Below are 48,019 nucleotides of genomic sequence, written 5' to 3'. Positions count from 1 at the left end.
AACGATGTTGATGGACCCTCCTCGGCTACAGGGCGGCGATCTCGCCGCGGTCACCGCGCCGCACCTTCACATCCCACCCGGGCGCTTGCGGACGGCGCCGGCGAGCTGGTTGGTGGCGGCGCGCCTGCTGAAGCCGACGTAGTGCGGCCACCGCTTCCGCGACGACCTCGCCGAGCGCCGCGGACCGTCCGCCTGCCGGGAGCTGGACGACGTCACGACCGCCCGTGCCGGATGCCGGCCGGCCCGGGGAAGCTGGGCCGTCGGTACCCGGAGCATTCTTCCGGCAGATTGCGGGGTCAGTCCAGGAGGGGCATGGTGGCCTTGCCCTTGTCGGCGATGATGAACGGGGTGTCGATGTCGGGCGTGCCCTCGCCGATCTGCGCCGCGGCCACGCCGGTGCCGGTGCCGGCGATCTCGCCGGTCGGGTCCTGGATGATGTACGTGTCCTTGCCCGTACGGATGGTGTACGTGGGCTTGCCGTTCGACTGGCCGGTCTTGCGGAAGCGGAACAGCTGGTCCGATGCCGCGGCGTCGCACGCCGCGGTCTTCACAGCGGCCGGCGCGCCGCCGGATCCGAGCTTGGCCGACAGGCAGTACGGCTCGCCGCCCTTGCGCAGCTTGGCGGTGCGGATCCAGTACTGGTCGCCGCCCTGGCGGACGGCCGTCAGCACGAACAGCTCGCCGTCGCCGAACTTCTCGGACAGGCCGATCTTGCCGTCCTGGACGACGCCCAGGGTCGACTCGCTGTTCTTGGGCAGCAGGTACACCTGGCGGGTACCGCTGAAGACGCCGCCGCCGCTACCACCGCTGCCGGACGACTTCGAGCGCGACGTCGTGGGCTTGGGCGACGACGTGGAGGTGGAGGCGGAAGGCGACGGTGACGTCGTGGTCGGGCTGACCGAGGGGGCGTTCGAGGTCGGAGCGTTGCCTGCTCCCGCGTTGGCGGTGTCGTCGCTGGTGGCGCAGGCCGAGGTCAACAGAAGGCCGGCGAGAACCGCAGTGGCGGCCGGGACGCGAGAGGGGATACGCACGGAAGGGCTCCTCGGTCGGGGGTACAGGTCAGGTGCTTGATCGGAATCCTTGTGGACCTGCCGTCCCGGATGCCGCTCCGCCAACGTTCCTGGCAGCAATCGGGGAGATCTTGCGTTGTTCCCTGTGCCGAGCCCGCTGGGGCCTGGCTGTGGTGGGACCTGGCTGTGGTGGGACCTGGATGGTGTTGTAGTCAAGATCGGTGATGCGGCCGCGTTCGCCGGGACGACCCCGCGCGACATCCGCCACCACCACGAGATCGGTCTGTTGCCCGAGCCCGAGCGAGGCGTGGACGGCCGCCGCTACGGCTACGACGACATGATCCGCATTCTGTGGATTCGCAAGATGGCCGGGCCGGCATCAGCCTGGACCACATCCCGGGAGCAGGCCATCGAGGCAGCGGGGCTGGGCCGGGCCGGGGAGAAACTCTTCGAGATCTACGACGCCGACCTGACGGGGGAGGAGGACACCCGGATGAGTGCTGGCGAAGCGGTGACCGAAATGCCCTACGGACTTGTACCCGCTCGGATGCGCTGCATGGAACGCACGGAACAACTCCTCGCCCAGGCCCACGCCGCGAGCAGCTGAGCGCCTGAGCCTGGCGCCGAGGTATGACCCGACAGCGGAGGCTGCGCGATAAAGGGCAGGCCGCGAGCGCGGCCTGCCCTTCAGGGTCGGCTACGGCTTGCGGCCGACCGCGCCGTACGCCTCGATGGACTCGATGCCGTCGCCGTCGGGGCGCCACGAGCTGATCTGGGTGAGGCCGGGTTCGACCAGCTCGAGGCCCTCGAACACCGTGGCCAGCTCTTCCGGGCTGCGCAGGATGTAGGGGACGCCGCCCATTTCGGCGAGCTTGGCTGCGCCCTCGACCACGGCCTCGGAGGTGTTGGTGCCGTCCCAGAAGACCAGGTAGCTGCCGGAGGGGACGCGGGCCATCACCGTGTCGACGATCGAGCGGATGACCTTGATGTCGGGTTCGTAGCCCATGACGCCCATGAACATGACGGCGACCGGCTCGGTGAAGTCGAGCGCGGAGTCGGCGTCGGCCAGGATCTTCTCGGGGTCGTGGTAGTCGGCGTGGACGTACGTGGTGACGCCCTCGGTGGTCGTGCCGACCAGCAGGGCGCGGGCGTAGGCCAGGACCATCGGGTCGTTGTCGACGTAGACGATCTTGGAGTGGGGGGCGATGCCCTGGGCCACCTCGTGCGTGTTCTGCATGGTGGGCAGGCCGGTGCCGATGTCGAGGAACTGGCGGATGCCGGCCTCGGCGGCCAGATGGCGGACCACCCGGATCAGGAACTTGCGGGACTGGCGGGCCATCACCGCGATCTCGGGATAGACCTGGGCCACCGCGTCGCCGGCGGCGCGGTCGGCGGCGAAGTTGTCCTTCCCGCCCATCCAGTAGTTCCACATGCGTGCCGCGTGCGGCACGTCGGGCTGCAACTCGGCGGGGGCCTCTTGGTCCGTCATGGGGAAGTTTCTATCGGCTGCGGTTGCCGAGCACAACCACCCAATGTGGAGATCTACCAGCGTTCCAGGTCGATCAGCACGGCCTTCAGGATCTCGGGGGTGCGCGCGGGCGGGGCGGCCTCGATGATGAGCCGGCCGAACGCCGCCGCGTAGTCGTCCACGTCCTCGCGTTTGTCCAGGTAGAGGGCGCTGGTGAGGTGCTCGATGTAGACCACGTCGTCGAGTTCCTCGTGCGGGAACCGCAGGATGCTGAACGCGCCGCCGGCCGCCGCGTGGCCGCCCGAGTCGAACGGAATCACCTGAAGGCGTACGTTCGGATTGTCGCAGGCCTCGAGCAGGGCCAGGATCTGGTCGCGCAGCACGTCGCGCCCGCCGATCAGCCGCCGCAGCACGGCCTCGTCGAGCACCGCCCAGAACGTGGGTGATTCCGGCCGGGTCAGCGTCTCCTTGCGGGCCATCCGCAGCTTGGCGAGCCGCTCGACCTCGTGCTTGCCCGGGTTGTTGTGCCCGAGGCGGATCACCGCGCTGGCGTACGCCTCGGTCTGCAGCAGGCCCGGCACGAACTGAATCTCGTACGTACGGATGAGCTCAGCCGCCTGCTCGAGGTCGAGGTAACTGTGGAACCAGCTCTCGAGCACGTCCCCGTAGGTGTGCCACCAGCTCGGCGAGTTGGCCGCCTTGGTCAGCTCGAGCAGGCGCTCGTGTTCCGCGGTGTCCTCGATGCCGTAGAGCACCAGCAGGTCGGTCACGTCGCGGGCCTTGAACCCGACGCGGCCCAGCTCCATGCGGCTGATCTTGGATTCGGACGCGCGGATGCGGTAGCCGGCGGCCTCGCGGCTCACGCCGGCGGCGAGGCGCAGCTCGCGCAGGCGCGCACCCAGCTGCAACCGGCGTACGGTCGAGCCGCCGCTGTCCCCTCGCCCGATCATGGTGACCTGCTTATCAAAGTGATGTCCGGCGCGCTACGGCTTGCGGCCGACGGCGCAGTACTGGGAGATCTCCAACCCATCAGATCGCCACTTGGTGACCGGGACCACCCCCGGATGGACGAGTTCGAGCCCTTCGAACAGGTGAACGATTCGTTCGGGGCTGCGCAGGTGGTACTTCGGGTTGGCCGAGACGTTCCAGATGCGGGTCGCCTCGCGGGTGGCCGGGTCGGTGTCGGCGCCGTCGTACATCGCCACGTAGCTCCCGGACGGCAGGTTGCGCAGCAGCCGGGCGAGGATCGAGCGGGCCGTGTCGTCGCTCTCGATGTGCCCGAGCACGCCCATCAGCGCCAGGGCGACGGGCTTGTCCAGGTCGAGGGTCCGGGCGGCGGCGCGCAGGATCGCCTCGGGGTCGCGCAGGTCCTCGTGGACGTAGTCGGTCGCGCCCTCGGGCGTGCTGGTCAGCAGCTCGCGCGCGTGCGCCAGCACGAGCGGGTCGTTGTCGACGTAGACAACGCGGGCGTCGGGCGCGGCGGCCTGGGCCACCTGGTGGGTGTTGTCGGCCGTGGGCAGCCCGGTGCCGATGTCGAGGAACTGGCGGATCCCGGCTTCCAGGACGAGGAAGCGGACGGCCCGGACGAGGAAGGCGCGGGAAAGCTTTGCGTTGTCGGCCAGCTGGGGGAGGGTGGCCATGATCTGGTCGCCCACGGCCCGGTCGGCCGCGAAGTTGTCGGTGCCGCCCAGCAGGTAGTTCCAGATCCGGGCGGTCTCCGGCACGTTGGTGTCCAGCCTGGACACGTCTTCAGCCACGCTGATCATCCTCACCTCGGTGGGCTCCCGGTGTCCAGTGTGGATGTGACGTGATCGGCGCACGACAACATACCGCGCCGTTCCCACGTGAGCGCCGGGCACGGACAGTACCGTACCCGGCGTTGCTTCGCGCCTACTCTGTGCCTGTTTCCCGGCGCGAATGTGATCCCGCTATCAGTCCGTCACGACGGACGGGGCGCAGTCGTCCCGACAGCGTGAACACCAGAGAGCACCGTGTGGTCATCGTCGGCGCCGGCTTCGGCGGCCTGTTCGCGGCCAAGGCGCTGGGCAGGGTCCCGGCTCAGGTCACTGTCATCAACGGCACCACCTATCACCTCTTCGAACCGCTGCTCTACCAGGTCGCGGCGGGCATTCTGAGCGAGGGCGAGGTGGCGCCCCCGATCCGCGAGATCCTGCCCGGGCGTGACATCCGGCTGGGCTGGGTGACCGACGTCGACGTCGTGGCCCGCACCGTCGTGGTCAGCTCGCCCGACGGCCGGGAAAGGTCTGTTCCGTACGACTCACTGGTCGTGGCGGCCGGGGCCAGCAACTCCTACTTCGGTAACGAGCGGTTCGCCGAGCATGCCCCGGCGCTGAAGAACATCGACGACGCTCTCGAGGTGCGCAGCCGGATCTTCCACGCCTTCGAGATGGCCGAGCTCGAGGACGACCCGGAGCGCCGCCGCCAGTGGCTGACGTTCGTGCTGGTCGGTGCCGGTCCGACCGGCGTCGAGCTGGCCGGGCAGATCGCCGAGCTGGCCCACCGGGCGTTGAAGGGCCAGTACCGGCGGGCCGACCTGGCCACCACGCGGGTCGTGCTCGTCGATGCCGTCGACCGCGTGCTCCCGGCCTTCGACCAGCACCTGTCGGCGGCGGCCCGGAAGCAACTGCGCCGGCTGGGTGTCGAGGTGCGGCTGGGCACGCGGGTCACCGACGTCGACGCGTACGGCGTGAAGGTGGAGACCGCCGAGGGCGAGGAGCGCATCGAGGCGTACACGAAATTCTGGGCCGCCGGTGTTGCCGCACCCGCCCTGGCCGCCCGGATCGCCGCCGCGACCGGCGCGCCCACCGACCGCGCGGGCCGGATCCGGGTCGAGCCCGACCTGACCGTGCCCGGCCACCCCGAGATCTTCGTGGTCGGCGACATGGCCGCCACCGGGCTCCCCGGCGTGGCCCAGGTGGCCATGCAGGGCGGCGCCTACGCGGCCCGGACGATCGCCCGGCGACTGGCCGGCAAGCCCGCGGGCAAGCCGTTCAAGTACTTCGACAAGGGCAACATGGCGACGATCTCGCGCTTCTCGGCCGTCGCCGACATGGGGCCGCTGCACCTCAGCGGGCTCGTCGGCTGGCTGGGCTGGCTCGGTGTGCACCTGTTCTACCTGGTCGGCTTCAAGAACAAGGTGACGACGCTGCTGCACTGGCTGGTCAGCTTCCTGGGCCGGGGCCGGGCCGAGCGCATCTCGACGACGCAGCAGATGCACGCCCGCACGGCGCTACAGCTCGTGCGGGAGCAGGTGACGCCAGGTCGCGCGGACGAACTCGACCGGTGACGTGCGATAGGCGGGCCACAGCGGGAGCCCGGCCGGCAGGGTACGGCGGGCGAGCCGGGCCGGCCGGCCGTGCAGATCGTTCTCGGCGTACAGGCCGCTCGTATCGGGCCACGGCAGCCCGGCGGGCCAGGGCGCCGCGGCGTCCGGCTCGTGATCGAGGCGGACGGTGGCGAGCCGGATCGCGTTGGGACGCCAGGGCTCGCCGCCGGTGAGCACCGTACGACGGAGCTGTTGCACGTGCTTGTCGAGCGCTCGCACCGGCTCGGGGAAGGCCCGGTAGGGGTCGCCGTCGCCCCAGCCCTCGAGCTCGGCCGTCCGGAACGTGCCGTCCTCGAGCCGGACGCTCACGTGGTCGACCGGGCGGTCCCGCACCGGCTGGTCGGGGTCGCGCACCAGGTTGCGCGGGTCGCCGAGCACCTCGGCGGCGTGGGCGCGCAGGGACTCGGCCTGGCGGGGGCGCAGCGGAAGGCTGGCCGAGGCGTCGGCGTACGCGGTGTTGTCGTCGTAGATCGCCAGCGGCGGCGGCGTGAGGACGCCCTCGCCGGGGAAGAAGAAGCCCCCGGGGCGCGTCCATTCGAAGATCGGGCGGCGTACGGCGGCCCGGGCGGGCGCTCCGGTGAGGCCCACAACAGCGATCGCCCCACCGGCGCCCAGCAACGTCCTACGGTCCATGGGCTCGAACCCTAATCCGGCAAATGCCGCGAAGTGCCCGACCGGCCGAAGTTCGCACGATTCCCTGACGTGGCCGCTGACGACGGAGGGCACATTGAGGGGGCGCGCGGCGCCGTGCCCGCGGAGCCGGAAAGGTGGAGGGGTGCCCGGCTCGCACGAACGGTGCGGTGAAACGGCGCGCGGTGCGGTGCGGTGAGAGGGCGCGCGGTGCGCGGACGGCGCGACGGGGTCAGTCGGCCGGGGCGTCGCCGGCACTTCCCGCGTACTCCCGGAATCGCTCGACGGCGCGGCCGGAGACCGCCCTGCCGTGCCCGAAGACGGCGTGCTCGAACTCGTACGTCCCCAGCTTGGCCAGGCTGCGCCCCTGTTGCGCCGGATCGGCCGAAACCCTGGTCGGCCCCGAGGTGACCTTGCCGTCCTTGGTGCCTGAGGCCGTGTCGCCCGCGAACAGGACGCCACCCGCGCGGTCGAGCAGGTACGACACGTGCCCCCGGGTGTGGCCCGGCGTGTGGATCGCCGTGAAGCCGGGCAGCGGCTCCGACTCGTCCGCGGTGATCAGGTGGTCGAGCTTGGTCGGCTCGGCCGTGCCGATCAGGCGTACTGCGAACCGGGCCAGGCCCTTGGGCTCGGGTGGCCGGATGGCGCCGGTGATGCCCGCGGCGTCGGCGGCGTGCGCGAACACGCGGGCGCCGGCCCGGCGCCGGACGTCGGCGACGTTGCCGATGTGGTCGAAATGCTGGTGGGTCAGCAGCACCGCGGTCACGTCGCCGATCTGCTTGCGCAGGCCGTGCAGGGCGCGGTCGATCCGCTGGGCGTTGCGCGGAAGACCCGTGTCGACCAGGACGACCCCGTCGTCGGTCACCACCAGATGCATGTTGACGAAACCCAGGCCCAGCTCGAAGACACCGTCGATCACCTCGCGCACGCGCCCATCCTGCCAGGCCGGGTCGTGTGCTGCGGATCAGCGGGGGGCGATCTGCCGCCAGGCCGGGGCCGTAGCACTGCGTGTCCGGCTGCGAGCGCGCGGCCGTCAGGCGCCGCCCGGGCCGGCCCCCAGCACTGCCTGATCCGCCGCGAGCGCGCCGCCCGGCCCAGCCCACAGCGCCGCGTGGTCCGCGGGACGCGCCTCGGCGGTGAGGTCGAGCACGCGGTCGATCTCGGGGATGGGCAACTCGGCGCCGCCGGCCCCGGCGATCGGGTGGGGGCGGCGCGGATGAGGATGGCCGTTGCTGCCGCCCCGCCCGGGGTGCACGAACAGCCCGTACGCGGGATCGGGGACCGCATCGAGGGCGGCCGAGACCAGCGGCAGGCCGCGGTAGGAGGCCCACGCCTCGTCGGTGCGGAAGGCAATTTCGAACAGCACGCCCCAGGTGTGGCTGTGCCATTCCCATTGATAGGCGCCGTGCGTGATGGCGGCCTCGGTCAGGGCGCTGCCCAGGGAGTCGCGCCAGGCGCGCGCGGTGCCGCGAGGACCGTCGAGGACCTCGATCGACCACCAGCGCAGGTTCATGGTTTCGAGAGTAGAGCGACCGCTCGACGGCCGGGACCCCGCCCGAAAAGCTGGCACATCCGACCGCCATTGATCAGACAATTGCGCGTTGTAAAGAGCCACTAATCGGGGAGTCCTTTTTCCGGGCGGGCTGTCCGAAAGGATGGTTGCCGGGTGCGCGGCACGTTCCTAGGTTGGATTTGCGGACAACGCGGAAATCAATCTGTCGGGGGGACAGGATGACATTCACGCAGACGTTGAAAATGGTCGCGGCCGTGGGGACGGGCGCTGTCGTCGTGCTGGCGGGAATGCCCGCCCAGGCCGGGGGTGGTCACGGCGGCGGTAAGCCGGCCATCAGGACCGTGACCACCAAGTTGAGCGGACCGTTCGGCCTTGATGTGCTGTCGCCGCACGTAGCCCTGGTCGCGGAATCGGAAAGTGGGGAGATCACTGCGGTCAATCTGCGGTCCGGCAGTCGCACGACGGTGATCTCGAAGGTGCCGGGGGTGTCGGGGGTCGCCGCCGCCCACGGAAAGATCTACGCACTGACCGGTGGCCCGAATGAGGAGGGCGCCGCGCCGCCCTCGAAATACCCGCCGGCCTCGGTGCTGGTGGCCGACCGGAAAGGCAAGCACGTCCGCGTGCTGGCCGATCTTCTGAAATACGAGTTGAGGCACAATCCGGACCGCCAGAAACAGTTCGACAAGTCCGGAAAGCCCTATGACGCGCTGTCGAACCCGTTCAGCATGATCGCCACCCGGTGGGGCCTGCTGGTCGCCGACGGCGGCGCCAACGACGTGCTCCGGGTCAACCCGAGGACGGGCAAGGTGTCCACGTTCTTCGTGCCGCCGAACCCGCGGACCAAGGCCTGCCTGAAGAAGGGCGCGCAGGCCAACCCGGGCACGGTCGGATGTGACTCGGTGCCCACCGGCATCGCCGTCCAGGGCCGGTACGTCTTCATCTCGACGCTCGGCGCCGAGCAGCCCGGCGCGGCGGCGATCTACAAGCTCGACGGCCCCAGCGGCAAGGTGTTGCGCAAGTGGTCGGGCTTCACCTCCCTGACCGGTGTCGCGGTCAGCCCGCGCGGCACGATCTTCGCCTCCGAGGTGCTGTTCGGCGCACCGGCCGGCCCGACGCCGCCGCCCGGGTTCAACCCGGCCAAGGTGGGCCGCCTGACCCGCATCGAGCACGGCAAGGTCACGCACGCCGCCGTCACGATGCCGACCGGTGTCGAGTTCGCCGGCGGCAAGCTCTACGCGACCTCGTGGAGCATCGCCGGGTTCTTCGGCCTCAAGGACGCCGGACGCCTGGTGCAGGTGAACCCGCACGCCTTCAGGTAGCGGGAAGCCGCAGTCGCCGGGGTGACCATCAGGTCACCCCGGCGGTTCTGTCAGGAAGGGCGGTTACGATCGGACGCCGTCAAGGTCGATCTCGAACCAGGGGGCCCGAACGTGCAGCCGTACCGCATCTTCCGCATCGCCGCCGTGGCGGAGGCGTTCTCGTGGGCGGGCCTGCTCGTCGGCATGTACCTCAAGCGCGTCGCCGAGGTGACCGACATGGGCGTCTGGCTGTTCGGCCGGATCCACGGCGCCCTGTTCGTGGCCTACATCGTCGCCGCCCTGTGGGTGGCCCGCACCGAGCGCTGGTCGGTGTGGCGCACGCTGGCCGGGCTGGCCGCGTCGATTCCCCCGTTCACGTCGCTGATCTTCGAGCGCTGGGTCGCGAAGCGGCGTACGGCCCCCGAAGCTCCTATTTCGGAAATGTCTATTCCGAGCTGATCGGCAATGGCGGGATCGGCCGTTCGGCTGAACCCGGCCCGATGGTTTCAGCGACGCATTAAACGTCTTGTCGCACCCCACGCCCGCCAGCGATTGTCATCCCGCCGGGTCGGCCACGAGCTGAACCGACGAGGTGAGGTCGCAAGACGGATATGCCGTTATCGGGGGTGCATATCCAGGACTTTCCTGATTCGTCGGCGCTGCTCGTGGCGACGCCCGCCCATCCGTACGGCCCCGAGGGCCCTACGGATCTTTGTCGTGGACTGGTCTCTGGCCGGTCGCGGACTCCGGATAGACTTTCGGCCGTGAATCCTTGCTGAATGGCAACTGGGGGCCGACGTGTTGCGCATCCACTTCACGCCGGAGGACGTCGGCCGCGTGCGGATTGCGGCCGAGCCCGATCCGCTGTGGGAGACGATTTTCAGCGTGTGGCGCCTGCGCCGCCCCGCTCCCGAGCTGGTCTACGGCCGCTGGCGCGACCACGCGCTCCGCACGAGCCGGCGCGACGATCTCGAGCTGCTGCTTCCGCTGGTCCGGGGGGCCTACTACCCCGACTTCCTCACCCCGGCCGAGGGGTCGCTGGGCCTGTCGGCCGCGCTCGAGGTGATCAAGTCCACCCCGGCCACCCGGCTCCGCGACGAGCTGGAAGAGCTGGTCCGGCACGCCGGTCCCAAGCCGTCCTGGCTGAGCCGGCTGGCCGAGGGCGAGAGCGAGATGGTCGAGCGCCTGGCCGGGGCGCTCCAGTCCCAGTACGAGAGCGCGATCGCCCCGTTCTGGGCCGAGGGCCGGGCCCACGTCGAGGCCGAACGTTCCCGCCGGGCCCGGGTGCTGCTCGACCAGGGCGCCGAGGGGTTGCTCGACAGTTTCCGCCCGATGATGCGGTGGGAACCTCCGGTGCTCGAGGTCGACACCCCGTTCGTCCAGACGCTGCACCTCAACGGCCGTGGGCTGGTGCTGCTGCCGTCCTTTCTCTCCTACGGCACGCCCGACGCGCTGCGCGACACCACGCTGCCGCCGGTGCTGGTCTATCCGATCGAGCACGACCTCACGCTCAACCCGGGCCTGCGTCCGGCCGACGGCGTCTCGCTGGCCGCCCTGATCGGCAAGACCCGCACGTCGCTGCTCGAGTCGCTGGGTGACGGCCGCACCACGTCCGAGCTGGCCCGCCGGGTCGGCGTCAGCGCGGCCTCGGTCAGCCAGCACACGGCGGTGCTGCGGGAGGCCCGGCTGATCCGGACCAATCGGGCCGGCAAGGCGGTCGTGCACACCCTGACCCCGCTCGGCGAAGCGCTTCTGGGGGAAGAGCCCTAATATCAAGTGACGTAGATCACTCGATCAAGGGGGCTGGCATGAACGGCGCCAAGACCGATGTGGAGAGCCGCCTGCTCGGCGGTGCGACCTACCGCAGTTTGGGCGAACAGCAACTCTCCCCGGCCGAGGAACGATTCGAGCGAGGGCGCCGTACGGTCGGCCTCTTCCTCGCCCCGGCTGTCACCCTCGTCTTTCTCGCGCTGCCGCTCAGCATCCCGCCCAGCCAGCAGGTGCTCGGCGGGCTGCTGCTCGGCGTCATCGTCCTCTGGATCACCGAGGCGGTGCCGATCCCGATCGGCGGCCTGATCGGCGTCGCCCTGATCGTCGTCTTCGGGGTGGCCGAGGCGGCCGATGTGCTCGCGCCGTTCGGATCGTCCACCGTCTTCACCTTCATCGGGGCGTTCATCCTGGCCCAGGCGATGCTCAAGCACGGCCTGGCCCGGCGGTTCGCCTTCCGCATACTGTCGCTGCCCGGCGTCGGCCGCTCCACGCCTCGGGTGATCATCGCCTTCGGGGCGGTGACGTGCCTGCTGTCCGCGTTCGTGTCCAACACGGCCACGGTGGCGATGCTGCTGCCGACGGCCCTCGGCATCCTGTCGGTCATTGCCAAGCTGCTGCAGGACCGGGGGCTGGTCGAGCCCGGTTTCGACCCGACCCGGCTGCGGGTCGGGGCGGCGTTGATGCTGATGCTGGCGTACGGAGCCAGCGTCGGCGGCCTGCTGACGCCGGTCGGGTCGCCACCCAACCTGATCGGCCGGGGCCTGATCGAGGAGGCCACCGGCGAGCGCATCTCCTTCGCCCAGTGGATGGCCGTCGCCGCCCCGATCTGCCTGCTCATGTTCGGCGTCCTGGCCGTTGTCCTGCTGCTCCTCAACAAGCCCGAGATCCGCCGCATCGAGGGCGTCGAGGAGTACGTCGCAACGGAGCGGGCCAAGCTCGGCAAGCTCTCGGCGGCCGAGCGCAACACCCTGATCGCCTTCGTGATCACGGTCGCCCTCTGGATCTTCCCGGGCGTGATCGCGGTGATCGCCGGCACCGAGTCCGCCGTCTACGACACCGTGTCGGCGCGCCTCAACGAGGGCGTGGTCGCCGTGCTGGGCGCCTCGCTGCTCTTCCTGCTGCCGGTCTCGTGGCGGGATCGTGAGTACACGCTGAACTGGAGCGACGCGGCTCGTATCGACTGGGGCACGATCGTCCTCTTCGGCACGGGCATCATCTTCGGCTCGCTGCTGGCCGACACCGGGCTGGCCGAGACGATCGGCAACTCCAGCGCCGACGCGCTCGGGCTGAGCAGCATGTTCGCGATCACCGCGTTCGCCGTCATCCTGGCCATCGTGGTCTCCGAGACCACCAGCAACACCGCCTCGGCGGCCGTGGTGGTGCCGATCATCATCCCGATCGCCGTCGCGGCCGGCGTCAACCCGCTGGTGCCGGCGCTGGCGGCCACGTTCGCGGCGTCGTTCGGCTTCATGCTGCCGGTCTCGACGCCGCAGAACGCGGTGGTCTACGGCTCCGGCGTCGTCCCGATCACCACGATGATCAGATCGGGCGTCTCGTTCGACGTCCTCGGCGCGATCATCATTCTGTTGATCCTGCCCCTCATGGTCGCCGCCGTCGGACTGGGGTGAGCGGCGGGGGCTTTCGCGGGCGCCGCTCCGGGCATGGAGGACGCCTTGACCCTGGCCGGTGTGCTGGCCGAGGGCCACCGGGGCCGGCGCCCGCTACGAAAGCCTGCGCCGGCCCCGCGTCGCTCACGTCCAGGCGGCCACCGACCGTTTCTCCAAAGTGGCCGGCCTGCCGATCCGGCTGCGGAACCCGTTGCTGCCGCTGCTGGGCCCCATCTCGTACAGGAAGGCGTACGGCCCCTTACGAGTCGGTGGAGGCGTCGCGTAGCCGGGTGAGGGCGTCCGACCAGTACCTCTCGTAGCGCGCGACCCACGGCGCCATCACCCGGGCCATCGTCTCGGCGTCGATGGCGTAGCGCTGGTGGCGGCCCTCCCGGGTCGCGGTGACCAATCCGGCCGCGCGCAGCGCCATCAGGTGCTTGGAGATGCCCGAGGCGACAAGATCGGGGAACTCGGCGACCAGTTCGGCGACCGTCATCGTGCCGCGCTCGGCCAGCAGGTCGAGGATGCGCCGGCGGGTCGGGTCGGCCATCGCCCGGAACAGGTCGTCGCTGCGGTCAGGCACCGCTGCTCGCCACCGCCCCAGCCAGCCGCTGGAGCACCTGGTGCTTGTCGGCGCCCCGCTCGTACGCCTGCTGTGTGCCGGCCCAGTCGGCCTTGCCGATCCCCGCGAAGCCGTCGTGGACCAGCCCGACCCGGGTGCCGGACGCGGTCGCCGCCAGGGTGACCACCAGGCGGCCCGGGTGCACCCAGCCCGAATCCTCCTCCAGCCAGGAGAGCACCAGCCGGCCCTCGGGGACGATCTCGAGCACGGTGCCGCTGATCCGGGTGGTGCCGTCGCCGCCCGGCATGCGGTAGGCGCCGCCGACGCGCAGATCGATCTCGAGTTCGGGTGAGAGCCAGCGGCGCAGACCCTCCGGAGTGGACAGGTGCCGCCACACGGCACTCGGCGGGGCGGGAATCTCCAGGTTGCGGACGACCTCGGGCATGATGCCAACTCCTTACTGTCTGGTAATGCATTACCCTACAGTAAGGAGTCAAGTGTGCTGAGCTTCTGGCTGACCGCGGCGCCGGCCGGGTGCTGAAGGTCGTTGAAGAGGGCGAGCGCCCGGCGCCAGGAATCGGCGGCCTCGGTCGGGCAGCCCATCGCGCTCAGCGTGTTACCGATCCGGTCGAGTGTGGCGGCGTGCTCGTACACATCGGGCAGTTCCTCGTACAGCGCGCGGGCCCGCTCGTACTGCTCGAGCGCTGCTTCGAACCGGCGCGCGCGGTGGTGGATCAGGCCGAGGCTGTCGCTGGCGGCCGCGATGCCGCTCCGGTCGCCCAGCCGTTCGAACTGTTCCAGGGCGAGCGCGCAACTCTCGAGGGCCGGCTCGTGACGGCCCAGCACGGCGTTCCACCAACCGACCTCGTTCAGCGCGACCGCCACCGCCCGCGGCTCGGCCGACTCGCGCGCGGCGGCCAGGGCCTGGTCGGCGCTGGCCAGCGCTTCCGGCACCCGGTCGAGCAGGCCGAGCAACCAGGCCAGCAGCGTGCGAAGCCGATAGGCCCGGGCCGGGTCGGCGACCAGGGGGACGGCCCGCTCGGCCTGGCGCAGCGCGTCCTCGGCACGTCCCTGCCAGCCCAGCGCGCGGGCCAGCTCGATCAGCGCGTCGGCCACGTCGCCGATGTCGCCCATCCGTTGTGCGCCGGCCAGCGCGATCAGCTGCGCCTCGTGGTACTCGTGCCAGCGGCCCTGCCGGATCTGGTAGTTGGCCGACATGCGCGGCAGCTGCACGGCGTAGCGGGGGAGGTTGAGCTGCAGCGCCCGTTCGGCGACCGCGGCCAGGTTGAGCGCCTCGGCCCGCAGCCAGGCCGTCGCCGCCGCATCGTCCGCCGGTGGGGTCACCACGACCCCGGGCGCGGGCGGCTCGTCATCGGCGACGTGCGAGTACGGCCCGAGGGTCCGGTCGGCCGCGGCCGCGGTGTGCAGGTAGTGGTCGAACAGGCGGATCGTGGCGGCCGGCTCGTCGTCGTCGACCTCCGCGGCGTACGCCCGCAGCAGCGCGTGGACCGTGAAGCGCCCCGGCGCGGGCGAGCTGACCAGGTGGGCCGCAGCCAGCTCGGCCAACGGCGGATCGGGCTCGCCGACGAGACTGGCCGCGGCGGCGACGGTGAAGTCCGGGCCGGGATGGCGGGACAACAGCCGGAACAGGCGGGCCGCCCGGGCGGGCAGCCGGTGGTACGACCAGGCGAACGTCGCGCGCGGGTCGGTCGATCCGTCGCCGGTGGCGATGACGTCGAGCCGCCGGCCCTGCTCGCGAAGCTGCTCCACGAGGCCGGCCAGCGGCTGGTCGGGGCGTTCGACGGCCTGCGCGGCCACGATGGCCAGCGCCAGCGGCAGCCCGGCGCAGAGCCGGATCAGCTCGGCCACCACGGCGGGCGGTTCGCTGTCCAGGCGCCGCCGGCCGAGCCGGGCCGCGAGCAGGTCGCGGGCGGCTCCGTCGTCGAGCAGATCCAGGGTGAGGGCCGCGGCGCCCGGGGCGACGGCCAGGCCGTTCAGGCGGGTGCGGCTGGTGACCACGGTCAGGCACGAGTCAGCGCCGGGCAGCAGGGCGCGCACCTGCTCGTCGTCGGCCGGGTCCTCGAGCACGATCAGCAGGCGGCGCCCGGCCGCGAGGCTGCGGAACAGCCCGGCCAGCTCGTCCTCGCCCGCGGGCAGCCGGTCGGGCGGCACCCCCAGCGCGCTCAGGAAGCCGCGCAGCACCTCGGCCGGCTTGCGGCGGCGCGGCCGGCGGCGCCGGCGACCCAGCAGGTCGGCGTGCAGTTGCCCGTCCGGAAAGCCGGACACGACCGTGCGGGCCCAGTGAATCGCCAGAGTGCTCTTGCCGACCCCCGCGGTGCCGTAGACGAGAAGGACGGGCGGGCGCGGGCCGGTCGGGTCGGCCAGCTCGGACAGGCGGGCAATTTCCCGCGTACGCCCGGCGAAGTGAGCCGTCACGGCCGGCAGCTGATGCGGCACAGCGGTGTCGTGGCCGTCCCCGCCCGGCGTGCCGAGCAGCGGGTCGCGGACCCGGATCCGGTCGGCCAGGGTGCGGGTGGCGGGAGCCGGGGCGAGGCGCTGGGACAGGCGCTCGTACGCCTCGACGGCCGTGCCGTAGTCGCCGTCGAGGTAGGCGGCGTGCATCTCGAGGCGCACGGCCCGCTCGTCGTCCGGGTTCTCGGCGACCAGGCGTTCGGCGTCGGACCGGGCCGGCCCGACCAGCCCGCACCGCAGCCGGGCCTCGGCCCGCCGGACGGCCGCCTCGCGTCGCTCCCGGTCCAGCTGGCGGCGGATCCCGGCTGCCCAGTCGCCGGGCACCCCCGTCAGCGCGCCCGCCGAGCCGTGCCACTCGTCGAGGCCGCGGTCGAGTTCGGCCAGCGCGGCCGCCCAGTCACCCCGGGCGATCAGCTGACGGGCGGCCTCGGTCGCCGACCGGAAGCGGTGCGCGTCGACCCGCTCGGGCGGGACGTCGAGCCGGTAGACGCCGCCCTGCCCCTGGCGGGGCAGCGTGAAGCCGTACCGGCGGAGGGCGAGGCGAAGGTCGCCGATGTAGCCGCGCCGGGTCTCCGGGTTGCGCGCCTCGGCGCCCCAGAGCGCGTTGTCGAGGAACGTGCCGGTGACCGGCCGGGCCTGCGCCAGCAGCAGCGCGGCCAGGACGCAGTGCACCTTGGGCAGTTCGGCGTCGCGCCCCAGATGGATGCGGGTGTCGCCGTCGAACAGGCCGACCGGGCCGAGCAACCGGAAATCCATGTCCTCATGTTCCCCGCCGAATTCCCCGTTACCGCAGTCAATGTCTCGACATGGACATCGAGAGCGACGGCAGCCGGATCTTCGTGCGGGTCGACCAGGACGAGGATCTGGTGGCCACCGTGCGGCTCGCGGTCGAGCGGCTCGACCTGCCGGCGGTCGTGGTGGCCTCGGGCGCCGGGCTGGTGCGCGCGGCCGAGCTGGGGTCCGCGGCGGGCGGCGCCAGACGCTCGTTCGCGGGCCCGCTCGACCTCAGTTCGCTCTCCGGAAGCGTGCTGCGCCGCCACGGCACGCAGGTGGCCCGGCTCCAGGCTGTTCTCAACGACGCCCGCAACCGTACGGTCGGCGGGCGGCTCCTCGCGGCGCGGTGCCACGGGGTGGTGGGCGTGTTGCTGGGCGCGGTCGACCTGTCCATGGACGTCTCGCCGTGAGCGCGCCGTACCTCCCGCCGGCCCTGCGTCTGCTGCGCCCGGGCGAGCCACTCGAACAGCAGCTGTGCTTCGCCGAGGCATTGTGGACGACTTCCGAGTACGCCCGGAAGGCTGCGAATCTCCTCGCCCTGCACGGAACCTGGCGGGCCGTCGTCTACGGCGCGCCCGGCAGCGGCAAGTCGACGTTCGCCGCCCTGGCCGCGCAGGGCCTGGCCGAACGCGGAGCCCCGGTCGTGCCGCTGCTGTTCTCGATGAGCTCACGCCGGCAGCCGGACGACCTGCCCGGCTTCCTGGGCCGCCGCCTCGCCCGCGCCTACCCCGACCTGCGGCGCACACCGGTGGCGGACCTGGTGAACGGCGGCGGGCACCTCTTCGTCCTGGACGGGCTCGACGAGATGCCGGCCCGGATGCGTCGCTGGGCCGTGGAGGAGGTCTGCCACCTCTTCGGCCGCGACGCCCCGGTGATGCTGCTGACCGGCGACGCCGCCCTCGACGACCCGCTGCGCCTCGAGGGCGCGCAGCACATCGGCATCGATCCGGCCGGTCCGGCCGCGGTCGCCGACTATCTGGACGCGCTGGGCCGCCTGGAGCAGCCGAACATCGCGGGCGCCATCGCCGGTTTCGACCGCCTGGCCCAGGCCGTGCGCAGCGACCCGTACGGCCCGCTGGGCGTGCTGCTGTGCCGCCCGCTCGACCTGGCCCTGGCCGTCCAGGCCCTGCGCCGCGGCCTGATGTGGCCCTCCGACCTGATCACCTGCCTGGCCCGTTCCGGCCTGCCGGGCGCCCGCAAGGTGCTGCTCGACCTCGAGATAGCGGGCGCCCTGAACGGCCGCTGGCCCCGCCACCGCACCGCCATCCTGGCCCGCCGCCTGCGCGTCACCGACGTCGGCCCGCGGCCCGGCCGTTTCTTGCGTGCCCTGCACGAGGCGGGCCTCCTCCGCCGCGAGGGCCGCCTCTACGACTTCCGCCACACCGAACTACGCGACCACGCCGCCGCCCTCGCCCTGGGGTGAGCTCTCGCGTCTTGTGTGCGGCCAGGATCTGTCTCGCGGCTGGGGCTGGGCGGCGGCGTGGCCCGGCTATGAGCCGGCGGCAAGCAATCGCAGGCGGGCTCGCGCAATTCGTCAGCTGAGCTCGTGTTCCGACGGGGTGGTGTCGAGCGTCCAGGTGAGAGGCATCGTGGCGCGCACTGCGTAGTGCCCCTCGACGAGCATGTGGATCGTCACGGTCTGCGCCGCGTCCCGGTCAACGGTCCAGTACTGCGGAATGCCGGCGGCGGCGTACTCGCTTCGCTTGGTTACGGTGTCGATGCCCTCGGACTCCGGCGAGATGATCTCCACGACCAGGAGGACATCACCGGTGGGTAGCCAGACTTCATTGCTCTGGGGCCTGGACCAGACCACAAGGTCCGGGATTCGCCCGCCCACGCCGGCGCCGCCGCGCTCGGGGATGCGGAGGCCGATTCCCGCCGGCTCGCGGCGCTCGCGGAGCGTGCCTGTGGATAACTCGGCGATGCGGTCAAGCTCACTGTGGGTATCCGTGGGCGGGTCCGTTTCGCCGGGGTAGACAGGACCGTGGCCGGTCAGGGACGTTCGCCGTGATGGTCGTTACAGCGGTTGGCCTTCCGGCGGGGTGGCGCGCTAGCGTGTCGATGTCTAGAAGCCTATGGGACTTGTAGGTTTTGCCGGGTCGTCAACCACGCATACCAGGGTGCTACGTGATTGAGATACAGGGGCTCCGGAAGACCTACCGGGCCAAGGGGCGGCGCGACCGGGCGGTCGTGGCCGTCGACGGGGTCGACCTCAGTGTGGCCGAGGGCGACGTGTTCGGCGTGCTCGGGCAGAGCGGCGCGGGCAAGAGCACGCTGCTGCGCTGCGTGAACATGCTGGAGCGGCCCGACGAGGGCACGGTCACCGTGGGCGGGGTCGAGCTGACCGCGCTCAAGCGGCGGCCGCTGCGACTCGCGCGGCACGGGATCGGGATGATCCATCAGCATTTCGCGCTCCTCTCCTCGCGTACGGTGGCGGGGAATGTCGCTTTCGCACTCGAGGTCACGGGTGTGCCGCGGAACGAGCGGCGCGAGCGGGTGGCCGAACTGCTGGAGCTGGTGGGGCTCGGCGGGCGCGCGGACGCGTACCCCGGTCAGCTCTCCGGCGGGCAGAAGCAGCGCGTCGGCATCGCCCGGGCGCTGGCCGCGCGGCCCAAGGTGCTGCTCTCCGACGAGGCCACCTCGGCGCTCGACCCGGAGACCACCGATTCGATCCTGCGCCTGCTGCTCGACCTCAACCAGCGCCTCAACCTGACGATCCTGCTGATCACCCACGAGATGACCGTCGTGAAGCGGATCTGCCGTTCGGCTGCCGTCATGCGCGACGGGCGGTTCGTCGAGTCCGGCGCGGTCACCGACCTGCTGCACCGGCCCGGCTCCGAGCTGGCGCGCGGACTCTTCCCGCTGGACGCTCCCACCTCCCTGGCCGGCCACGCCGTCGTCGACGTCACCGTCAGCGGCGAGGAGGCCGACGCGCCGCTGCTGGCCGAGGTCGCCCGGCGCTTCGAGATCGACGTACGGATCCTGGCCGGTTCGGTCGAACAGCTGGCCGCCACCCGCGCCGGTCGGTTCCGGCTCGCCCTGCCCGCCGGCGACGACGCGCCCCTGGCGTTCCTGCGCGAGCGCGGCGCCCAGGTCAGCCCGGCCGTGGCCGAGCCGGTCGCGCGGCCCGTCGACCGGCCGGAGCCCGACGAGACCGCCGCCCCCACCAGCCGGCCCGACATTCAGGGAGCAGCGTCGTGACCACCTCCGAACTGACCGAGCTGCTCGCGGTCGGTCTGCAGGAGACCGCCTGGATGGTGTTCGTCTCCACCGTCCTCACCGCGGTCGGTGGGCTGCTGCTGGGCATCCTGCTCGTGCTCACCGCGCCCGGCGGCATGCTCTCCGCGCCCGCGGTGTCGTCCGTCCTCGGGTTCGTCGTGAACGTCGCCCGCTCGCTGCCGTTCATCATCCTGCTGGTCGCGGTCATCCCGTTCACCCGGGCCGTGGTCGGCACGACGATCGGCACCGACGCCGCGATCGTGCCGCTGACCATCGGCGCCATCCCGTTCTTCGCGCGCATAGTCGAGGCCGCCCTGCGCGAGGTGCCGCCCGACGTCGTCGCCGCGGCCACCGCGATGGGCGCCACCCGCCGGCAGATCGTCGGCAAGGTGCTGCTGCGCGAGGCCCGGCCCGGGCTCGTCGCCGGCCTGACGATCACCGTGATCGCGCTGGTCGGCTACTCCGCCATGGCCGGCGTGGTCGGCGGCGGCGGGCTCGGCGACCTCGCCATCCGGTACGGCTACCAGCGCTTCGACACGCAGGTGATGGTGGCGACCGTCGTCGTGCTCATCGTCTTCGTGCAACTCGTCCAGATGGCGGGCGACCTCCTCGTCCGCCGCCTGTCCCACCGATAGAACCCGCCTCTCCCACCGATCGAGAACCCGGCTGTCCCACCGACAGAAGACCGGCTGTCCCACCGATAGAAGACCGGCTGTCCCACCGATAGAAGAGAGGTTGTTGAAAGAGAATGCGCCGCACCCTTGCTGCCGTCCTCACCTCCGCGACGCTCCTGCTGGGGCTGGCCGCCTGCGGCTCTTCCTCCGACGAGGGGTCCGCGAGCGATGACACCCTCAAGGTCGGGGTCAGCCCGGTCCCGCACGGCGAGATCCTCAAGTACATCTCCGACAACCTCGCGTCGGCCGAAGGGCTGAAGCTCGACATCGTCGAGTTCAACGACTACATCCAGCCCAACGTGGCGCTGCAGGAGAAGCAGCTCGACGCCAACTACTTCCAGCACGTCCCGTACCTGGAGGAGGAGGTCGCGGCCAAGGGCTACAAGTTCACCGCCCTCAAGCCGGTGCACATCGAGCCGCTCGGCGTCTACTCCAAGAACGTGAAGAACATCGCGGACGTGCCGGCCGGTGGCGTGGTGGGCATTCCGAACGACCCGTCGAACTCGGGCCGCGCGCTCAACCTGCTCGCCGCCAACGGCCTGCTGACCCTCAAGGACGGCGTGGGCGTCAAGGCCACCGAGAAGGACATCACCGCCAACCCGAAGAACCTGGAGTTCAAGGCGCTCGAGGCGGCCCAGCTGCCGCGCAGCCTCGAGGACACGGCGATCTCGGTGATCAACGGCAACTACGCGATCGAGACCGGCCTCAAGCCGGCCACCGACTCGCTGGCGCTGGAGAAGGGCGCGGACAACCCGTACGCGAACCTGCTCGTCGTCCGCACGGGCGAGGAGACCGACGCGCGGGTCGTCAAGCTCGAGAAGCTGCTGCACTCGGCCGAGGTCAAGAAGTTCATCGACGACAAGTACCAGGGCTCGGTGCTCGCCGCCTTCTGATCCACCCGCTCGGCGGCGTCGCGATATGACCTGAACGGTATGAGCGGCGCCGCCTCGGCATGGGTGAGGCTGAGCACTGTGGACCTGGCTCGACTCTGCGCAGCGCTGCTCACCGCCGGACTGATCGTCGTTCCCTCGTCCGTGGCTTCCGCGGCCGAAGCTCCCTCGACCCGCGACTTCGGCAACGGTCCTGAGCGGAACGAGGTCGCCGCCCTCGCGGAGCCGACGACATCTCTTCTGTCGACGTCGGCATCGGCGACCACGCGGTGGAAGCCGTCGAGGCAGGGCTATCCGCGGCAACACCGGCTGCCACTGCCGCCGGTGAACGCGGAGGACCGGTCGATCAAGCTGGGCCTCGTCCCGTACCACGGGATCGCGCCCAAGCTGAATGCGCTGCAGGCGGCCTCGAAGCGGGTGTCGGCCGAAGTGGTCGGGCACTCGGCGCTGGGCCGCGACCTCTACCTGGCCACGGTGACCGCGCCCGAGACGGCCGCCGAAGCCGCCCGGCAGGACCGCTGGCGGGAGCTGATCGAGGACGACCCGCGCGCGGCGGCCCGGGACAAGAGGCTGGCGCGCGAGTACAAGACGCCGGTCTGGATCAACGGGAACATCCACGGTGACGAGTGGGAGGGCACCGACGGGGCGCTGCGCGTCATCGAGCGTCTCGCCACGGCGACCGACCCCGCCACGGCCGCTTTCCTCCGTCGTACGCGGCTGTACGTGACCGTCACCAACAACCCCGACGGGCGGATCGCCGGCACCCGCGCCAACGGCGCCGGCTTCGACATCAACCGGGATCACGCGACGAGCTCGCAGCCCGAGTCGCGGGCCGTGCGGGACGTGCTGCTCGCGACGCAACCGCTGGTGATGCTGGACGAGCACGGCTACACCGGCACGACGCTGATCGAGCCGGCGACGCCGCCACACGGGCAGAACTACGAGTACGACCTGTACATCAAGCACGCCCTGCCGAACGCGCTCGGCATGGAGGCCGCGGTCCAGCGGCTCGGCCACGCGGAGACCCGGAGCGTCGACATCCCGTTCCGCGACTACGCCCCCGGCGACTGGGACGACTGGCCCCCGATCTTCACCCCGATGTACGCGATGTATCACGGCGCGATCGGACACACCGTCGAGATCCCGCTGCGCGTGAACCGCGGCGACTACACGTCGTTGCCGGTCGCCGAGCTGCAGCGACGCTCCGCCATCAACACCGAGGTGGTCGACGCGACGATCTCGGCCACCCTGTCGTACGCCGACACCCACCGTGCCTCGCTGCTGGCCGGCCAGATCGAGCAGTTCCGGCGGGGCTGGGCCGGCGCGCCGTCGCCGGTCATCCCCGACGGTTTCGTTCCCGGCTTCGGGCCCGAGGACCGCTATTCGACGACCTTCCCCCGGGCGTACGTCGTTCCGGCCGGCACCCCGGCCGCGGCCCGCCTCGTGGACCTTCTGGTCGACCACGACGTGCGGGTGAAGCGGGCGTTGCGGGGCTTCACGCTGAACGGCAAGCGGTACGCCGCCGGCACGTACCTGATCGACATGCACCAGCCCAAGCGCGGCCTGGCCAACGTCATGCTCGAGGCGGGCCGCGACATCTCGGACCTGGTGCCCCAGATGTACGACATCTAAAGCGAAGTAACGTACTGTGATGCTGTGAGCTGCTGATTTGTCTGGCCGAGCGGCAAGCTTCCCGATGGTTGGATGCAGCTTGGATGCGTCAACCCGTCGAACCTGGACTCAGCTCGAGGGCCAGACTAGTCGCCACCGGTCCGCCGGGAACACCTCGACCGTGCCGTCTGTGGCGGTCACCGAGAACACGGGCGTGCCGGTGCTCATCCCGTACTCGTCGCACTCGTCAACCGTGGCGGCACGGGCGATGACAGAGCTGCCGGGTGGCAGAACTAGGTCTTCGTACTCGTTCGGCTCACGCACCACGACACCTCGCCCCCTCACGAGCTCAGCCAGTCCTTCCGCCCGCAGCAGGTTCACTGCGGCGCGGGCGGTCAACCGGCTCACCCCGTGAGTTTGACTCAGGGTTGTCTCGGAGGGCAGCAGGTGGCCGGGCGGGATCCGGCCGGAGGTGATGTCGTCGCGCAGGTGTGAGGCGAGGCGCCGGTACACGGCACCCTCTCTGCGCGGATTGATCACAAACCGACCCTAGGGTCGGGTCGAAAGTGGACTACCGGGCTAGCGGGCTAGCCCTCTAGCCCGCCGATGGTATGGATCATTCCGGGTCGGTGGAGTCCGGGTCGATGTAGCCGCGGCGCAGCTGCAGACCGTCCTTGACGCCCTTGCTGTAGTCAGGGATGTGCTGCACGGCTTCCTCGATGACCTTCAGCCGGTCAACCAGGGCAACGTAGCTGTCGGCGAGCTCACTGAACCGGCCGGGCAGCACAGCCACGTACGCCATGATGCCGCCGTAGCGTTCCTCGTTGTCGAGGGCGAGCCGCTCGAGCAGGATCCGGTTGCGTTCGGTGGCCCGGGCCAAGTCAGCGACAGTGGTGCTGGCTTGCCGGATGCCGGCGAGTTCGCGGGTGTTGTCGGCGGTTTGGGCCCGGTGCCGGCGGGTGAGGCGTTCCACTCCGCCGATGGCGATGAACCCGGCGGCCAGCGACACGAACGCCAGGTGGGTGAGGACCCCGAACAGTTCGGCTGTCGGATTGGAGTAGGCGTTGTTGTCGCTGATCACCGCCATTGTGAGGGCTGCGATGATCAGGGCTACTTCGATGGCGATGCCGCTGATGAGGCTGAGGGTGCCGAAGCGCCGGAGCCGGCGTTCTTTGTCGTCGGGATGGTTTGCCGGGGGTGCGGCGGGTGGGGTGCGGGGGCTGAGTTCGACGGTGTTGCTTCCCGGGTCGTCCACGTGGCGCCTCCCCTGACGTGAGTGAATAGCTGCTCATTGGGGGAAACACGTCTTGATGGGTTCCAGTTACGGCCGCCTGGTCATCCGTTCGGTCGAAGTTGGTGACCAGTCCGCGTCTCGACGGGGACCTGACTCGTTAATGTCCGCCACGGTGTCGGATGGTTTCTGGTTTGGGGTGTCACCCGCACCGGTCGTCCGTGGCCCCGTGTTGCCGCCGGTTCAAGCTGGATCGGGGCATCCGTTCAGGGTGGCAGCGCCCGGGGTGTTTCGCGCGGGTTTCCACCCGGCCGTATGGATGTTCAGACAAATCGCACTTCTACCGGAGTCCTGATCACCGGTTGACTCGTTGAAGCTACGAGTACTGGGTCAGTTGCCGTCCCAGTCGAGGATCTCGTTGGTGGGGACGTGCGGCAGGGAAGTCGGCTTCCGTCTCGGCGGGTCCTCCCGTGGCGGTTGCAGCGCCAGATCCAGTCGCAGGCGGGCCAGGCGGAGTTTCGCATCGAGGCGGCGCCAGTCCACCTCGTCAACGTTGCCGCCGGCTTCCTCGATCGCCAGGTGGAGTTCGTCAGCTTGGGCGGTGAGTTCCTCAGCGCGGGCGCGGTGCAGTTCGGGGTTCATGAATCTGATGCTCTCACCGCTGCGGCGTCACGACTCTGGCTGCGTGCACCACGTGAGCCCGGTGTTCTCGTCCTTGTGCTCGTCGTGAGCGCCCTGAAGGTCACAGGTGATCCAGTAGCCGTCTGCCTGGTCGTGGTTGAAGTGCTCCCACGACCAGGTCTCCTCGGCGCACTGCGCGAGCGCCCCGTCCGAGGCGTTGAGCAGTGCGCAGATCCGCTCGGCCAGCGCCGTGTCGCCGTTGGTGATGACGGCGACAAGCTGGTCGCGGGAGAGGTCGATCGTGCCGTCCGTAGGCTGCGGAGCCTCGCGGACTATGGTGACGCCCCAGTGGCGCCCGGTGCGGTACGTCGTCATCGGTCGTCTCCGGGCCAGCGCTCGAGCGAACCGCCGGCGGCTGTCAGGCGCTGTTCGAGCTCGCGGACGTAGCTGACGCAGATCGCCTCCGGTGAGGCGTCGATGTCCCAGTCCTGCGGCATGTTCGCCATCAGCTTCCCGATCAGGTCGTCGTGGAGCTTCCTGTAGTCGAGGTCTGTCATTGGGCAGGCTCCCGCAGCAACCTGATCTGCCACTGCCCGCTGGTGTGGCCGAGCTTCAACGTTCCGTCGGCCTGCAGCCACACGGTCGTCTCCTCGTCGCCATCGTGGTAGACGCTGACACCCGCATCAGCGATCTCCACCGTCTCGTACGGGTCGACCTCGTTCCATCCGGTACGGGCCATCAGGTGTTCACCTCATCGGCCGCCACGGGCTGGGCGGTGGTGATCCGCAGGCAGTCCTCGTAGCCGGGCTCGTCCGGGACGTCGAAGTCAACGATGCTTTCGCCGCTGGTCCACGACGGCTCGATGAACGTGCCGTACCGCTTGAGCTGACGGTGGTAGACGCGGTCGCCGGGGGTGAAGGTCTGTTCGGTGCTCATACGGGGGCCTCGCCTTCGAGGTAGCTGCGCCACGTCCTGGTCACGTCGGACGGGTCGTAGATGGTGCCGTCGGGCTCGGTGATCGTGGTCTCGCCGTCCATGTCACTGAGGTAGACGTCGAGCAGGTGATCCACGCGGTTGTCGGCCTTGGCCTGCTCGTACTCGGCGCGGTTGACCGTGATGGTGGTGCGAGAGGTGCGCTCGGCTTCGAGGGTGATCGTCTCGTCGGACATCAGGCGTCGACCTCCTCGTCGGCGTAGTCGCTCTCGTCCATCCGGTTCGCGGCGGCGAGCAGAGCGGCGGCCAGGTCCATCGGGGTGAGCTCGTCGAGGAGGTCTTCGAGGATTCGCTGGCCGTGGTCGTCGAGTCCACTGAACTCCGCCTGATCCTCGGCGGGCAGTCCGTTGCTGATGGCTCCGGTGATGAGTTGCCCTGCGGCCTGAATGATGTCGTGCTCGACGTGCATGAGTGCTCCTAGCTGCTCGAAGTCGGTCGTGGTGGTAACCACCAGTCTACCGAAACGCCGCCATGATCGGACCCCGCGGATCACTCGGACGTGCAGCCAGAAGTGCCGAATGTGGTAACCACCGTGCGAACATGAAGCATGGCGAAAGATCGCACCGAGGACCGGCACGCCATGCACCGCCACATGGTCGGATTCGATGACGCCGACTGGGAGGAGCTGGGTCAGGTGGTCGGTGGCGACCCCGAACGAGGCGACGTCATCCGTCGGCTTGTCGCCGCGTTCCTCAAGCGACCAGGGGCAAAGATGCCCCGGCGGAAGGACTACGAGCAGGGCTAGCCGTACAGCAGCCAGTCGACGCCGCGCCAGAACGCCCGCACGATCTCAGCGATCACGACGCCTCCTGCCGTTCAAGCCACCACCGCGGCACGGACAGGTGCACCGGATGCCACCACTGCACCCCGGGTCGCCAGCCACGGGCCAGCACCACGTACCGGACGCGCAACCCGACCATGCGTCGCTCACCGTCCACCTTGACGATCTCCGCGTCGGAGGTGCGGCCCTGGGCGGTGCGGATCAGGACCGGGTTGCCGATGTGGGCTTCAGCCTCGTCGAGGGTCGCAGACAGACCCCGCCGTTCTTCACGCATTCAACCGAGGCGGCTACAGCGGTCGCGTAGCCCTCGTCGTGCGACTCCCAGCCGTGGATTCCCTCCACGTGGTGGTCGAGATGGTGCGGGTCCACTCCCTCGGCTGCCGCGATGTCGGCGACCTCAGGCGGCAGCGGCTCGCCGTGACACATGAAACCCTGCGGAAGGGCGGCCATCCGGTCCCAAGCGCCGGGCAGGCAGCACAATGCGGGATCGTTGGCGATGTGGGTGGTCACGAGAACTCCCCGGCGTAGAAACGGTGCCCGGCCTCATCAAGCCAGCCCATCCCAGCGGCCTCGTCAGCGCACAGATCAGCCAGGCCTTCCGGTGTCGGCCGCCACGGCACCGCCTCACCCAGCCAGCCGAGCGGGTCGTCGATCTGCTTGCCGTACTCGTCGAACAGCCGCCCGGGACGTGCGGTGAACACGGTCCGCCAATCGGCCAGGGACCGCACGGAGAAACCGAAAGGTGACTCCTGCGTGCGCCCCCACTCGGGGTGCTCGTCATCCAGGAACACGTTGCGGTACGCCCGCCAAGTGCGCTTCGACTTGCACACGTGGACCTCGGTGTAGCGGTCGCAATGACCGCACTCGTCGAAGCGGTAGAACCAGTTCGTTCCCACGTTCCCACGTTGCCTCTCAGCCGTAGCTCGGGAAGACGAGCCACCTCGGGCCGTCCTGGGTTGGGGTGATGCCGAGCGCCCGGATGACGGTGTGGAGCTTGTCGTCCCAACTTCCTGCGAGAGGATCGTTGGCAAGGTCGGCAGGGTCGAGCACCATCGTTTCCGACCACTCCACCGACCGGTGCGAGCCGTCAGCGATCAGGATGTGGCCTGCGTAGTCGCCGTGCCCGGAGTACTTGATTCGGATGCCGTAATGCTTCTCGGCGATCGTCTGCCGCTCGAAGTCGTATTCGGCCGGCTCCGGGTTGTCGATCTGCGCGTACAGGTGGTTGAACAGCTGCTCGACGAAGCCCTTCTCACCTTCGTCGTCGTCTTCCGCTTCACTGTCGAACCAGGGCAGGTCGGGCTGGTCGTACTCGCCCTTCTCGGCGAAGCGCGGGTCCTCGTCGGTGCCCAGGTCGTAGCCGTAGGCCAGGTGCGCGTCGGGGCTCATGCCCATGGTGGATCTCCTAGCGGTCGGTGGTGCACATGAACAGGGCCGAAGAGTCGAGGATCGCCATTGGCCGGCCCCGCTTGAAGAACGCGACCAGTGTCCCGGTGGCGTCGGCGATCCGTTCCAGCTCGTACGCTTTCGGGGTGAGGACGCCGCCCTCGAACCAGGCGATCTGCTGCGGGGTGAGCCCGGTCGCCTCCGACAGGTCCCTCCGCGTCCAGCCGTTCATCTGGCGGGCCTGGATCAGCCGGTACGGCTCGAAGTCGGCGCACACCTCCACCGCTGTGGGCTGAGGCGGTGGCGGGGCGCTCAGGGCGCGTAGGCGGGCCATCAGAACGGCTCAGCGGCCGGGTCAACCTTGCCGGTCGCCACCGCGCGCTCGTACTCGGCTGTAGCCGCAGCAACCTGCTCGACGGTCGGGTCGCACTCAGGGCATTGCGCCGTCCCCGTCTCACCGGTCAAGTCCGGGACGAAGCGCTGGTCGTCGCAGGTGGTGCAGTCCGGCTCTTGCCTGCCCTCGTAGCCGGCGAAGGGGTCGTTGTGCACGTCGACGTCGGTCACAGTGGGCTCACCTCCTGGGCGGCAACGTGGCGTTCCCACATGTCTCGGATGACCGCCTCGGGCACAAGGTCTGTCGCGTCCGCACGCTGGGCGTTGCGCTCGAGAACCACCTCCAGCGGCACGTCTCGCATGTCCACGGTCTGAATTTCAGCGCCCACCCGCATGGCAAGGTGAAGCATCGGGGCAAGACGCCCCTCATCAAGGTTGATGTCGTCGCAGATCACGTCCCGGCCCGCGTTGAGCAGTGCCAGGATCTGAGCATGCTGCGCGGTGGTGATCGCGTCCTCAGTGACCGCGAACAGTGCCTCGTCACCGTAGAAGCGACGGCCGTGCAGGGACTGGCCGAGGTCGTCGCGGTTGGAGCGGGAGCGGGTGGCGGGGGACTCGGCGACCCAGGCGCGGGCGTAGGTGGTCTTGCCGCAGCCGGGCAGTCCGCGGGTGACGGTCAGGGTGCCGGGGTTGACGACCGGCGCGGCGGTGCCGGGAGCGACGAGCATTCCGGCTTCCCAGAGCGCACCCGCCCAGTGGTACGGGGCCGTGTACGGCTGGCTCTTGCTCTTCACGATGATCCCGGCCGCGTGCTCGATCAGGTCTACGGCGGGGGCGGGAGTGCTGGCGGTCATGTCTTGCTCCGTTCGTTGAAGGTCAGGCAGGCAAGAAGTAGTGATCGGCACGGTCTGCCCGCAGCGATGCCCCGTGCACTTCCGCCCAGCGATAGACCAGGCCGTTGTCAGCACGCCGTTCGAGTTCGGTCTTCACCGCACGCCGCACGGTGCGCTCATCGGCGCGGGTCTGCGCCGCCAAGTAGCCGACCAGGTCGTCGACCGACACGAACAGGTCCATAGGGTCGGCGCTGGTGGAGTGACGGGTGCGCTGCCAGTCGAAGTGCTTGTCCATCTTCTGCGCGAGCGTGCTCATGCCGTTTCCTTTCCGTCGAGTCGTTCCTTGTAGTTGCGTCCTGGTGCTCTGGTGTCGTGGAGCTGGTAGTAGCCGGTCAGGGCCTCAAGTTGGCCGGGTTGGACTCGAAGTCGTCCACCACGCGAGACAGTTCGGCGTCGGTGCAGTTGCCGTGCCGCCAAGCGCGGGTCGCTGCGGCAAGCACGTGGATCGGTTGCGCCTGCACGCCGGCCAGGTCCCAGCCGACCAGCTCACCAACGGTGCGCCAGTGGGTTGCGCCGACATGCGGACCGAGTACGTCCTTGACGTGGGCCATGTCGCCGGAGGTTTCGAGGACGTACAGCAGGACGGTTCCGGAGGGGCTGACCCAGAGCTGGCCGGGCTGGACGGTGGTGGTCATGTTGTGCTCCGTTCGTTGAAGGTCAAAGGGGCGGTGGCTTGTTGAAGCGCAACCAGGTTCGCCAACGTGACCACCTGTACGTTGCTGCGAAGGTCTGACCCGTCGCAGTCGAGACCAACCGCGGTGACCGGGCCGTAGCCGAGGTCCACCGTCTGCCCGTACTGCTGGTGGTAGTGGCCGTGCCAGATCCACTGCGGCCGAACTGCTTCCACGACCCGGCGCAGAACGCCGCGGTGCTCCTCGGCCCGCAGAATCTCCAGCGGAGGGAACGCGTCAGGCTGGAGACCGGGGATGTCGACGCCGATCGGGCAGTCGTGGGCGATCAGGACGTCGGTCGGCCCACCCGAGATGGCTTGCGCTGCCTGCTCCTCGGTGATGGCCTCGTCCTTCCACCACGACAGGCCGGGCTGCCGCCACGGCCGGTCCACGGAGTGCGCACCACCGAGGGCAAGGAATCGTATGCCGGACCATTCCCACCGGAAACCGCGCGGCAGGTGCCACACCCAGTCGGAGACCTCCCGCAGCCCGTCGGCTCCGATCGGGTAGCTGTGCAGCTTCGGGAAGTTCTCGTGGTTGCCGTCGATGAACAGGACCGGGAGTCGCTGGTACATGGCGGCGGCAGAGACCAAGGCGAGGAAGTGGCGGCCGTAGTTGTATCCAAAGTCGCCGAGCTGGATCAGCACGTCGGCGCCGGCATTCTTGGCGTGGCGGATGGCGCGGGCCGCGTACTCAGCGTTCTCGTGCCAGTCGCCGGCAAAGGCGATCCGCTCTGGCGTTGTCAGCGGGTCGGTCATGCCGCTTCCCTTCCGTCGAGTCGTTCCTTGTAGTTGCGTCCTGGGGCTCGGGAGTCGCGTAGCTGGTGGTCAGGGCGTGTCGGCCCTACTGGCGCACATCAGTTGGGGGCAAGGCGCAGCGAGGTCAGGCGGTCTGCTCACGCAGGTGGGCAAGGTGCCGTTCCCGCAGGTAGTTGGTGCTGTCCATTTGCCACGCCGGGCTGGGCGTCCATCCGCAAGCGCACGTCAGGAACCAGGTGGTTCGCTCGCTGCGTCCCCGGCCTCGGGTCTGGGTGGTGAGCTTCGCCGCGTGCGCAAGGATCGTGCCGCCATGCTCAGGGCAGCCGTGTGTGTAGATGGCGTCAATCCATCCGTTGTCTCGCCGCTGCTGGTACAGCTTGCCGTGCCGATCGTTCTCGACCTTGACGGCGCATTGGGCGTGGTCGCAGTGGAGGAACTCAATCGTGGAGGTGCTCACTGGGCCTCCTCTCGTACAGCGCGAATCGTCATGTCGTGCGCGTCGGTCGGGCAGCCGTGCTGGCACGCCCCGCACCCCGACTCGATGCAGTGCTCGCCCGTGTCGTCGCAGGCGCACAGGATCGGGTCGCAAATGCAGTCGGGGCAGCCGCCGGCCACCAGGTTGAGGCTCACGACGGGAGGCGAACGACGATGTCGACGGCCTGATCCCCGTACAGCCAGATCTCGGTGCCGTTGTCGTCGATCGACGTCCACTCGCCGGGCTGGACCGTCATGCTGTCGCCCAACTGGGCGGGGCTCGGGTTGCAGTCGATGCAGCCCGAGTCGCCACAGGTGTCCTTGTCGTTCATTCCGTCCCCCTTCACGCCGTCGTCAGGACGCCGGTGCCGTCGATCTCGGCCCACTCGGCGGAGGTCAGGACCGCGACGCGGGCGAACGGGACACCCTCGCAGTCGATGGTGGCGTCCGGCCCCCAGCAGCCCAGGTGCTCGCACGAGCCGCTCTGGTCGTGGTCGCAGCCCGCGATGCAGGTCGGGCAGTAGGTGATCCCGTCGGCGAGGGCAACGAACCGGCAGGTGCCGGCGTAGGTGGTCGGCTTGACGCTGACGACCTTCACCCAGCCCAGCTCGATCGCCTCGTCGAGGGCGTTGGTGATGCCGTGCTGCGCGTCGCCCATCCCGTCGCCAAGGACGGACGGGGCCTCGCAGGTCTGGCGGTAGAGGCTGCCGGTGAGGCGCCGGACGATGTCGACTGCGGTGGCGTTGCGCATGTTTTTGTCTCCGATTCCCTGCGTGTTCTGACCTCTTCAACGCTGCCAAGCGACGCGTAGAATGTCAAGTCACTTGGCATAGCAGCTTTGCGCATATGGGTGACGTTGGCGACGGCCGAGGCGAGGTGGAGCCGGAAGGTCAAAGGTGCACCGAGGGAAGGGGGTTGGAACATCGACGTCCATGTGTGCGGCAGGGTGTGCGGGGAGGTCAGGTGCGGGAGAGTGTGCGGGCGTGCGGCTTTCTTAGGGCGCCGCACACACGCCCTATGGCGCTGACCTGCGGAAACGTCGTGGTCAAGGGCTATTTGATCTCCGCACACTCCCGCACACTGGGTTGAGCTGGTAAAACGCAAGATCGGGAAAGGTGGAAAGAGTGTGCGGGTTGATCAGCCGCACACTCCCGCACACTCCGCACACTCTCCGGTTTTCAGTCACGAAGACGCGGCCTTCAAACACTCGATGCAAGCCCTCGCGCCCGCCGCAAAAGCCTCCGCGGTGATGTAGTAGCCGCAGATGCACGGCTCCCGCTCACCGGGTGCAGGAGGAACGGCGCCACCCTCCGGAACGTTTACCGACAGCGCCCAGATCTGCGCCTTGCCTGACGTGGTGACGAAGTGCTCGAGAGCGTTGCCGCCAACCCGATTCGCCGTCACGTACCCCTTCTCGACAGCGGTCTTCAGCGTCGTACGGACCGTGTCCCGACCGCCCAGCTTGTCGGTGAGTCCGTCCTGAAGCTTGCGCACGCCCAGCAGCGGGTTGTCGCGGACGTACACCAGCAGCCGGCCAAGGTTCTTCGTCGCCTGGTCGTCCTTGCGCCCGCCCTCCATGAAGTTCAGATGCCGGGTACTGGACTCGTAGACCAGCCGCCCCTCGCGCACGTCCACGTCCCGGCCGTAGGCGGCGAAGAAGCGCGGGCCGTTCGGGTCCGGCTCTGCGTTCGGGTTGCGGTCGTCCTTCGGCCACATCAGGCGCCAGTTCACATCCGGCCAGCCCACCAGCCGTGACGCGCCACGGGAACGCTCGGCCCCGTGACCCATGTGGTGAATAAGCAGCGTCTCCGACACCTCGGCGGCGGCAGCGATCGTGTTGATGCCGTCCAGGACCGCACCGACCTCGGTGTTGTTGTTCTCGTCGATCCCCAGCGCCGACAGGATCGGCGACAGGCAGTCGATGATCCAAACCTTCACCGACGACGCGGCCAGCGCGTTGACCCACTTCGCGCGGGACGCCTCGTTGCGTGGGTCGAACTGCCCGGCCCGCCCCCGCTCGGTCCAGACCACCACCGCCTTGCGGTTCTTGATGCCCTGGTCCCGCAGCCACTGCTTGACCTTGCCGCGCGGCATCTCGTAGTCAAGCACGGCGACCGTGTCGCCCTCGGGCAGCGCCTCGGTGGCGTGCACCCCGAACAGGCGGTCCCCATCAGCGAGGCAGCGGACGACGTTGCCGGTCGTGGTGGTCTTGCCGGACTTCGCGCCGGCCGAGAGCAGTACCGTCCCGCCTTTCGGCCAGAGTCCCACCATGCGCCACGACTCCTGCTCGTCCTCCTCGTCGAGCAGGTCGTCCAGCGAGGTTGGGGCAGGGATGGGTTCGTCGGTGACGTTCTCGGCGTCGACCAGGCGCTGCGCCTCCCGGCGGGCGCGCAGCCGCACTGTCTCCTCGGCGACGCGCAGGATGTAGTCCCGCTTGTGCCGCTGCTCGGTGACAAGTTTCCGCTGCTCGGCCATGGACTCGGGGGTCTCGTCCCAGCCGGGCTTCCACAGGTCTTCGTCGAGGTCGTCGCTCACGCGGCCACCTGCATGTCGCCGGGCTCGTCGCCCCACATGTCGGCAGCGCCACCTCGGCGGTCCGTGATCCGGGGGAGCCGTGCTGCGAGGTCGGCCTGCTCGACGAGCCAGTCCCGAGCGTCACCGTCGCGGGCGTCCCGCGCGGTGAAGGCATTCAGCCGTCCGGCCGCTTCGGCGTTCCACTCGTCCTCGCACAGCTGGTAGCCCGCGACGAAGCCGTCGAGCTGGCCTTCTTCCCAGCCGACGTCGTAGCCCCAGCGCTGGGCTTGGGCCATGAGCCAGGCAACCTGGGCGCGGTTGAACGTCTCGTGCTCTCGGAGCGCGGACACGACCCGGTCAAGATCGTCGGTCGCACCGTTGTTCGAGCATGGCAAAGCCTTAGAGTCGTGCATGGGCGGATGTGTCCTATCCGTCAAGGGCGAGGATCAACGGAGCGCCAACTCCGCCTCGCCCGCCTAAAGCTTCAGGGTTCCCGGCTACCTTCGGGCACCGACTTCTTACTGGTCAGCGCGCCGTTTCTCTTCGGCGTCGATGATTTGCCGGATGCGCTCGCGGGTCAGCCCGGTCGCGTTCACGAGCTCTGTCTGCCAACCTCGCCGGCTCCCGTGCGCCTGCTTGTAGGCGTAGATCCCGGCGTACAGCTGCGGGCGGAGTCGGATGAGTTTCGCTTCGGTCCGCACGTAGTCGCGGGCGAGCTTCTCGAGGTCGGCGTCTTCCATGGGCGGACTTTCCCACGGCGCGGGGTGGATCTCCAAGGATGTTGGCCAAGTCATGTCGTGATCGTATCCGACGCCAAGCCCATATGCCAAGCCACTTGACATGGCCAAGCCAATTTGCCAAAGTGGTTGCAGCAAGGAAAGCCCCGGCTCCGAGGTGTTGGCGCACCGGAGGGCCGCCGATCGGGAGGACACCCCGAACCATGAACGCGCAGCTCAGCACCACCTACGTCGACTTCACCAGCCCGACCGGGAGCCGTCTCATCCACGCCCGCATCGACCGCCACCACGACGGCGTAGCCATCACCGTCGCCCACGTCGAAGAGCTCGACCGGACCTTCGCCACCCCGGCCGCCGCCGACGCCTACCTCAACTTCCTCCAAGCCGAGGTCGAGCAGGGCACCACGCTTTACGACATCGTGCAGGCCGCAGGTGTCCTCACCAGTGCCGCCGCCGTGTTCGACGAGCTCGCCGCCGAGGTCCTCGACAACGCGCAGCCGGCCACCCTCGACACGTTCCGCCAGGCCAGCACCCGCCGGGCCGCGATCACCACGGAGCCGCAGGACCGGGTCCTCGCCCAAGCCGACGACAACGGCTACATCCGCCGGGGCAAGACAGCCACGATCGTCCAGCTCAACGCGCTCGAACGCTGCGGCCTGGTCAAGCTGGACCGCCGTAAGCGGGGCCGCCACTGGGTGACGTTCGGCGCGACCCTGACCGCGAAGGCCGAGCGGCGGGTGGCGGCATGAGCACCACCGAGGATGACTGGTCGTTCTGGATGCCCGAACCCGAAGAGGTCATCGAAGTCCCCAAGCCCGCGCCGGCACTCGCCCGGCCCGCCGCTCGGTTGACCGCCGGCTCCAGGCGCGTCTCGAGCTCCAGCGGCGACCGCGACTACCGCTACATCGGCGTTGTCCGGCTCGACGGCAAGACGCTCGTCGAATGCGGACACGAACACCGCAACCGTGACTGGTCCGGAGCCGTCGCATGCGCTCGCAGCATCATCGACGGCGCCAGGCGGCCCGCGACCGCGACGCACGTGGCCGGCACCTTCCGTACCAGCTGGGAGGGCTTGACTCGGGGGTTCTTCACCGTGCCGCAATCCACCATCGACCAGGCGAAGGCCGAAGCCAGCGCTTCCGCCGATGCCTACCTGGCGGCAGTGGAAATCGTGAAGGAGGCGTTGTGATGGGGGCGCCCGGGGAGCCGAAGCCGCCGTTCGTTGCGGCGACGAGCGTGACCAGCGGAGCCGTGTTCGACCTTTACAACCAGTTCCTCGAAGCCGACACCGACGGGTCCAGCAGCAACGACATCGTCCAGATCCTCGACGACTGGTTCGTAGCGCAGGGCTTCCCGACCGTCATCTACCGCGAGAGGAACGGGCGATGACCTGGATTCCGACCGACTGGGCCGCCCAGGACCGGCGCAACATCGTCTCCCTGCTCAAGGTTGCCGCCGCCGGGCGTTCGATCTACCTGGTCCGCGAGAACGGCGACAGCTTCTACCGCTACGACGAGCTTCCGTCCGACTGGGACGACAGCATCCCCGACGGCTCCATGGTGGTCGACGAGGTGGTGTGGCTGCTCCGTGACGGGCTGCTCGAGTCCAAGGGCGACGAGGCGGTCATCACCGGCGCCGGCCGCCGCTACCTGAGCGAGGCGACCGCATGACCCGGGGAGCGATCAACGTCCGCAGCCGGTGGGACATCCCGCCCCAGTACGCGGAGCTGCATCTCGCCGTCCTCGACATCGACGACCTCGGCGACTGGCCGTGCCCGGTCTGCGACAAGCCGAAGAAGACCCACCGCTGGTTCATGACGGTGGACGACATCGAGCAGGACTGTTCGGAGGCGACGGCATGAGCCACCTCGACTTCCTGGCCCGGATCGAGGCCCGCAGGCAGGCGGCCGACCTGGACCTTCCGTGGCCGGACAGCTTCAGTGGCCCTCGCGCACTGCTGGAGGACGCACTGTTCACCGAAGGGCTTGTGCGTTTCGACCCACCGCTGTCCGAGGTCACCCACGCCTGGCGCGTTACCTCTGTTCTGGACTGCGGCACCGAAGGGCACTGCATCGCCGTCGTTGACGTGGAGAGCGGCGACTGGGTCAGCGGTCACAGCATCTCCGGTCGGCACCTTCCGACCTCTACCCGAGTGAGGGTGGCATGACTCCCTACTGCCAGATCCGCCGCCACTTGGACTCCGCCTACCGCCTGATCTCCTGGGCGCAAGCCGACGTCAGCTTCGGCGGGGAAGACGACTTGGACGCCGCCGACCACACCAAGCAGGCCAACGAGCACCTCGATGCGGCCCGTGAGCTGATCGCCGAGCACCAGCCGAAGGTTTGCTACCACCGGGCTCACTACGGCCTGCTGGTCGGCTTGGACAAGGACTCGCCCACCGAATGGGTGCGCGTCTGGGCCGAGACCGCGGGCAGGCATGTGACGGTCCGCTGGGCTGAGGTCGCGGAGGTGCCGGCGTGATCCTGTTCGTCGACCCCAGCCACGGCCCGGCCCCGTTCGCGCTGAGCCTGGCGTTCGCCACCCGCACCCAGAACATGCCGTTCCACCTGCTGCCCGCTGACACGCACCGCTGCGGGCGCTGCAACCGGGACCTGCGCCAGCACTGGTGGCAGGTCGTGGACGAAGCCACCGACGAGCAGGGCGGCGTTATCGACTGCGCCCTGGTTCCCGCCAACTTGAATGGAGCAAGTTCATGACCTCGCGAGTCTTGTACGTCATCGACCATCAGAGGCCCGGCCGCGACCGCTGGCTCAAAACCACTTCGGTCCTGACCACCGCCGTGGATGCCACCGGCAATAGTGCAGCAGAGGAACTGGCCGAACGACTGGGTCTCGCCGTCTGCCCTGTGGCCCGTGACGGCTGCCGTGTTCGGCTGCGGACATGGCCTGAGCCGGACGGCATCAGCGCGATCTTGGCTCACGACCCGGACATCGAACCCGCCGACGGCATCTGGGTCCACGAGCCCGGCTGACCCCACTGACCGGGCCGCCGCGCATCGTCCGCTCGATGTTGCCGGCGCGGCGGCCCACCCCCTAAGGCGTAATCAACTCCCGATCAACACCTGACGACTTCCACACTGACCGGCGACGACAAGGAGCAGCCGAGTGACCACCATGACCGAGACCAACGCCTACTGGGACGCTGTGCGCGAGCACGTCGAGCACGACGACTTCGGTGGCGGGCCCACCGTCGACGAGTACGGCAGCCTGGCCCGGCGGCGAACGGGTCGCCCATTCGACCTTGATCACCGCGTCGAACGCCGGGAGCTGACCTCCGCCTACTCGTGGACGGTCACCGACCCGGCCACTGTGACGTTCGTCCTCGAAGACTGCGGCCCGCAGGTCATCGACCCGCTGGCGGGCTCCGGCTGGTGGGCGCACCTGCTCGGCCAGGCCGGCGTGGACGTGGTCGCCTCGGACCTGAACCCGCCGAATGGCACCGAGGCCAACAACTGGCACCGCGGCGCCGCTCACCTCGACGTGATGCGCATGGACGCCGTGGATGCGGTGCGCCTGTCCGACCCGGCACGGACACTGCTGTTGTCGTGGCCGCCATACGACTCGAGCATCGGCCGCGACGTGATCGCCGCCTACGAAGGCAACCTGATCGCCTACATCGGCGAGGGCCCGTACGGCTGCTGCGGTGACGAGGACATGTGGCGGCTGATCGAAGTTGAGTGGGTCGAAATTGCCGATCACTGGCCCGTGCAGTTCTACGGCCTGCACGACTGGGTGACCATCTACGAGCGGAAGCGGGCGGCATGAGTGAGCAGACCGAAACGATCGGCACTGAACCGTCAGAGCTGCTCGAGGCGATGCTGGCGATGATCCGGCGCAAGGGCTGCAATGCTGAGCGGGTCACGGGCTACCGGGAGCGGTCCTACAACATCGGCTACTGCGAGACCTGTTCCGACCTGGTGGCCGATGTGCGGATTTACTACGTCCAGCCCGACGGCACCGATAGCCACTACCAGGTGCAATACACCAGCCTGGGGGAGCTGATCCGAGAACTCACCGACGACCGGGGTGAGCAGCTGTCGTGGGATGACGCAGCCGTTCACGAGCACCCGGACGAGCGCGACGACCGCTGGAGTGTGCACGACTTCGACGAGGAGGCGAGATGATGAGGGACCTGGCCGTTGACGAGTACGGCTCACTGACCGGCGACGCCTACGGCTACGACAACCTGCTCGCCTCATTCGACGTGCCCGTGGTGCTGAAAGTCGACGACAACGACTACCAGGGCGACAGCCGCCTGCTGCTGAAGGACGGCGAGCGCTGGGGCATCCTCACGTTCGGCTGGGGCTCCTGCTCGGGCTGCGACGCGTACGAGGCGTGCAGTGGCCTGGCTGACTACGTCGAGCTGCGCGACCAGCTGTGGAACGACATCCACTGGGAGGCCAACGCGGCGGCCCTGCTGGCCTACATCGACGGCAAGGACTGGTCGCTGGAGTACGGCTGGTACCGCGACGATGCCATGCGCGCGTTCCTTGAGAAGGCCCGCGAGTGGCTCGCCTTCTACATCGCCACCGGCCAGCTGCCCGTCGAAGAGCTCGGCGGTACCCGACCTGCGATTGGACGTTGAGATGGACGAGCCTGCCGACAACTCCCACGTCGCGGTTGCCCCGTTCGGTGAGCCGGACTTGGTGCGCGTGTACCGCCGCCGCGACGAGTGGGCCGACCACAACTACCTGGGCGGCGAGCACTGGTTTTCCCGCACCGACCACATGGAACGCGCCAAGTCGTGGAACGAGCTGACCACGATGGGTGCGGTCGCTGTGGTGGGCGAATTCGTTGGGGGTGCCTGATGCCGAACAACCTACCGACCCGTACGGAGCCCTTTCTGGCCCTGACTGATGAGGGCGACCGGCTCCGCGACGCCGTGATCGAGGAGACGATGCGGCTACAACGCGAAGCGTTCGGCGGCTCACGCCCGGACTGGGCAGCGCTGGCCCGCTTCCAGAACCCCAAGGTGGGGGAACTTGTGCTCGAGCTGACCCGCTCGGCCTATTCGAAAGACGCGCGGGTACGCCGCATCGGATTCGGCTATCTCGTGTACGCCGACGGCGAGAACTATCAGGTGCAGTACGGCGCCGACCCTGAGGACGTGTGCGACTGGGCAAACTGCCGGTTCACCCGCGTCCCAGCCGAGGCGCTGGCGGTGCTGGCATGAACGACATCAAGGCCGCCGACCTCCCCGAGGGCAGCGTGGTCGCTGGGCGTGACATCGCCTACGTGAGCCGCTGGGTTGGGATCAGCGCGATCTGGTGCGGCACGGACGGGTCGCGGGTGTACGACGCCTGGATCGACGGCGTGCTGGCCGCTGACGGTGTGGTGCTGCGGCACGGCCATGGCGACGAGGGGGAGGTCTAATGGGCACGTTGCAGCGCGCTCCCGGCCGGAAGGTGACGCGCCGGCTGGAAGACCCAAAGTCGTTCGTGATGGGTGGGGTTCGCGCCGAGCGCCCCAGCAACGTGGCCTACCTGCTCGCCGACCGGCACAACGATGCAGTTCGCGCTTATGGCTCCAACTCCGGCGGTTACCACTGCTTCGACCCCGCCTCGGGCGACACGGCGGCTGTGGTTGACGGTGGGCCGTTCCCGGATGGATCAGTGGTGTCACGGCTGTCGTGGGGTGTCATTGACGGGCAGACTGCTCAGCGGCTGCTGGAGATAGACGGGGTGGTGTCGTGAGGTCCCACCCCTGCCCTGACGCCAAGCCCCACGGCCGGCACGAGTGGTACTGGAAGAACATCCTTCGCCGCGACTGCGCAGGAGTGATCGGCCTGGTCCTGCCGTGCGGTCGCGATGAGACGCACAGCCAGCACTGGCACGGCGAGTACTTCGACGAGTGGTGCTGGGGCTCCGGCTTGGCCGGCAGATGCGAGCACGGGGAACAGATGCTCAACGAGTGCGAGCAGTGCGAGGCGGCCCGGCCGGACCTTGCCGCCCCTCGTGACGCGATCGACGACGACGAGTTCGCGGCGTTCAACGCGGTGCTGCGGACAGCGAGAGAAGGAGCATGACCATGGCCGAGCCACTGACCAGCGAGCAGGCCAACGCCGTCTACGACATCCTCGTGGAGCACTGCGGCGCCGACGACAGCGATGGCCCGCACCTGCTGATGACATCGCGCGGCGAGTTCATCTTCCACCAGACCGATCGGGTCGAGCGCGAGTACCGCTTCCAGGGCGCGCTCGGTTTTGGCGGGAAGTTCCGGCGAGGCGGATGGAGTGATCGCTGGTCGGTGGACTGCTACTCGGAAGACCTCACGGCCGAACGCGGGCAGATGATCGGCGTGACGAACGCAGCGCTGAGGCAGCTTCAGCAACGCGTACGCTCCTGATCATGACCACCGTCGTCCTGGACATCATCGAGCGCCTGCTGCTCGCCGCGAGCCACCCCGACATTGTCAAGGTCGAGCGGTACGGGCCGAACGCAGGCCCGTGGGGTCCGTCGGCCAAGTCACCCGGCATGGACAAGTTGCGGGTCAGCGGCGTGAAGGTCACCCACCAGTCGTTGGCCACCGCCAGTCTGTGGGATGCGATTTGGCCGGGCGAGCAGCCGGTTGACCCGCCCGCCGTGCTGCCCGCACCGAAGGGCAACCGGGCGCCGAGGCTGGCCATTCTCGCCTTCCACCTGCTCGAGGTCGCCCAGCCGGCGCAGTTCAAGGCCTGGCGTCTGGTGACCCTGCCGAACGTGGGCAACCCGGAGACACAGGAAGGCATGCCGTTCGGGCTGTCGATCCTGACCGTCGACGGTGGGCGGACGCTGCTGCGGGCCTCCGCGACGGGTGCGCCGCAGACGGAACCCGAGGAGGACCCGTTCCCGGGATGGACACCTGACCATTCGGCGTTGCTCGCCGCGTTGGCCTGACCAAAAGGACTACCCGCAACGTGTCAGCCGCTCAGATGCCGTCTGAGCGGCTGATCCTTGTGCACCACAAGCCACCTAGCGTCGAATGCATCGATCTAGGGGAGGCGCGCATGGACCGGCTCAGCACCTTGCAACAGGTCATCGACCGAACCACCCAAGCCGCCGACCGGTTCGGCGCCAACCGCACCTTCCTGGAAATCACCGGCCCGGACATCCTGACCAGCCGAGGTAAGGGCTATGCGGGGGCGGCATTGCGCCGGCTACTGCTGGACATCGCCGCCGACCACGACAGATGCCAGGTCGAGGACTGCGGCACGTGTACTGCTGTGCGCAAGGCCCTGGCGGTCGCGCTGGCCGAGCTCGAGACGATGCAGCGGGGCGAGCTGGAGAAGCGGGTAGCTGAGGACCGGCCGCGGTGGTGGGATCGCCGGGACCGTACCCGCCGCAAATACCAGTACCCCTGACGGCGGCCGGGAGCCTCGAGGAACCGACCGCCGCCACCGCCCTCACGGTTTCGGCATCTGGCGCTTCACCCATGGGTATAGCCGTTGGCGCAGAGCATGGGCTGCTACCAGACCGTCCCGAGGGCAGGGGTCGAACCTGCGCGTGAAGACTGCATGCGGTCCCTGGTCGACCCGTGCACAGGTCGCCGTTTCTCGCATCGCCCGCGTGCTCTACCACTGAGCTACCCCGGTGGACTGATTGTAGGCCTGCAATTCTGATCTCTGATTGGGGCCGGATATGGTGGCCGAAACCTAGGGGGCATTTACTGATGGCAGTGCGAATCATTCACCTCGTCACCGACGACCTGGACGGCAGCGAAGGCGCTGAGACGGTCATGTTCGGGTTGGATGGGGCGGCGTACAGCATTGACCTTTCCGACGTGCATGCGAGGGAACTGCGGTTGCTGCTGGAGCCGTATGTGGCGGCGGGGACGCGGGTTCGCGGGGAGGGGTTGTCGGTGACGGCGCGGCAGGCCACGGACCGCGTGGAGAGCTACAAGATCCGGGCGTGGGCGCAGCGGAACGGCAAGCCGATCGCTGCCCGTGGGCGCATCCCGGCGAGCATCGTGGAGGCGTATCGGGCCGCTGCCTGATCATTCTGCTCAGCAACCGGGTTTACTCTTGGGCATTCAGCGGCGACTATGGGTGCATGAGTGCAGAGCTCAGTGAGATCGTCGCGGCGCTGATCCTCGAGCGGAAGAAGGCTCGGGAAGCCGACCACGCGAGGCGGCAGAAGTCTGTTGCCGAGTTCCGGGCCGACCATGCCGAGCGGCGCAGGCACGGGCTGGTGGCGCGGCATCGGGCGAAGCTCAAGGGCATTCAAGAACGGCTCGTGTAGAGCGGTGTCGCGGCACATGTTGATCTATTTGCGATGAGATAATCAAGGGGCTCAAAGAGAGCGACCCTGGCCAGCGCCGGAAACGCTGAATGCCAGGGTCTTGATCGCCGCTAGGAGGCGACCTTCATGCTCCCCATCATTGTGCCATGCCCTGCCCAGATCATGCTGCGGTCAGGAGACGTGGCGTGACCAAATTCGAGAAGTACACGATCACTCGCTTCGACTGGGAACGCCTCGTGCGACGCATCGTGATGCCGAGCAACCTGCGGTCCACCAAGCTGGTCGCGCTCATGCTCGCCACGTATGCCGACGCCGACGGGTCCAGCATCTACCCTGGTGCCGATCGCCTCTCCGATGTCTGCCAGCTCGGCCGCAGCACCGTGCAAGCCAGCCTCAAGTGGCTGCGCGAGGACGCCTACCTGATCCACCGCCACCAGCACGGTGTGAATAAGGGTGGGCGGAAGCTGGCCGACGTGTACCAACTGTGCAAGCCGTCCGATTGGGAGGACCGGTTCACGCTCCTCGCGGAGAACGGCAAAGATATCGACCTGGCGATCCCGCGACCGCGCCGGGCGAACCCGAATCCGCTCGGCACCCGCAGGTTCGACGTGGACTCCGACCGCCAAGCGATACGCCAACGGCTGGACAGTCGATAGACCGAGCCGCCAACGGTTGGACATGCGACCCGCCAAGGGTTGGATGTGGGAGTGTCCAACCGTTGGCCACCACCAAAGCAGTTAACCAATCATTGAAACCACACAACTCCCGCGCTCACTTCGTTCGCTTGGGACGCCGCTTCGCGTCGTCGCGCATTTGAAGATCGGAAGGAACCTGCATGGCAACCGATGAGGACTACGACAGTGACGCCATGGATCTCGACATCGGTGGTCACGTAGTTGCGTACCGGCGCAAGGGCAACACCATCGACTTCGGCATCACGCCTGGCGGGGTGGTGACGCTGACCGCCGATGACGCCGAGTTCATCGCCCGCAGCCTGCTCGCTGCTTCGGTGAAGGCTCGTAGTTGAAGTTCAAAGACGCACCGAGGAGAACCGTGGACGACCTGATCGAATTCCTGAACGCTCGGTACGCCGACGAGGAGCGCATCGCCAACGCAGCTGCGGCATTTCCGTACGACTTCCCAGGCGACTCGCCGTGGGAACGCGCCCGAGCCACGGCGAACATCATCAACGGGAAGCTCCGGGCGATGGCTCCGCACGAGATGGTGGCGGTCTTCGCTGACCCGGCCCGCGTGCTGGCCGACATCGCCGCCAAGCGAGCCATCCTCGCCCGCCACGACGCCGTCGACGACTCGCTGCACTACGTCTACTGCGCATGGTGCTCCACGCCTTCCGCTGGCGCTTACCAGCCGTGGCCATGCCCGGACCTGCGCGATCTTGCTCAGCCGTACGCCAGCCACCCCGATTTCCTGGAGCAGTGGCGCGTAGCCGTCTCGTAGACTGCTGGTGCTGGATGGGGAAGCGCCGGGGTCGCGTATCCCCGCCCCGTCCGGCTCTATGGCCCGTCAGCTCGTTGGCCGAGCACGCCGGCTCCGAAGGCAGGCGATGGGGGTCGGTTCGATGCCGACACGGGCCCCGTAGGTGAGCCTGTGGTGCCCAGACCTTGGTCGGGGGCGCGCCGCCACAGGCTCCCAGGGCGGGCGCTCACCGTGAGGTCTGGCGCCCGCCCTGTTTCCGTCTCAGCCGTTGAAGCAGTCGCAGCTGTACTGAGGCCGACCGATCCGGAAGTGGCGGTCACCAACGGTTGCTTGCGAGCGCGCGTCCACCGCCCCGAAGCTCACCGACGTGCCGCAGCGAGGGCACGGCTGCCGCATGGCGGCAATCTTGGAGCGGGTGTAGTTGCTGGTGTCCTCATTGAGGAAGGTGCCGGTTTCCGGGCTCAAGCTGGATGTCATGGCCGGGGACCGTAGCCACCTGTCGGCGATCATGCCAACGTTTCACTGCTTTTAGGTGAGTCGTTCCACTGGCACGAGCTCAGCCCAGTCGACGCCGGCTTTCTTGAGGATCGCCCTGGCCGACTCCAGCGACAGGAACTGGATGGCGACGCCTTCGTGGACGACCTGTAGCCACTCCTGGTCGCGCTGCCGGACCGTCTCGACGCGCCACTGACCGTCGGGTGTCTGCATCGCCCCGAGGATCTCCACGCCTTGACCGTACGACGTGCCTACGATGCCCGCATGAGCGACGACGAAGGCATGCCCGACGAGGTGACCGCCTGGATCCAGGCTGAGGCCGACCGGCACTTCGGCGGGGACTTCGGCCGGGCCGCCGGGGCGATCCTGACCGCGGCGTGGCGGCGGGAGCAGGAACCGCAGAATCCGTGGGCGGAGCAGGAGGAACGGCTGCGGCAAAGGCGCGGGGTCTGACGAAGCCCCTCGTTGCCACGCGAGGGGCTTCATGGGAGATGCGGCCCGGGCCAAGACAGCAGGTCGCCCGGATTCGATCGTAGACGACGAAGCCCCGCTGCTCGGGTGTGAGCGCGGGGCGGTCGTTCGGCTCGTTCAGTTGCTGCCGGGTACCTGGACCGCTGCGATCGCAACGCGACAGGACAGCGCGAATTCACGTAGCTCTTCGCGGTCGGCGTCTCGCAGCTCACGATCGGTCAGGATGAGCAGGCTGCCGACCATGCCGGCGGCGATGGCCCGGAGCTGATAGGCGGCGGACAGTAGATCGCTCACTGCCCGCTCCCGTCGCCGACCCGCAGCACCCGGGCCTCGGCAGCCAAGACTTGGTCCACGTAGGCGTCGTCGAGCCGGGAAGCGCCGCTCCAAGTGCTGCGCCAACTGTCACTGCTGGGTCCGTATCGGAAGAGCGCCTGTACGCCGTCTGCGACGACGCTGCCGACCGGCAGGTCCGCTGCCCGAGGGACGGTCACCACGCCCACTCCCGCTCGTAGTCGACGCCGGCCGCCGTCGTCTCGGTGACGTGCACCCCGAGTGCACCCATGCCGCGCTTCGACTCCTTCTCGAAGGCGAGCCGGGCAATCACGTCGTGGACCTCCTGCTCGGTCAGTGGCGGCATGATCGAAGCGGACACCTCGACAGTAAAACGCTGGGTGCGGATGTCGCTCATCGCGCCCACTCTGGTGTCGCGTCACCCTGGTAGTGCTCGCGGACCAGCTTCTGCAGCTGCTCGGCCAGCCGCCACGCGTTCTCGGCGGTCAGGTGCATGGCGGCCTGCACGGGCGGCCGGACGCCACTGCGCATGTCCTCGTAGGCGCGCAGCCAGATGTGCGGGCCGCTCGCGGCGCTGGACTCGGACACCTCGACGTGACCGCCGTACTCGCTGGGGATATCGGGCAGGAAGTCGAAGCCGCGGTCGCTGGTCTCGGCGGTGAGGTGGTCGGTCATCGGTTCTCCTCGGAGCTTTCGATGCGGGTCAGAACGTAGCCGGACACGACAGCTTTGGGTCCGCAGGTGGCGCACAGGCCGACTGTGGAGCCGTCGTCAGCGGTCGCAGTGAACACGGCGGGGAAGCCGCACGTCATCGGCTGGAACTGCGGCAGGGAGTGATCTGGGGCGGCGCAGCGCAGGCCGGTCACCGGTCAGTCCTCCATCAGGCCGTACACGACCATGGTCAGGGCGTTGTAGGCGCCAGGGATCTGCAGCGGGTCGGCGTCGAGCCGGTTACCGACCTCACGGAACAGCGACATCAGCTCGCCGACGTTCAGCTCCACCCACAACTCTGTGTCGCCACGCTCCCGCCGGGTCACCTGGACGTTGTCGCCGCCAGTTGCCAGCTCCATTAGCGCCGGAAGGTAGGGCGCGTCGATCACAGCGGTGATGCCTGAGACATCGTGGTCCTCGTCAAGGTGGATGGTGGTAATCCTGAACGGCTTCATCGTGCTTCCTCCAGTTCGGCGACGCTCAGCCCGTCGCAAGGCTCAAAGTCGTGGTCGTCGACAGTCCAGCCGCACGGCCACTCGAACACCCGATGCCCGCAGTAGTGCTCGAAGTCCTCGGCGGCGTCCGGGTGATGGAACGGGTCCAGACAGACGTGGGGGAGGGTCACGGCGACTCGGCCCGGGTCAGAGCGTCCGCCCCGTCGTCGGTCAGGTGCAGCTGGGCCGACTCGTTCTCGTCGTCCGGCCGCATCGCGTCGATGTAGTCGGACATCCACAGCCAGTCCAGCCGCTCGCGTGCCTCGTCATCGACCAGGTTGCCTTCGAACTCGAAGCCACGAGAGCTGATGTAGATCTCGCCTTTGCGGACGGCTTTCAGGTCGAGGATCTGGAAGTAGTTGAGCTTCACGGTCAGTCCACCTCCGGCCGGACACCGGTGAGCTGCTCGATCGCGTCGCAGATCTCCCACCGGAAGCCGATCAGCGCCGGATCCTCCAACATGCGGTACAGGGCGGCCGGGTCCTGCGAGACAGGCGCCGGCACAGTGGGGCGAGGGGTGGCGGTGACGGTCACGACTTTGCCTCCACCGGCTCGTGCTCCTCAACCGGGTTGCCGCAGCGGTCGCAGTCGTCGGGGTATCGCGGATCAGGCACGTGAGCGTGCGGCTTCACTTTGCAGTCGTCACACACCAAGACGCCGGACCCGCTGTACCACTCGCTGATGTTCACGGTCTCGTGCCGAGCTTCCTGCTCCGACGGCCAGTGAGGTGTGTAGTCATACTCGTGCTCCTTGCCGCAGTCGTCGCACTCGGCGATGTAGCAGGTGACCTGTTTGACTCCCATGTCAGTTCTCCTCGGTCGTGGCGGTCAACAGTCCGGCCCGTTCCAGCGCCTCAGCGGCACGCTCGGCGACCGGCCAGTCCATGCGGCAGCCCAAGTCGTTCGCCACCCGCTCACGGGCGTCCGGCAGGTCACGGCCGCCACGCAGGAAACCGGACCAGAACAGCGACTGCGCGATACCGGCAGCCCGCTCCTGTCGTTTGAACGTGCCCGTCACGTACGGCTCGATCACCCGGGCGGCGTCGAGCTGGAGCTGGGCGCGCTCAGCGTCGGTCAGAACCTTCATCACTGCTCCTTGTCCAGGTCGAACTCGGCGACGAGCAGCTCAGCCAGCCGCGCCGGGGGCAGCGCCTTGTCGGCGTTGGTGCGCTCCACGAACGCGGCGACGTCGACGGCAAGAACGCGGGCGAGCGTCTTCGGTGCCCGCGCATGCCAGGCAATCTCACGTCCTAGTCGGCTTGCTGGCATCGCGTTATCGCCGTCGATCTCGCGGATCACCTCGGCGATGTCGCTGACGGTGCGGGCGGTGGTGGTCACAGCTCCTCCAACCAAGCAGCTAGCCTCGGCGTGAGGGGACCCATCGATCGCTCTTGGTTGCCCTCCCCGATATAGGCGGTCACCTGACCGTTGCCGTCCACGCTGATGTCGATGCACTCGTCACCCATCTCGGGATCTTCACCGGTCGAGTAGCGCGGGTACCCGGCCTCGACCAGCTCGGCCCAGATGCCCGAACCCACTCCGGCAGTGGTGTCGCCGTTCTCGTCTACCTCGTCGATTCGGTCGTCTGGGAAGACGATGAGGGCCCGGTCAGTCATTGCGTTCCTCCTGGTGGAATAGGTCGGGCTCGCG

Annotated in this window: 92 protein-coding genes and 1 tRNA gene (2 of these 93 only partly in view); 40 read left to right on the top strand and 53 right to left on the bottom strand. The window is 68.9% G+C overall.

The window, feature by feature from the left end; translation table 11 throughout:
- Positions 1-54: the beginning of a histidine phosphatase family protein gene (locus KXC43_RS04415; protein ID WP_221374562.1), read on the bottom strand. Its footprint begins 396 nt before the window's first position; the window shows 54 of its 450 coding nt (coding positions 1-54); it begins with the start codon at positions 52-54; its stop codon lies beyond the left edge, outside the window.
- 242 nt (positions 55-296) lie between these two features.
- Positions 297-1,031, bottom strand: coding sequence for a hypothetical protein (locus KXC43_RS04410; RefSeq protein WP_221374561.1), 735 nt, complete (start codon positions 1,029-1,031; stop codon positions 297-299).
- A 124-nt stretch (positions 1,032-1,155) separates the two neighbouring features.
- On the opposite strand from KXC43_RS04410, the gene KXC43_RS04405 reads away from it, so the two are divergent.
- A complete protein-coding gene (locus tag KXC43_RS04405; RefSeq protein ID WP_308128947.1) occupies positions 1,156-1,617 on the top strand; it encodes a MerR family transcriptional regulator in 462 nt (153 codons plus the stop codon).
- Positions 1,618-1,707: 90 nt separating this feature from the next.
- Here KXC43_RS04405 and KXC43_RS04400 read toward each other — a convergent pair whose 3' ends face one another.
- The 3 genes from KXC43_RS04400 to KXC43_RS04390 are packed head-to-tail and all read right to left on the bottom strand — an operon-like array spanning position 1,708 to position 4,244.
- On the bottom strand, positions 1,708-2,499 hold the full coding sequence (locus KXC43_RS04400; RefSeq protein WP_221374560.1) for an SAM-dependent methyltransferase: 792 nt from the start codon (positions 2,497-2,499) through the stop codon (positions 1,708-1,710).
- Positions 2,500-2,552: 53 nt separating this feature from the next.
- A complete protein-coding gene (locus KXC43_RS04395; RefSeq protein ID WP_221374559.1) occupies positions 2,553-3,428 on the bottom strand; it encodes a Sco1979 family transcriptional regulator in 876 nt (291 codons plus the stop codon).
- A gap of 33 nt (positions 3,429-3,461) precedes the next feature.
- Positions 3,462-4,244, bottom strand: a complete 783-nt coding sequence (locus KXC43_RS04390) for an SAM-dependent methyltransferase (protein ID WP_221374558.1) — start codon at positions 4,242-4,244, stop codon at positions 3,462-3,464.
- A gap of 227 nt (positions 4,245-4,471) precedes the next feature.
- Between KXC43_RS04390 and KXC43_RS04385 the strand changes: the two genes are divergently transcribed.
- On the top strand, positions 4,472-5,785 hold the full coding sequence (locus KXC43_RS04385) for an NAD(P)/FAD-dependent oxidoreductase (RefSeq protein WP_308128946.1): 1,314 nt from the start codon (positions 4,472-4,474) through the stop codon (positions 5,783-5,785).
- On the opposite strand, the gene KXC43_RS04380 is transcribed toward KXC43_RS04385, so the two are convergent.
- From KXC43_RS04380 to KXC43_RS04370, 3 genes are all read right to left on the bottom strand, one after another.
- The gene (locus tag KXC43_RS04380; RefSeq protein ID WP_221374556.1) at positions 5,729-6,457 is read right to left on the bottom strand and encodes a hypothetical protein; all 729 of its coding nucleotides are present in this window, start codon (positions 6,455-6,457) and stop codon (positions 5,729-5,731) included. The two genes, KXC43_RS04385 and KXC43_RS04380, sit on opposite strands and share 57 nt — an antisense overlap.
- A gap of 229 nt (positions 6,458-6,686) precedes the next feature.
- Positions 6,687-7,382: an MBL fold metallo-hydrolase gene (locus tag KXC43_RS04375; RefSeq protein ID WP_221374555.1), complete on the bottom strand. Its 696-nt coding sequence runs from the start codon at positions 7,380-7,382 to the stop codon at positions 6,687-6,689.
- Between the two features lie 105 nt (positions 7,383-7,487).
- Positions 7,488-7,967, bottom strand: a complete 480-nt coding sequence (locus KXC43_RS04370) for a hypothetical protein (RefSeq protein WP_221374554.1) — start codon at positions 7,965-7,967, stop codon at positions 7,488-7,490.
- 218 nt (positions 7,968-8,185) lie between these two features.
- Here KXC43_RS04370 and KXC43_RS04365 point away from each other — a divergent pair, with 218 nt between their 5' ends.
- From KXC43_RS04365 to KXC43_RS04350, 4 genes are all read left to right on the top strand, one after another.
- Entirely contained in the window at positions 8,186-9,286 is a 1,101-nt protein-coding gene (locus tag KXC43_RS04365; protein ID WP_221374553.1) for a ScyD/ScyE family protein, read from the top strand.
- A 111-nt stretch (positions 9,287-9,397) separates the two neighbouring features.
- Positions 9,398-9,724 (top strand): DUF3817 domain-containing protein, encoded by a 327-nt coding sequence (locus KXC43_RS04360; RefSeq protein ID WP_221374552.1) that lies wholly within the window; start codon positions 9,398-9,400, stop codon positions 9,722-9,724.
- Between the two features lie 339 nt (positions 9,725-10,063).
- The gene (locus KXC43_RS04355; RefSeq protein ID WP_221374551.1) at positions 10,064-11,035 is read left to right on the top strand and encodes an ArsR/SmtB family transcription factor; all 972 of its coding nucleotides are present in this window, start codon (positions 10,064-10,066) and stop codon (positions 11,033-11,035) included.
- Positions 11,036-11,073: 38 nt separating this feature from the next.
- The gene (locus KXC43_RS04350; RefSeq protein ID WP_221374550.1) at positions 11,074-12,663 is read left to right on the top strand and encodes an SLC13 family permease; all 1,590 of its coding nucleotides are present in this window, start codon (positions 11,074-11,076) and stop codon (positions 12,661-12,663) included.
- A 238-nt stretch (positions 12,664-12,901) separates the two neighbouring features.
- Here KXC43_RS04350 and KXC43_RS04345 read toward each other — a convergent pair whose 3' ends face one another.
- The 3 genes from KXC43_RS04345 to KXC43_RS04335 are packed head-to-tail and all read right to left on the bottom strand — an operon-like array spanning position 12,902 to position 16,432.
- Positions 12,902-13,225 carry an ArsR/SmtB family transcription factor gene (locus KXC43_RS04345; protein WP_221374549.1) on the bottom strand — a complete coding sequence of 108 codons (324 nt, stop codon included), beginning with the start codon at positions 13,223-13,225 and terminating at the stop codon, positions 12,902-12,904.
- Entirely contained in the window at positions 13,218-13,649 is a 432-nt protein-coding gene (locus tag KXC43_RS04340) for an SRPBCC family protein (protein ID WP_221374548.1), read from the bottom strand. The genes KXC43_RS04345 and KXC43_RS04340 overlap by 8 nt, the downstream gene beginning before the upstream one ends.
- Before the next feature lie 35 nt (positions 13,650-13,684).
- A complete protein-coding gene (locus tag KXC43_RS04335; RefSeq protein ID WP_221374547.1) occupies positions 13,685-16,432 on the bottom strand; it encodes an ATP-binding protein in 2,748 nt (915 codons plus the stop codon).
- 50 nt (positions 16,433-16,482) lie between these two features.
- Here KXC43_RS04335 and KXC43_RS04330 point away from each other — a divergent pair, with 50 nt between their 5' ends.
- Together KXC43_RS04330 and KXC43_RS04325 are read left to right on the top strand one after the other, a co-directional pair.
- Entirely contained in the window at positions 16,483-16,860 is a 378-nt protein-coding gene (locus KXC43_RS04330) for a PCC domain-containing protein (RefSeq protein WP_221374546.1), read from the top strand.
- Positions 16,857-17,873: an NACHT domain-containing protein gene (locus tag KXC43_RS04325; protein WP_221374545.1), complete on the top strand. Its 1,017-nt coding sequence runs from the start codon at positions 16,857-16,859 to the stop codon at positions 17,871-17,873. The genes KXC43_RS04330 and KXC43_RS04325 overlap by 4 nt, the downstream gene beginning before the upstream one ends.
- Before the next feature lie 111 nt (positions 17,874-17,984).
- On the opposite strand, the gene KXC43_RS04320 is transcribed toward KXC43_RS04325, so the two are convergent.
- A complete protein-coding gene (locus tag KXC43_RS04320) occupies positions 17,985-18,323 on the bottom strand; it encodes a Uma2 family endonuclease (RefSeq protein ID WP_369076945.1) in 339 nt (112 codons plus the stop codon).
- Positions 18,324-18,577: 254 nt separating this feature from the next.
- On the opposite strand from KXC43_RS04320, the gene KXC43_RS04315 reads away from it, so the two are divergent.
- From KXC43_RS04315 to KXC43_RS04300, 4 genes are all read left to right on the top strand, one after another.
- Entirely contained in the window at positions 18,578-19,651 is a 1,074-nt protein-coding gene (locus KXC43_RS04315) for a methionine ABC transporter ATP-binding protein (RefSeq protein ID WP_308128945.1), read from the top strand.
- Complete coding sequence (locus KXC43_RS04310; RefSeq protein ID WP_221374543.1) at positions 19,648-20,304, top strand: methionine ABC transporter permease; 657 nt, start codon at positions 19,648-19,650, stop codon at positions 20,302-20,304. The genes KXC43_RS04315 and KXC43_RS04310 overlap by 4 nt, the downstream gene beginning before the upstream one ends.
- 113 nt (positions 20,305-20,417) lie before the next feature.
- Positions 20,418-21,236 carry a MetQ/NlpA family ABC transporter substrate-binding protein gene (locus KXC43_RS04305; RefSeq protein ID WP_221374542.1) on the top strand — a complete coding sequence of 273 codons (819 nt, stop codon included), beginning with the start codon at positions 20,418-20,420 and terminating at the stop codon, positions 21,234-21,236.
- A gap of 78 nt (positions 21,237-21,314) precedes the next feature.
- Complete coding sequence (locus tag KXC43_RS04300; RefSeq protein WP_221374541.1) at positions 21,315-22,865, top strand: M14 family zinc carboxypeptidase; 1,551 nt, start codon at positions 21,315-21,317, stop codon at positions 22,863-22,865.
- A gap of 108 nt (positions 22,866-22,973) precedes the next feature.
- On the opposite strand, the gene KXC43_RS04295 is transcribed toward KXC43_RS04300, so the two are convergent.
- From KXC43_RS04295 to KXC43_RS04255, 9 genes are all read right to left on the bottom strand, one after another.
- A complete protein-coding gene (locus tag KXC43_RS04295; RefSeq protein WP_221374540.1) occupies positions 22,974-23,357 on the bottom strand; it encodes a GntR family transcriptional regulator in 384 nt (127 codons plus the stop codon).
- Between the two features lie 103 nt (positions 23,358-23,460).
- Positions 23,461-24,099, bottom strand: coding sequence for a hypothetical protein (locus KXC43_RS04290; protein WP_221374539.1), 639 nt, complete (start codon positions 24,097-24,099; stop codon positions 23,461-23,463).
- A gap of 366 nt (positions 24,100-24,465) precedes the next feature.
- Entirely contained in the window at positions 24,466-24,717 is a 252-nt protein-coding gene (locus tag KXC43_RS04285) for a hypothetical protein (RefSeq protein ID WP_221374538.1), read from the bottom strand.
- A 27-nt stretch (positions 24,718-24,744) separates the two neighbouring features.
- A complete protein-coding gene (locus tag KXC43_RS04280; RefSeq protein ID WP_221374537.1) occupies positions 24,745-25,071 on the bottom strand; it encodes a hypothetical protein in 327 nt (108 codons plus the stop codon).
- Positions 25,068-25,253: a hypothetical protein gene (locus KXC43_RS04275; RefSeq protein ID WP_221374536.1), complete on the bottom strand. Its 186-nt coding sequence runs from the start codon at positions 25,251-25,253 to the stop codon at positions 25,068-25,070. The genes KXC43_RS04280 and KXC43_RS04275 overlap by 4 nt, the downstream gene beginning before the upstream one ends.
- A complete protein-coding gene (locus KXC43_RS04270) occupies positions 25,250-25,435 on the bottom strand; it encodes a hypothetical protein (RefSeq protein WP_221374535.1) in 186 nt (61 codons plus the stop codon). The genes KXC43_RS04275 and KXC43_RS04270 overlap by 4 nt, the downstream gene beginning before the upstream one ends.
- Complete coding sequence (locus KXC43_RS04265; RefSeq protein WP_221374534.1) at positions 25,435-25,632, bottom strand: hypothetical protein; 198 nt, start codon at positions 25,630-25,632, stop codon at positions 25,435-25,437. The genes KXC43_RS04270 and KXC43_RS04265 overlap by 1 nt, the downstream gene beginning before the upstream one ends.
- Entirely contained in the window at positions 25,629-25,865 is a 237-nt protein-coding gene (locus KXC43_RS04260; protein WP_221374533.1) for a hypothetical protein, read from the bottom strand. Before KXC43_RS04260 ends, KXC43_RS04265 begins: the two co-directional genes overlap by 4 nt.
- Positions 25,865-26,140: a hypothetical protein gene (locus tag KXC43_RS04255; RefSeq protein ID WP_221374532.1), complete on the bottom strand. Its 276-nt coding sequence runs from the start codon at positions 26,138-26,140 to the stop codon at positions 25,865-25,867. The genes KXC43_RS04260 and KXC43_RS04255 overlap by 1 nt, the downstream gene beginning before the upstream one ends.
- 96 nt (positions 26,141-26,236) lie before the next feature.
- Here KXC43_RS04255 and KXC43_RS04250 point away from each other — a divergent pair, with 96 nt between their 5' ends.
- Entirely contained in the window at positions 26,237-26,434 is a 198-nt protein-coding gene (locus KXC43_RS04250) for a hypothetical protein (RefSeq protein ID WP_221374531.1), read from the top strand.
- A 52-nt stretch (positions 26,435-26,486) separates the two neighbouring features.
- On the opposite strand, the gene KXC43_RS04245 is transcribed toward KXC43_RS04250, so the two are convergent.
- The 16 genes from KXC43_RS04245 to KXC43_RS04170 form a co-directional block, all read right to left on the bottom strand.
- Positions 26,487-26,744 (bottom strand): hypothetical protein, encoded by a 258-nt coding sequence (locus KXC43_RS04245; RefSeq protein ID WP_221374530.1) that lies wholly within the window; start codon positions 26,742-26,744, stop codon positions 26,487-26,489.
- 232 nt (positions 26,745-26,976) lie between these two features.
- A complete protein-coding gene (locus tag KXC43_RS04240; protein WP_221374529.1) occupies positions 26,977-27,366 on the bottom strand; it encodes a hypothetical protein in 390 nt (129 codons plus the stop codon).
- 16 nt (positions 27,367-27,382) lie between these two features.
- Positions 27,383-27,865: a hypothetical protein gene (locus KXC43_RS04235; protein ID WP_221374528.1), complete on the bottom strand. Its 483-nt coding sequence runs from the start codon at positions 27,863-27,865 to the stop codon at positions 27,383-27,385.
- Positions 27,866-27,875: 10 nt separating this feature from the next.
- Positions 27,876-28,190, bottom strand: coding sequence for a helix-turn-helix domain-containing protein (locus KXC43_RS04230; protein ID WP_221374527.1), 315 nt, complete (start codon positions 28,188-28,190; stop codon positions 27,876-27,878).
- Complete coding sequence (locus KXC43_RS04225; RefSeq protein WP_221374526.1) at positions 28,190-28,420, bottom strand: hypothetical protein; 231 nt, start codon at positions 28,418-28,420, stop codon at positions 28,190-28,192. The genes KXC43_RS04230 and KXC43_RS04225 overlap by 1 nt, the downstream gene beginning before the upstream one ends.
- On the bottom strand, positions 28,417-29,043 hold the full coding sequence (locus KXC43_RS04220; RefSeq protein WP_221374525.1) for an AAA family ATPase: 627 nt from the start codon (positions 29,041-29,043) through the stop codon (positions 28,417-28,419). The genes KXC43_RS04225 and KXC43_RS04220 overlap by 4 nt, the downstream gene beginning before the upstream one ends.
- 22 nt (positions 29,044-29,065) lie before the next feature.
- Positions 29,066-29,338 carry a hypothetical protein gene (locus KXC43_RS04215; protein WP_221374524.1) on the bottom strand — a complete coding sequence of 91 codons (273 nt, stop codon included), beginning with the start codon at positions 29,336-29,338 and terminating at the stop codon, positions 29,066-29,068.
- A gap of 76 nt (positions 29,339-29,414) precedes the next feature.
- On the bottom strand, positions 29,415-29,717 hold the full coding sequence (locus KXC43_RS04210) for a hypothetical protein (protein WP_221374523.1): 303 nt from the start codon (positions 29,715-29,717) through the stop codon (positions 29,415-29,417).
- A complete protein-coding gene (locus KXC43_RS04205; protein ID WP_221374522.1) occupies positions 29,714-30,511 on the bottom strand; it encodes a metallophosphoesterase family protein in 798 nt (265 codons plus the stop codon). The genes KXC43_RS04210 and KXC43_RS04205 overlap by 4 nt, the downstream gene beginning before the upstream one ends.
- 124 nt (positions 30,512-30,635) lie before the next feature.
- Positions 30,636-30,968: a hypothetical protein gene (locus KXC43_RS04200; RefSeq protein ID WP_221374521.1), complete on the bottom strand. Its 333-nt coding sequence runs from the start codon at positions 30,966-30,968 to the stop codon at positions 30,636-30,638.
- On the bottom strand, positions 30,965-31,141 hold the full coding sequence (locus tag KXC43_RS04195) for a hypothetical protein (protein WP_221374520.1): 177 nt from the start codon (positions 31,139-31,141) through the stop codon (positions 30,965-30,967). Before KXC43_RS04195 ends, KXC43_RS04200 begins: the two co-directional genes overlap by 4 nt.
- Positions 31,138-31,317, bottom strand: a complete 180-nt coding sequence (locus KXC43_RS04190; protein ID WP_221374519.1) for a hypothetical protein — start codon at positions 31,315-31,317, stop codon at positions 31,138-31,140. The genes KXC43_RS04195 and KXC43_RS04190 overlap by 4 nt, the downstream gene beginning before the upstream one ends.
- Positions 31,318-31,328: 11 nt before the next feature.
- Positions 31,329-31,736, bottom strand: coding sequence for a hypothetical protein (locus KXC43_RS04185; RefSeq protein ID WP_221374518.1), 408 nt, complete (start codon positions 31,734-31,736; stop codon positions 31,329-31,331).
- A gap of 431 nt (positions 31,737-32,167) precedes the next feature.
- Positions 32,168-33,520 carry an AAA family ATPase gene (locus KXC43_RS04180; protein ID WP_221374517.1) on the bottom strand — a complete coding sequence of 451 codons (1,353 nt, stop codon included), beginning with the start codon at positions 33,518-33,520 and terminating at the stop codon, positions 32,168-32,170.
- On the bottom strand, positions 33,517-33,849 hold the full coding sequence (locus KXC43_RS04175; RefSeq protein ID WP_221374516.1) for a hypothetical protein: 333 nt from the start codon (positions 33,847-33,849) through the stop codon (positions 33,517-33,519). The genes KXC43_RS04180 and KXC43_RS04175 overlap by 4 nt, the downstream gene beginning before the upstream one ends.
- Before the next feature lie 168 nt (positions 33,850-34,017).
- Positions 34,018-34,239, bottom strand: coding sequence for a hypothetical protein (locus tag KXC43_RS04170; RefSeq protein ID WP_221374515.1), 222 nt, complete (start codon positions 34,237-34,239; stop codon positions 34,018-34,020).
- Between the two features lie 200 nt (positions 34,240-34,439).
- Between KXC43_RS04170 and KXC43_RS04165 the strand changes: the two genes are divergently transcribed.
- The 26 genes from KXC43_RS04165 to KXC43_RS04040 all read left to right on the top strand — a co-directional run bounded on the left by KXC43_RS04165 (position 34,440) and on the right by KXC43_RS04040 (position 44,066).
- Positions 34,440-34,985 (top strand): hypothetical protein, encoded by a 546-nt coding sequence (locus KXC43_RS04165; protein ID WP_221374514.1) that lies wholly within the window; start codon positions 34,440-34,442, stop codon positions 34,983-34,985.
- Positions 34,982-35,425 carry a hypothetical protein gene (locus tag KXC43_RS04160; protein ID WP_221374513.1) on the top strand — a complete coding sequence of 148 codons (444 nt, stop codon included), beginning with the start codon at positions 34,982-34,984 and terminating at the stop codon, positions 35,423-35,425. Before KXC43_RS04165 ends, KXC43_RS04160 begins: the two co-directional genes overlap by 4 nt.
- The gene (locus tag KXC43_RS04155) at positions 35,425-35,625 is read left to right on the top strand and encodes a hypothetical protein (protein WP_221374512.1); all 201 of its coding nucleotides are present in this window, start codon (positions 35,425-35,427) and stop codon (positions 35,623-35,625) included. Before KXC43_RS04160 ends, KXC43_RS04155 begins: the two co-directional genes overlap by 1 nt.
- Positions 35,622-35,906: a hypothetical protein gene (locus tag KXC43_RS04150; RefSeq protein WP_221374511.1), complete on the top strand. Its 285-nt coding sequence runs from the start codon at positions 35,622-35,624 to the stop codon at positions 35,904-35,906. Before KXC43_RS04155 ends, KXC43_RS04150 begins: the two co-directional genes overlap by 4 nt.
- Positions 35,903-36,097, top strand: coding sequence for a hypothetical protein (locus KXC43_RS04145; protein WP_221374510.1), 195 nt, complete (start codon positions 35,903-35,905; stop codon positions 36,095-36,097). The genes KXC43_RS04150 and KXC43_RS04145 overlap by 4 nt, the downstream gene beginning before the upstream one ends.
- Positions 36,094-36,402, top strand: a complete 309-nt coding sequence (locus tag KXC43_RS04140) for a hypothetical protein (protein WP_221374509.1) — start codon at positions 36,094-36,096, stop codon at positions 36,400-36,402. The genes KXC43_RS04145 and KXC43_RS04140 overlap by 4 nt, the downstream gene beginning before the upstream one ends.
- Positions 36,399-36,716 (top strand): hypothetical protein, encoded by a 318-nt coding sequence (locus KXC43_RS04135; protein ID WP_221374508.1) that lies wholly within the window; start codon positions 36,399-36,401, stop codon positions 36,714-36,716. The genes KXC43_RS04140 and KXC43_RS04135 overlap by 4 nt, the downstream gene beginning before the upstream one ends.
- Positions 36,713-36,952, top strand: coding sequence for a hypothetical protein (locus KXC43_RS04130; protein ID WP_221374507.1), 240 nt, complete (start codon positions 36,713-36,715; stop codon positions 36,950-36,952). The genes KXC43_RS04135 and KXC43_RS04130 overlap by 4 nt, the downstream gene beginning before the upstream one ends.
- Entirely contained in the window at positions 36,949-37,227 is a 279-nt protein-coding gene (locus KXC43_RS04125; protein ID WP_221374506.1) for a hypothetical protein, read from the top strand. Before KXC43_RS04130 ends, KXC43_RS04125 begins: the two co-directional genes overlap by 4 nt.
- Before the next feature lie 133 nt (positions 37,228-37,360).
- Positions 37,361-38,020, top strand: coding sequence for a class I SAM-dependent methyltransferase (locus KXC43_RS04120; RefSeq protein WP_221374505.1), 660 nt, complete (start codon positions 37,361-37,363; stop codon positions 38,018-38,020).
- Entirely contained in the window at positions 38,017-38,379 is a 363-nt protein-coding gene (locus tag KXC43_RS04115; protein ID WP_221374504.1) for a hypothetical protein, read from the top strand. The genes KXC43_RS04120 and KXC43_RS04115 overlap by 4 nt, the downstream gene beginning before the upstream one ends.
- The gene (locus tag KXC43_RS04110; RefSeq protein ID WP_221374503.1) at positions 38,376-38,840 is read left to right on the top strand and encodes a hypothetical protein; all 465 of its coding nucleotides are present in this window, start codon (positions 38,376-38,378) and stop codon (positions 38,838-38,840) included. Before KXC43_RS04115 ends, KXC43_RS04110 begins: the two co-directional genes overlap by 4 nt.
- Before the next feature lies 1 nt (position 38,841).
- Positions 38,842-39,063 (top strand): hypothetical protein, encoded by a 222-nt coding sequence (locus KXC43_RS04105; RefSeq protein ID WP_221374502.1) that lies wholly within the window; start codon positions 38,842-38,844, stop codon positions 39,061-39,063.
- Positions 39,063-39,428 (top strand): hypothetical protein, encoded by a 366-nt coding sequence (locus KXC43_RS04100; RefSeq protein WP_221374501.1) that lies wholly within the window; start codon positions 39,063-39,065, stop codon positions 39,426-39,428. Before KXC43_RS04105 ends, KXC43_RS04100 begins: the two co-directional genes overlap by 1 nt.
- Positions 39,425-39,628: a hypothetical protein gene (locus tag KXC43_RS04095; RefSeq protein ID WP_221374500.1), complete on the top strand. Its 204-nt coding sequence runs from the start codon at positions 39,425-39,427 to the stop codon at positions 39,626-39,628. The genes KXC43_RS04100 and KXC43_RS04095 overlap by 4 nt, the downstream gene beginning before the upstream one ends.
- A complete protein-coding gene (locus KXC43_RS04090; RefSeq protein WP_221374499.1) occupies positions 39,628-39,948 on the top strand; it encodes a hypothetical protein in 321 nt (106 codons plus the stop codon). The genes KXC43_RS04095 and KXC43_RS04090 overlap by 1 nt, the downstream gene beginning before the upstream one ends.
- Positions 39,945-40,280, top strand: a complete 336-nt coding sequence (locus KXC43_RS04085) for a hypothetical protein (RefSeq protein WP_221374498.1) — start codon at positions 39,945-39,947, stop codon at positions 40,278-40,280. The genes KXC43_RS04090 and KXC43_RS04085 overlap by 4 nt, the downstream gene beginning before the upstream one ends.
- 2 nt (positions 40,281-40,282) lie before the next feature.
- Positions 40,283-40,600, top strand: coding sequence for a hypothetical protein (locus KXC43_RS04080; RefSeq protein ID WP_221374497.1), 318 nt, complete (start codon positions 40,283-40,285; stop codon positions 40,598-40,600).
- A gap of 2 nt (positions 40,601-40,602) precedes the next feature.
- Entirely contained in the window at positions 40,603-41,130 is a 528-nt protein-coding gene (locus KXC43_RS04075; RefSeq protein WP_221374496.1) for a hypothetical protein, read from the top strand.
- 110 nt (positions 41,131-41,240) lie between these two features.
- Positions 41,241-41,594: a hypothetical protein gene (locus tag KXC43_RS04070; protein ID WP_221374495.1), complete on the top strand. Its 354-nt coding sequence runs from the start codon at positions 41,241-41,243 to the stop codon at positions 41,592-41,594.
- A 308-nt stretch (positions 41,595-41,902) separates the two neighbouring features.
- The gene (locus KXC43_RS04065) at positions 41,903-42,226 is read left to right on the top strand and encodes a histone-like nucleoid-structuring protein Lsr2 (RefSeq protein ID WP_221374494.1); all 324 of its coding nucleotides are present in this window, start codon (positions 41,903-41,905) and stop codon (positions 42,224-42,226) included.
- A gap of 56 nt (positions 42,227-42,282) precedes the next feature.
- Positions 42,283-42,471, top strand: coding sequence for a hypothetical protein (locus tag KXC43_RS04060; protein ID WP_221374493.1), 189 nt, complete (start codon positions 42,283-42,285; stop codon positions 42,469-42,471).
- Positions 42,472-42,656: 185 nt separating this feature from the next.
- Entirely contained in the window at positions 42,657-43,127 is a 471-nt protein-coding gene (locus KXC43_RS04055; RefSeq protein WP_221374492.1) for a helix-turn-helix domain-containing protein, read from the top strand.
- 179 nt (positions 43,128-43,306) lie between these two features.
- Complete coding sequence (locus KXC43_RS04050) at positions 43,307-43,498, top strand: hypothetical protein (RefSeq protein ID WP_221374491.1); 192 nt, start codon at positions 43,307-43,309, stop codon at positions 43,496-43,498.
- Positions 43,499-43,524: 26 nt separating this feature from the next.
- Positions 43,525-43,929, top strand: a complete 405-nt coding sequence (locus tag KXC43_RS04045) for a DUF6221 family protein (protein ID WP_221374490.1) — start codon at positions 43,525-43,527, stop codon at positions 43,927-43,929.
- Positions 43,930-43,989: 60 nt separating this feature from the next.
- A tRNA-OTHER gene (locus KXC43_RS04040) sits at positions 43,990-44,066 on the top strand.
- Between the two features lie 103 nt (positions 44,067-44,169).
- Here KXC43_RS04040 and KXC43_RS04035 read toward each other — a convergent pair.
- Both KXC43_RS04035 and KXC43_RS04030 read right to left on the bottom strand, forming a co-directional pair.
- A complete protein-coding gene (locus KXC43_RS04035; protein WP_221374489.1) occupies positions 44,170-44,385 on the bottom strand; it encodes a hypothetical protein in 216 nt (71 codons plus the stop codon).
- Positions 44,386-44,436: 51 nt separating this feature from the next.
- Positions 44,437-44,634, bottom strand: a complete 198-nt coding sequence (locus KXC43_RS04030; protein WP_221374488.1) for a hypothetical protein — start codon at positions 44,632-44,634, stop codon at positions 44,437-44,439.
- A gap of 33 nt (positions 44,635-44,667) precedes the next feature.
- On the opposite strand from KXC43_RS04030, the gene KXC43_RS04025 reads away from it, so the two are divergent.
- The gene (locus KXC43_RS04025; protein ID WP_221374487.1) at positions 44,668-44,856 is read left to right on the top strand and encodes a hypothetical protein; all 189 of its coding nucleotides are present in this window, start codon (positions 44,668-44,670) and stop codon (positions 44,854-44,856) included.
- Positions 44,857-44,991: 135 nt separating this feature from the next.
- On the opposite strand, the gene KXC43_RS04020 is transcribed toward KXC43_RS04025, so the two are convergent.
- The 14 genes in view from KXC43_RS04020 to KXC43_RS03955 are tightly spaced (at most 3 nt apart) and all read right to left on the bottom strand, a layout consistent with a single transcriptional unit that may run on beyond the window.
- A complete protein-coding gene (locus tag KXC43_RS04020) occupies positions 44,992-45,168 on the bottom strand; it encodes a hypothetical protein (RefSeq protein WP_221374486.1) in 177 nt (58 codons plus the stop codon).
- Entirely contained in the window at positions 45,165-45,368 is a 204-nt protein-coding gene (locus tag KXC43_RS04015; RefSeq protein WP_221374485.1) for a hypothetical protein, read from the bottom strand. Before KXC43_RS04015 ends, KXC43_RS04020 begins: the two co-directional genes overlap by 4 nt.
- Positions 45,362-45,562 carry a hypothetical protein gene (locus KXC43_RS04010; protein ID WP_221374484.1) on the bottom strand — a complete coding sequence of 67 codons (201 nt, stop codon included), beginning with the start codon at positions 45,560-45,562 and terminating at the stop codon, positions 45,362-45,364. The genes KXC43_RS04015 and KXC43_RS04010 overlap by 7 nt, the downstream gene beginning before the upstream one ends.
- On the bottom strand, positions 45,559-45,840 hold the full coding sequence (locus KXC43_RS04005) for a hypothetical protein (RefSeq protein ID WP_221374483.1): 282 nt from the start codon (positions 45,838-45,840) through the stop codon (positions 45,559-45,561). The genes KXC43_RS04010 and KXC43_RS04005 overlap by 4 nt, the downstream gene beginning before the upstream one ends.
- Positions 45,837-46,031 carry a hypothetical protein gene (locus tag KXC43_RS04000; RefSeq protein ID WP_221374482.1) on the bottom strand — a complete coding sequence of 65 codons (195 nt, stop codon included), beginning with the start codon at positions 46,029-46,031 and terminating at the stop codon, positions 45,837-45,839. Before KXC43_RS04000 ends, KXC43_RS04005 begins: the two co-directional genes overlap by 4 nt.
- Positions 46,032-46,034: 3 nt before the next feature.
- Positions 46,035-46,331, bottom strand: a complete 297-nt coding sequence (locus tag KXC43_RS03995; protein ID WP_221374481.1) for a hypothetical protein — start codon at positions 46,329-46,331, stop codon at positions 46,035-46,037.
- Positions 46,328-46,501, bottom strand: coding sequence for a hypothetical protein (locus KXC43_RS03990; RefSeq protein ID WP_221374480.1), 174 nt, complete (start codon positions 46,499-46,501; stop codon positions 46,328-46,330). The genes KXC43_RS03995 and KXC43_RS03990 overlap by 4 nt, the downstream gene beginning before the upstream one ends.
- Complete coding sequence (locus KXC43_RS03985) at positions 46,498-46,740, bottom strand: hypothetical protein (RefSeq protein ID WP_221374479.1); 243 nt, start codon at positions 46,738-46,740, stop codon at positions 46,498-46,500. The genes KXC43_RS03990 and KXC43_RS03985 overlap by 4 nt, the downstream gene beginning before the upstream one ends.
- Positions 46,741-46,742: 2 nt before the next feature.
- Entirely contained in the window at positions 46,743-46,904 is a 162-nt protein-coding gene (locus KXC43_RS03980; RefSeq protein WP_221374478.1) for a hypothetical protein, read from the bottom strand.
- The gene (locus KXC43_RS03975; protein ID WP_221374477.1) at positions 46,901-47,173 is read right to left on the bottom strand and encodes a hypothetical protein; all 273 of its coding nucleotides are present in this window, start codon (positions 47,171-47,173) and stop codon (positions 46,901-46,903) included. Before KXC43_RS03975 ends, KXC43_RS03980 begins: the two co-directional genes overlap by 4 nt.
- Position 47,174: 1 nt before the next feature.
- A complete protein-coding gene (locus tag KXC43_RS03970) occupies positions 47,175-47,456 on the bottom strand; it encodes a hypothetical protein (RefSeq protein ID WP_221374476.1) in 282 nt (93 codons plus the stop codon).
- Positions 47,456-47,707 carry a hypothetical protein gene (locus tag KXC43_RS03965; protein ID WP_221374475.1) on the bottom strand — a complete coding sequence of 84 codons (252 nt, stop codon included), beginning with the start codon at positions 47,705-47,707 and terminating at the stop codon, positions 47,456-47,458. The genes KXC43_RS03970 and KXC43_RS03965 overlap by 1 nt, the downstream gene beginning before the upstream one ends.
- Complete coding sequence (locus tag KXC43_RS03960) at positions 47,704-47,985, bottom strand: hypothetical protein (protein WP_221374474.1); 282 nt, start codon at positions 47,983-47,985, stop codon at positions 47,704-47,706. Before KXC43_RS03960 ends, KXC43_RS03965 begins: the two co-directional genes overlap by 4 nt.
- Positions 47,978-48,019: the final stretch of a hypothetical protein gene (locus KXC43_RS03955; RefSeq protein ID WP_221374473.1), read on the bottom strand. The gene runs 186 nt beyond the window's last position; only the last 42 of its 228 coding nucleotides appear in the window; its start codon lies off the right edge, out of view — the gene reads right to left on this strand; it ends in the stop codon at positions 47,978-47,980. Before KXC43_RS03955 ends, KXC43_RS03960 begins: the two co-directional genes overlap by 8 nt.

This window comes from Paractinoplanes polyasparticus (genome assembly GCF_019710575.1).
GTDB lineage: Bacteria > Actinomycetota > Actinomycetes > Mycobacteriales > Micromonosporaceae > Actinoplanes > Actinoplanes polyasparticus.
This window is presented reverse-complemented; position numbering and strand designations above follow the sequence as displayed.

What these genes read in the sequence shown, in the direction of transcription:
- KXC43_RS04245 (WP_221374530.1), bottom strand. Translation starts at nt 26,744, where the DNA reads ATGCGTGAAGAACGGCGGGGTCTGTCTGCGACCCTCGACGAGGCTGAA.
- KXC43_RS04220 (WP_221374525.1), bottom strand. Translation starts at nt 29,043, where the DNA reads ATGACCGCCAGCACTCCCGCCCCCGCCGTAGACCTGATCGAGCACGCG.
- KXC43_RS04275 (WP_221374536.1), bottom strand. Translation starts at nt 25,253, where the DNA reads ATGACAGACCTCGACTACAGGAAGCTCCACGACGACCTGATCGGGAAG.
- KXC43_RS04350 (WP_221374550.1), top strand. Translation starts at nt 11,074, where the DNA reads ATGAACGGCGCCAAGACCGATGTGGAGAGCCGCCTGCTCGGCGGTGCG.
- KXC43_RS04400 (WP_221374560.1), bottom strand. Translation starts at nt 2,499, where the DNA reads ATGACGGACCAAGAGGCCCCCGCCGAGTTGCAGCCCGACGTGCCGCAC.
- KXC43_RS04160 (WP_221374513.1), top strand. Translation starts at nt 34,982, where the DNA reads ATGAGCACCACCGAGGATGACTGGTCGTTCTGGATGCCCGAACCCGAA.
- KXC43_RS04215 (WP_221374524.1), bottom strand. Translation starts at nt 29,338, where the DNA reads ATGAGCACGCTCGCGCAGAAGATGGACAAGCACTTCGACTGGCAGCGC.
- KXC43_RS04210 (WP_221374523.1), bottom strand. Translation starts at nt 29,717, where the DNA reads ATGACCACCACCGTCCAGCCCGGCCAGCTCTGGGTCAGCCCCTCCGGA.
- KXC43_RS04105 (WP_221374502.1), top strand. Translation starts at nt 38,842, where the DNA reads ATGGACGAGCCTGCCGACAACTCCCACGTCGCGGTTGCCCCGTTCGGT.
- KXC43_RS04155 (WP_221374512.1), top strand. Translation starts at nt 35,425, where the DNA reads ATGGGGGCGCCCGGGGAGCCGAAGCCGCCGTTCGTTGCGGCGACGAGC.
- KXC43_RS04035 (WP_221374489.1), bottom strand. Translation starts at nt 44,385, where the DNA reads ATGACATCCAGCTTGAGCCCGGAAACCGGCACCTTCCTCAATGAGGAC.
- KXC43_RS04340 (WP_221374548.1), bottom strand. Translation starts at nt 13,649, where the DNA reads ATGCCCGAGGTCGTCCGCAACCTGGAGATTCCCGCCCCGCCGAGTGCC.
- KXC43_RS04050 (WP_221374491.1), top strand. Translation starts at nt 43,307, where the DNA reads ATGGCAACCGATGAGGACTACGACAGTGACGCCATGGATCTCGACATC.
- KXC43_RS04270 (WP_221374535.1), bottom strand. Translation starts at nt 25,435, where the DNA reads ATGGCCCGTACCGGATGGAACGAGGTCGACCCGTACGAGACGGTGGAG.
- KXC43_RS04075 (WP_221374496.1), top strand. Translation starts at nt 40,603, where the DNA reads ATGACCACCGTCGTCCTGGACATCATCGAGCGCCTGCTGCTCGCCGCG.
- KXC43_RS04125 (WP_221374506.1), top strand. Translation starts at nt 36,949, where the DNA reads ATGACCTCGCGAGTCTTGTACGTCATCGACCATCAGAGGCCCGGCCGC.
- KXC43_RS04395 (WP_221374559.1), bottom strand. Translation starts at nt 3,428, where the DNA reads ATGATCGGGCGAGGGGACAGCGGCGGCTCGACCGTACGCCGGTTGCAG.
- KXC43_RS04265 (WP_221374534.1), bottom strand. Translation starts at nt 25,632, where the DNA reads ATGAGCACCGAACAGACCTTCACCCCCGGCGACCGCGTCTACCACCGT.
- KXC43_RS03995 (WP_221374481.1), bottom strand. Translation starts at nt 46,331, where the DNA reads ATGAAGCCGTTCAGGATTACCACCATCCACCTTGACGAGGACCACGAT.
- KXC43_RS04185 (WP_221374518.1), bottom strand. Translation starts at nt 31,736, where the DNA reads ATGCGCAACGCCACCGCAGTCGACATCGTCCGGCGCCTCACCGGCAGC.
- KXC43_RS04335 (WP_221374547.1), bottom strand. Translation starts at nt 16,432, where the DNA reads ATGGATTTCCGGTTGCTCGGCCCGGTCGGCCTGTTCGACGGCGACACC.
- KXC43_RS04250 (WP_221374531.1), top strand. Translation starts at nt 26,237, where the DNA reads ATGGCGAAAGATCGCACCGAGGACCGGCACGCCATGCACCGCCACATG.
- KXC43_RS04095 (WP_221374500.1), top strand. Translation starts at nt 39,425, where the DNA reads ATGAACGACATCAAGGCCGCCGACCTCCCCGAGGGCAGCGTGGTCGCT.
- KXC43_RS04370 (WP_221374554.1), bottom strand. Translation starts at nt 7,967, where the DNA reads ATGAACCTGCGCTGGTGGTCGATCGAGGTCCTCGACGGTCCTCGCGGC.
- KXC43_RS04170 (WP_221374515.1), bottom strand. Translation starts at nt 34,239, where the DNA reads ATGGAAGACGCCGACCTCGAGAAGCTCGCCCGCGACTACGTGCGGACC.
- KXC43_RS04365 (WP_221374553.1), top strand. Translation starts at nt 8,186, where the DNA reads ATGACATTCACGCAGACGTTGAAAATGGTCGCGGCCGTGGGGACGGGC.
- KXC43_RS04010 (WP_221374484.1), bottom strand. Translation starts at nt 45,562, where the DNA reads ATGAGCGACATCCGCACCCAGCGTTTTACTGTCGAGGTGTCCGCTTCG.
- KXC43_RS04260 (WP_221374533.1), bottom strand. Translation starts at nt 25,865, where the DNA reads ATGTCCGACGAGACGATCACCCTCGAAGCCGAGCGCACCTCTCGCACC.
- KXC43_RS04330 (WP_221374546.1), top strand. Translation starts at nt 16,483, where the DNA reads ATGGACATCGAGAGCGACGGCAGCCGGATCTTCGTGCGGGTCGACCAG.
- KXC43_RS04025 (WP_221374487.1), top strand. Translation starts at nt 44,668, where the DNA reads ATGAGCGACGACGAAGGCATGCCCGACGAGGTGACCGCCTGGATCCAG.
- KXC43_RS04165 (WP_221374514.1), top strand. Translation starts at nt 34,440, where the DNA reads ATGAACGCGCAGCTCAGCACCACCTACGTCGACTTCACCAGCCCGACC.
- KXC43_RS04100 (WP_221374501.1), top strand. Translation starts at nt 39,063, where the DNA reads ATGCCGAACAACCTACCGACCCGTACGGAGCCCTTTCTGGCCCTGACT.
- KXC43_RS04280 (WP_221374537.1), bottom strand. Translation starts at nt 25,071, where the DNA reads ATGACGACGTACCGCACCGGGCGCCACTGGGGCGTCACCATAGTCCGC.
- KXC43_RS04380 (WP_221374556.1), bottom strand. Translation starts at nt 6,457, where the DNA reads ATGGACCGTAGGACGTTGCTGGGCGCCGGTGGGGCGATCGCTGTTGTG.
- KXC43_RS04285 (WP_221374538.1), bottom strand. Translation starts at nt 24,717, where the DNA reads ATGAACCCCGAACTGCACCGCGCCCGCGCTGAGGAACTCACCGCCCAA.
- KXC43_RS04230 (WP_221374527.1), bottom strand. Translation starts at nt 28,190, where the DNA reads ATGGCCCGCCTACGCGCCCTGAGCGCCCCGCCACCGCCTCAGCCCACA.
- KXC43_RS04005 (WP_221374483.1), bottom strand. Translation starts at nt 45,840, where the DNA reads ATGACCGACCACCTCACCGCCGAGACCAGCGACCGCGGCTTCGACTTC.
- KXC43_RS04205 (WP_221374522.1), bottom strand. Translation starts at nt 30,511, where the DNA reads ATGACCGACCCGCTGACAACGCCAGAGCGGATCGCCTTTGCCGGCGAC.
- KXC43_RS03970 (WP_221374476.1), bottom strand. Translation starts at nt 47,456, where the DNA reads ATGAAGGTTCTGACCGACGCTGAGCGCGCCCAGCTCCAGCTCGACGCC.
- KXC43_RS04060 (WP_221374493.1), top strand. Translation starts at nt 42,283, where the DNA reads ATGAGTGCAGAGCTCAGTGAGATCGTCGCGGCGCTGATCCTCGAGCGG.
- KXC43_RS04235 (WP_221374528.1), bottom strand. Translation starts at nt 27,865, where the DNA reads ATGGGCATGAGCCCCGACGCGCACCTGGCCTACGGCTACGACCTGGGC.
- KXC43_RS04080 (WP_221374497.1), top strand. Translation starts at nt 40,283, where the DNA reads ATGGCCGAGCCACTGACCAGCGAGCAGGCCAACGCCGTCTACGACATC.
- KXC43_RS04140 (WP_221374509.1), top strand. Translation starts at nt 36,094, where the DNA reads ATGAGCCACCTCGACTTCCTGGCCCGGATCGAGGCCCGCAGGCAGGCG.
- KXC43_RS04090 (WP_221374499.1), top strand. Translation starts at nt 39,628, where the DNA reads ATGGGCACGTTGCAGCGCGCTCCCGGCCGGAAGGTGACGCGCCGGCTG.
- KXC43_RS04145 (WP_221374510.1), top strand. Translation starts at nt 35,903, where the DNA reads ATGACCCGGGGAGCGATCAACGTCCGCAGCCGGTGGGACATCCCGCCC.
- KXC43_RS04115 (WP_221374504.1), top strand. Translation starts at nt 38,017, where the DNA reads ATGAGTGAGCAGACCGAAACGATCGGCACTGAACCGTCAGAGCTGCTC.
- KXC43_RS04390 (WP_221374558.1), bottom strand. Translation starts at nt 4,244, where the DNA reads ATGATCAGCGTGGCTGAAGACGTGTCCAGGCTGGACACCAACGTGCCG.
- KXC43_RS04110 (WP_221374503.1), top strand. Translation starts at nt 38,376, where the DNA reads ATGATGAGGGACCTGGCCGTTGACGAGTACGGCTCACTGACCGGCGAC.
- KXC43_RS03975 (WP_221374477.1), bottom strand. Translation starts at nt 47,173, where the DNA reads ATGGGAGTCAAACAGGTCACCTGCTACATCGCCGAGTGCGACGACTGC.
- KXC43_RS03960 (WP_221374474.1), bottom strand. Translation starts at nt 47,985, where the DNA reads ATGACTGACCGGGCCCTCATCGTCTTCCCAGACGACCGAATCGACGAG.
- KXC43_RS04150 (WP_221374511.1), top strand. Translation starts at nt 35,622, where the DNA reads ATGACCTGGATTCCGACCGACTGGGCCGCCCAGGACCGGCGCAACATC.
- KXC43_RS04190 (WP_221374519.1), bottom strand. Translation starts at nt 31,317, where the DNA reads ATGAACGACAAGGACACCTGTGGCGACTCGGGCTGCATCGACTGCAAC.
- KXC43_RS04065 (WP_221374494.1), top strand. Translation starts at nt 41,903, where the DNA reads ATGGCAGTGCGAATCATTCACCTCGTCACCGACGACCTGGACGGCAGC.
- KXC43_RS04305 (WP_221374542.1), top strand. Translation starts at nt 20,418, where the DNA reads ATGCGCCGCACCCTTGCTGCCGTCCTCACCTCCGCGACGCTCCTGCTG.
- KXC43_RS04070 (WP_221374495.1), top strand. Translation starts at nt 41,241, where the DNA reads ATGGACCGGCTCAGCACCTTGCAACAGGTCATCGACCGAACCACCCAA.
- KXC43_RS04135 (WP_221374508.1), top strand. Translation starts at nt 36,399, where the DNA reads ATGACTCCCTACTGCCAGATCCGCCGCCACTTGGACTCCGCCTACCGC.